Below are 56,906 nucleotides of genomic sequence, written 5' to 3' on the forward strand. Positions count from 1 at the left end.
ACATCAACGGCGATTCAGTGGTGGTCGGCGGCGACGGTTCGGGCGTCTTCTCCTCTGGCGATGTCTCGGTAGTGAATTCGGGAGACGGATCCGGGACCTACTCCGACGGAAAGATCAACCTGGTGATCGACGGCGATGGCGGCGGTACCTATTCGGCGGGCGACGTATCCATCGTCAATGCAGGAGATGGCTCGGGCACCTATTCGGACCCGCAGCAGTCGATTGTCAATGCGGGCGATGGCTCGGGAACCTATTCGGGGTACGGGATCAACATCGTCAATGACGGCGACGGCACGGGCCTTGTCAATGGCGACAGTGTTGAGATGGAACCCCTGGATCAGGTTGCCGAACTGGGCAAATTCCCTCCCATGAGCGTGTTGAAGCCGGTGAAGGGCTGCGGCACCGTGATTTCAATGGAATCAGGGGTGCTTTTCGATGTCGATCAGTATGAGATCCGTGAAGACGCGCAAGAGATCCTTGAGTCGGTGGCTGCCGCGTTGAACGACGTGGATGCCGGCAAGGTCAAAGTTCAGGGGCATACCGACAGCGTGCGTGATGAGGCATGGAACCAGACCCTGTCCGAAAACCGCGCCGATGCCGTGGTCAAGCTGTTGCAGGACCTGGGTTCAACCTCCGACCTTGAGGCCGAGGGATTCGGGGAGGACCGGCCCGTTGCAAACAACGACACAGCGGCCGGCCGCCAGATGAACCGCCGAGTTGAAATCTTCATCCCCGCACAATAATGGCGGACTATGAAGGAACACGGAGCCGGAGCAAGCTCAAGGGGGTCGTGATTGCCCTGGTCGGCGTGGTGATCATCGTCCCGCTGATGCTTGCAGCGTGGATCGGGCTGATATTTCTGGCAGAAGACCTGGGCATCACGATGGAACCTCAGGTGATTTTCGCGTGGATGCTCAGCCTGATGGTTTCGGTGGTGCTGTGGCCGTTGTGCCTCAGGGGCCTGCGCAGATATTTTTGGGGCACACGTGGTGCTTCGCCCGGGAAGATTCCCGCCTGGGGATCACAGAAGTTTCCTGCTCCACCCGGGGAACGGCTATCCGCGGTTCAGCGTTGTGCCCGAGGTGCGGCGGTGCTTCTCGGGGCGGTAGGACTGCTGGTAATTTGCGGCCCATGGCAAATCAGCAGCGGAATCCTGTACGGGCTGAACATCATCAGCAGTGGTACCAGGTCCTGGTGGCTTGCCGTGCAGCTGTGCACCTGGTTGTTGACCCTCGGTCTTTTCCTTCCGGTTCTCTGGATCACCGATCGACGGCTGCGGAACATTGAGCGGGGACCGCCAGATCGCCAAGGCATGGAACTTGAGCAGACATGGTGGCTTGCCGCGGCAACCGGCTGGGCCATCTGCGTCATGATGGGCCTGCTGTTCACCTGGCTGGCCATAGACAAGCTCAGCTAGGCCGGGAGAATCCTTGAACCTGGTGACCTAAGAATGTAAGAGCCATGACGAAGGCGTCAATGGTGCATCCTCATCCCTGAAATAGCTGACGAGGATGCACCAACAATATGCAACGATGATGTGGAAAGTTGGATATAAGATCATCAAAACATCGGCCGCGTAAGATGGCGGGCGCCGAGTTCGAATCATCCGCAGCCGACTTGGGCTGTCGGTCTTGTCATACTGTCCTGTCTGCTCCGCCAACAATCGTCACGCTTGAGCTTGAATTGCTCCTAATTATTAGGTTGCTTGAGTACCGACAGGATCGCGGTAGTAGCCAACCTGACTCCTGTATCGAGGGTCGGTTCCAATATCGGTGCAAAGTGCGGAGAGTGATTGCGGGGCATGTGCTCCCCAACTTCATCGAACCCGCCAAATGTCCAAAATACTGAAGGTGCGTTGATCGCTTCCGGGAGCCGTCCGAAATCCTCTGAAGCCATGCCCTGCTCGGCCTCAAGAACGTGTTCGAATCCAAGCTCGTTGATGAACTGTTCACGAAGTTCCGCGGTGGCATCTGGATCATTGACGCATTGAGGGAATTCGCCGGTTACCCGAATAACCGGTTCCTCGGCCCCGGATATCTGTGCCTCTCCGAGAATGACCCGACGGATCGAGGACAAAACCTTGTGCCTCACCGAGGCATCGTGGGTCCGCACATTGACGGTGAACTCCGCCGAATCGGGGATGATATTGTCCTTCAAGCCGCCAGCAAATTTACCTACTGTCACGACTGCCGTCTGCCGAGGATCAATCTCGCGGGCGACGATGCTCTGTAACCGGACGATCATATGAGCGCCGAGCACGATCGGGTCGATGGAATTGTGTGGTGCCGAACCGTGGGAACCTCGGCCTTTGACGAGAACATGCATGGAGTCCCCGCTGGACAGCGTCGCTCCGGGACGCAGGGATACGGTATTGGTGAGACCAGGCTCTACATGCTGGGCGAAAATTACTTGTGGGGTGGGAACTTTTTGCCATAGCTTGTCTTCGATCATCGCCTGGGCACCTTGCCCCGTTTCTTCTCCCGGCTGGAAGATCAGGATGACGGTTCCGCTCCATGAGGTATCACACACCAGTAATGCAGCGGTTCCAATGAGCGATGCGGTATGGACGTCGTGTCCGCAGCCATGCATCACAGGTACTTCGGTCCCGTCATCCAACAGCGCATGGGCGGTGCTGGCGTAGGGGAGGGCTGAATCTTCGGCCAAGGGGAGGGCGTCGATATCGGCGCGGAATGCCACCACGGGGCCGGGACCGCGGCTTAGTAGGCCAACGACTCCAGTTCCACCGCAGCGGAAATGCTCGATCCCTAAAGCGTCAAGTTCTCGTTCGATCAATTTTGCGGTCTGGTGCTCCTGCATGGACAGCTCCGGGGCCGAGTGCAGCTGCCGATAGAGTTCCTGAATTTTTGGGCGGAGGTCCTCCGGCATGAGTCCGGTTCTCGTCGCGGCTGGATGAGTAGTTGGGGCGTTCATGGTTTTAGTGAATCTCCTGGCTCTCATTGGTTTTGTTTCCGCTGAGATCAATACCCTTGGTCTCGGGGATGGTCTTGATGACAACTAGAGTGATCAACATCAGAATGACTGCATAGAAGCTGAACGCGTTGGGTCCTACGGCGCTGCCGAGCCATGCCTGGAGGTAAGGTGCAGTGCCGCCGAAGAGGGCTACGGAAATAGAGTACGGAATAGCCACGCCAACCGTTCGGATTTCGGTGGGAAAGAGTTCTGCATAGGTGGCAGGAACAATCGCGGAGGCCGCAGCAACAAAGACCATCATGACCGATTGAGCGATGAAGAGGCTCATTGGATTGTCGGTCAGGATCCAGTTCATGGGGAAGAACAGCAATGCGCTTCCCGCAGCATTGATGATCAGCACTGGTTTGCGTCCGATTCGGTCGGAGAGCATTCCCCACAGTGGAAGTGCAATGATGAACACGATATTCGCGGCGAAGCTTGCCCAAAGGGCGTGACCTCGATCCATGCCCAGCTGGGTGGATGCGTAAGTCGGCGCGGAGATGGCCCAAATGTAGTAGTTGACGGTGCCGCCGACGGTGAGGCCGATGATCTGCAGGGCCTTGCGACGATGCTTGATAATTTGCGGCCACAGCGATTCTCGTTTCTTGCTCTTGGACGCGTTTTTGTCGAAGACTTCGGTTTCCTTCATGCTCAATCGCATAAATACCGAGTAAAGACCGAAAGCTGCCCCGATGAAGAAGGGAATCCTCCAGCCCCAGGCAAGCATTTCTTCATTGGAAAGAACCACGGTGAGCACGGCGCCCAGCAGGATGCCGAATAAATTGCCGACGGTGCCGGAAATGTAGATCAAAGTCGCCCACAGTCCGCGGCGTTCACGAGGTGCGACCTCGGATATGTAAGTCTGCGCGGATGGCATCTCGCCACCGTGGGCCAGGCCCTGAATGAGGCGGGCGGCCAGCAGCATGAGGGAAGCGAGAATACCAACGCGGTCAAAAGTCGGAGTGATGGCAATCATCAGGCTGCCGGCCGCTGCCAAGGCAACTGCTAGGGTCATGGACGCTTTGCGTCCTACCCTGTCGGCCATCATGCCAAAAAACAAACCGCCCAACGGTCGAGCTAGGAACCCGACAGCGAAAACGGCAAGGGTTGCAAGAACCGCAGAAGCAGGATTGCTGTCATCAAATAGCTGTGTTGCAAAGAACGGGGCAAAGGTAGCGTAAATAGCCCAGTCGAACCATTCTGCGGCGTTTCCGGCGCCGACCGAAACGAGCAACTTGGCCTTGCTGTCGCTCTTCTTGCTTGCCGGCGCATCGGACGTTGATGCCGTTTTGCTTAGCTGGTGTTGAGCCATGATGTACTCCGTATTGAGCGGGTGAACCTACGTAAAGTATTCTGGGTCACATTCCACTCGCACGATGAAAAGATCTGGAAAAATCCATTAATGACTCCAAAAACTAAAGATTCATCCAAAATTGATCGAGTGCAGGAGTTTTCCGAGGAAGAACTGGAGTTAATCAACACCCTGCAGATCGCACCACGCATCAGCTGGGTTGACGCCGGCAGGATCTTAGGACGACACCCGACAACCCTCGCTCACCGCTGGGAACAACTGCGTTCTACCGGAGCTGCCTGGATCACCGCCCATATTCTCGGCGACCCCCGGGAAATGGTCGTGACTTTTCATGACGTTCGCTGCATCCCCAGCGAACGGCAACGCGTCGCCGAGGCCCTGTGCTCCATCGAAGAGATTGCCACGGTAGATGAATGCTCCTGGAAGAAGGACTTCATGCTGACGGTATTTTCCCCGTCTTCCGGTTGGGTGCATCGGAACCTGACTCCGCAGCTCGACGCAATTCCCGGCATCCTTCAACATCAAACTGCTTATTCCACTGCATTGCATGCAGATGCGAGGGCGTGGACCGTCGGAGCGCTGAGCAGAACTCAAATTCAGCAGCTGCGGTCACTTGCCAAACATCAAAGATCAGGCTCGTCATCGCTGCCGGCAAACTTCGCCGACATCCTGCGGATACTGGCCCAAGACGGAAGGTCAACCGCAAAGGAAATTGCTGATGCCACCGGGCTGTCGCTGACGACTGCACGACGCAGACTGCAGCGCATTCTTGATAGCAGCGCCTTGGCGATCCGCTGCGACGTGGCTCAGGCACCTGCCGGGTACCCCATGGCCTGCCATTGGTACACCAGGCTTCCGGCAGATCAGCACAGCGAGGCAGCAAAGATCTTACGTCAGTTCGGTGCATTGAGGTTGTGTGCTTCGATTACCGGACCATCCAATTTCATGTTTATGTTTTGGATCCGCAACGCGGCTGAGGTGGGCGACATCGAACGGATGCTTGCCTCGCGGCTTCCTGAACTGCAGATCGCTGAGAGTACGGTGATTTCACATATTGCAAAGCGCATGGGCTGGCGCCTATCGGAGCAGGGGACTGCCACCGGGGAGGTGCTCATTCCCGGATTTGAATGGAGCCTGCCCACTAGATCTTGAACGGTACGACAAAGCCGACGGCCCGGGAAGATCCCGAGCCGTCGGCTCAATCTTTAGGATCCCGAAAAAGCTAGACCAGATCGCTCTGTTCTTCGGCGTTCTTGCGGGCGGCTGCAAGCTCGTTGATGCGGCCGCGGCACAGGTACCAGCCGCCGATGAGCATCGGAATGATGACTACCAGCGAGCAGACGGTCCAGGTGCCCACGGGGTTGTCGAAAGCCATCATGATCAGCACCGAGACCAAGAACGCCAGGGTGACCCAACCGGAGACCGGTGCCATCGGCATGCGGAAGCTCGGGCGTTCCAGCTCGCCCTTGAGGGCCTTCTTCCTCAAGGCCATCTGGCACAGCACGATCATGCCCCACGAGGCCAGGATGCCCACGGCTGCGAAGTTCAGCACGATCTCAAATGCCTGGGACGGAACCACAGCATTGAGGATGACGCCGAAGATGGCCACCACCGCGGTGATCACGATGCCGCCATAGGGCACGCCGGCCTTGTTCATGCGCCCGGCAAAGCGCGGCGCCGAACCGTTCAGCGACATCGAACGCATGATGCGGCCGGTGGAGTACAGGCCAGCGTTCAGCGAGGACAGCGCAGCGGTGAGGACCACCAGGTTCATCACCACGTCCATGCCCTGGATGCCGATGGATCCGAAGAAGGTCACGAACGGTGATTCGTTGGCCGAGTATGCGGTGTACGGGAGCAGCAGCGAGAGCAGCACCAGCGAGCCGATGTAGAACAGCGCGATGCGGATGATGACCGTATTGATGGCCTTCGGCATGACCTTTTCGGGATTCTCGGCCTCGCCGGCGGCGGTGCCGATGAGCTCGATGGAAGCGTAGGAGAACACCACACCCTGCATCAGCACCAGCACCGGCAGTAGGCCGTTGGGCAGCAGGCCGCCGTTCTCGGCGATCAGCGAGAGCCCCACATCATGTCCGTCGATCGGGGTGCCGCGGAACACGAAGTAGCAGCCGATGACAAGGAATGCGACCAGCGCGACAACCTTGATCAGCGCGAACCAGAATTCCATCTCGCCGAACACCTTGACCGAAATCAGGTTCATCGTCAGCACCAGGGCCAGGGCGAGCAAGGCCCACAGCCACTGCGGCACCGCACCGATCCAGGCCACGTATTTGCCGAAGAACGCCATGTACAGGGCCACCGCGGTGATGTCCACGATGGCGGTCATGACCCAGTTCAGCCAGTACAGCCAACCGGTGGCGAAGGCCGCCTTCTCACCGTAGAACTCGCGTGCATAGGACACGAAGGAACCGGTGGAAGGACGGTGCATGACCAGTTCGCCCAGCGCACGCAGGATCAGGAAGGCAAAGAAGCCGCAGACCGCGTAGCTGATGACGATGCCGGGACCGGCCTGGGCCAGTCGTCCGCCGGCGCCCATGAACAGGCCCGTGCCGATGGCGCCGCCAATGGCGATCATCTGCATCTGCCTCGAGGACAGGCCCTTGTGGTAATCCGAGTCGCCGGCGGTGAGCGCCGCTTCGGTAGTGGTATTCTCCATAAATTTCCTTTTAGTCGGAGAGGTTTGCCAGGCGCTCTGGGGAGAGCAGCTCGTTCAGATCCTCGGCTGAAAGCAGACCGCGCTCCAGAACTAGCTCTGCCACACCGCGACCGGTGTGCAGGGCCTCGAGGGCGATCTGAGTGGATGCTGAATAGCCCAGGCGTGGGTTCAGCGCGGTGACCAGGCCGATGGAGTTCTCCACCTCGCGGCGCAGCGCAGCCTCATCGACGGTGATGCCGTCGATGCAGCGGGTAGCCAGGGTCAGGCAGCCATTGGTCAGGTGCTTGAGTGAGAGGCTGATTGAGTGGGCGATGACAGGTTCGAAGGCGTTCAGCTGCAGCTGTCCGCCCTCGGCCGCCATGGTCACTGTCAGATCGTGGCCGACCACCTGGTAGGCAATCTGGTTGACGACCTCCGGGATCACCGGGTTGACCTTGCCAGGCATGATCGAGGATCCCGACTGCACGGCTGGCAGCTGGATGTCGTTCAGGCCGGCGCGCGGCCCGGAGGAGAGCAGGCGCAAATCATTGCAGATCTTGGAGATCTTCAGCGCCACGCGCTTGAGCACGCCCGAGAGGTGCACGAACGCGCCCACGTCGGACGTCGCCTCGATCAAATCTGGGCTGGTGGTCAGCGGCAGGCCGGTCAACTCGCGCAGGTGGCGGCAGGCAGCCTCGGCATAGCCGGCCGGCGCGTTCAGCCCGGTGCCGATGGCGGTGGCACCCAGGTTGATCTCGGTGACCAGCGACAGCGACTCTTCCAGGCGGGCGCGGTCTTCGCCCAGGGTGACGGCCCAGCCGCCGAATTCCTGGCCCACGGTCATCGGCACCGCATCCTGCAGCTGGGTGCGGCCCATCTTGACCACGGTGCGGAACTCGGCGGCCTTGGCCAGGCAGGAGTCCTGCAGCACCTTCATCGCATCCAGCAGCGGCTGGGTGGCGAAGTGGGTGGCCACGTTCACGGCGGTCGGGTACGCATCGTTGGTTGACTGCGACAGGTTGACATGGTCGTTCGGGTGCAGGTACTTGTACTCGCCCTTGGCATGGCCCATGATTTCCAGCGCCAGGTTCGCGATGACCTCGTTCGCGTTCATGTTGGTGCTGGTGCCGGCACCGCCCTGGATCGGGTCGATGATGAACTGGTCGTGCAGCTCGCCGGCGGCGATGCGCTCGCAGGCTGCATCGATGGCTTCGGCGCGCTCTACGCTGAGCAGGCCGAGTTCGCGGTTGGCCCGGGCCGCAGCCTGCTTCACGTGCGCCAGTGCACGGATCAGGTGCGGGTTGCTCGACAACTGGGTTCCGGTGATGTCGAAGTTCTGCTTGGCGCGCAGGGTATGCACGCCCCAGTAAGCCTCGACTGGAATCTCCAGATCTCCGACCAAATCATGCTCTACGCGAGTTGCGGTGAGCTGTCCCATTCGGATTCTTCTCCTGAAATGTTGTTGGATAAAAACTTAAAGTGCGGCAAGTGTGCCCACGGGCTGTCCGCCGCCCAGCGCGGGGGAGGACAGCAGCTCTTCGGGAACCGCCACGTGCTCGGAGAGCAGGGCTGCGGTGATCGGCATGCGGGCGCGGTCCCCGCCATCGGCGATCTTCACCGCCAGTGCGGTGCCGTCGGACAGTGCCACTGCTTGAATGCCCTCAAAGCCGTCCTTGGCGACCGATCCGGGAACTGCACGCATCAGCTCCGTGACGTCGCGGCCCTCGCCGGCGACCAGTTCCGGGTAGGCGGCCATCGCCGCTGCGACGCGTGCTTCCGGCGTACCAGCGGGGGCGGCGGCCAGTCGGGCGAAGCCGCGGGCCAGTCCGGCAAGGGTCAACCGGTAGACGGGGGTGCCGCAGCCGTCGGTGCTCACGCCGCTGATCTTCTCGCCGCACAACTCCTCGACGGTTTCCTGCAGCAGCTGCAGCAGGTTCTCATCATGCAGGTAGTCGGCGGTGTTCCAACCCTTGAGTTTGCTCAGCGCCACCAGTGCGGCATGCTTGCCGGAACAGTTTTGCGCCAGCTGGGTCGGGGTGCCGCCGGCGGCAAGATAGGCTGCACGCTCGGCGACGCCGTAGGGAAGATCGGTGGAGTTGCCCAGGTCCGCAGCGCTGAGCCCGGCCGCCGCCAACGTGGTCAGTGCAACGTCCTGGTGGCGCTGGGCGCCGGAGTGGCTTGCCGACGCCAGTGCCAGCTGCTCGTCGTCCAGTTCAAGACCGGCGCGGAGCATGCCCACGGCGAAGAGCGGCTTCAGCGCCGAGCGCGGGTAGAACGCCGCCTGGGCATCGCCAAGGCTGCGCAGAATCTTGCCGTCGGCGCCCAGCACGACCGCCGAGCCGTAGTGAATGGATTCGATGGCGTCGCCACGGGTGGCGGCGACCAGGGGGACGTGCTGCGGCAGCGGCTGTGGGGGATTCTGCTTCACTAAGAGCTCCTGACGATGGTGGACACTGCATCTTGAACCGCCGAGAGGTGGGCGGTCATGGCCGCTGTCGCGGCCTGAGAGTTCTGGTCGGCGATGGCCTGGTAGATGGCCCGGTGTTCCTCATTGGACGGGGTGCGACGGCCGGCGACCAGGTTGACGGTTTCCGACTGGCGGGCCATTGCCTCGCGGATGTCGGAGACGACCTTGTTGAATACCGAGTTCTTGCTGGCCAGCGCCACCGCCGCATGGAATGCGGTGTCCAGGTCCACCCAGGCGGCGGGATCGTCCTCGTGCTCCATCTGTTCGATCAGCCCGCTGAGACGTTCGAGGTCTTCCTCGCTGCGCCGCGACGCCGCCAGCGTTGCGGCGGGAATCTCGATGTGCGGGCGGGCTTCGTGCAGGTCCTCCGAGGAGAAGCTGCCCAGCACCAGTTCCTGGGTCGGCTGGTGGGAGATGACGAAGGTGCCCCGCCCGGTTTCGGTGCGGGTCAGGCCCAGGGCCGCGCAGGAGCGCAGCGCTTCGCGGATCACCGAGCGGCTCACGCCGTAGTCGGCGGCGAGCGTCGCCTCGGAGCCCAGCTTGGTGCCGATGGGGATTTCTTGGTTCTCAATGGCGGTGCGGAGGGCGTGGAAAACGGCCTCCGCAGCGGAGCGACGCTCAATACGCTGCTGTCCGGGTGTCCAGCTGTCTGACAGGTTCACGCTAATGAGTGTGGCAGTGTGACCTGCCCTACGTCAAGTCGTGTTTTTTCTTGCTTTAAGTGCCCACGTCATTGGCATATTCCTGCGGAAATGAGCGGTTCTGCCGGGAAGATCCAGCTCCTGCGGAACATGTAAGTTGCCTGAAAGGCCGAGCGAGCCCAACGTTGGCGAGGATAAACTCCAGCGTCGTATATCCGGAACGATCCGAGGATCTTAAGTATGTCGGCAAAGAAACCGCGCAAAAAGAACTCCAAGAAGCAGCGTCTTGAAGTCGAAGACGTCAACGTCGTCAATGATGCCATGCTCAAAAAGGCCATCGGCGGCACCGTCGTCGGCAATCTCATGGAATGGTATGACGTAGGTGTCTACGGCTATTTGGCGGTGATCATCGGCAAGTTGTTCATGCCAGATTCCGTTGACCCGGCGATTCAAACACTATTCAGCCTCGGCGTCTTTGCTGTCACCTTTGTGGCCAGGCCGCTGGGCGGAATCATCTTGGGTCAGCTCGGCGACCGAATGGGGCGCCAGAAGGTCCTGGTGTTCACGCTGCTGATGATGGCCGCATCGACCTTTGGCATCGGCATCCTTCCCGACTATTCGGTATGGGGCGCAGCGGCCCCGATTCTCCTGGTGGTGCTTAAGCTCATTCAGGGATTCTCCACGGGAGGCGAATACGCGGGAGCTACGACCTTTGTGACGGAATATGCCCCGGACAAGCGGCGCGGGTTCTATGCGAGCCTCTTGGATCTGGGCTCCTACATGGGGTTCGCCATTGGCGCGGCATTTGTTTCGATTCTGCAGCTGACCTTGAGCAACGAAGCCATGGAAGGTTTTGCTTGGCGTATTCCATTCCTGGTGGCCCTGCCCCTGGGTGCCATCGCACTGTGGTTCCGGTCCCGCATCGAGGACACTCCAGCGTTCAAGGAAGCCCAGGAAGCGGCGCAGAAAGCCGGCGAGGACGCGCGGAACTCGGCGGATGCACCCAAGGGCGTCATCGATCTGGTCCGCAGTTATTGGCGGGAACTTCTGACAGCATTCGTTCTGGTATCCGCAGCCAACACGGCGGGCTACGCTCTGACCAGCTACATGCCGACCTACCTCACGGAAACACTGCACTACGACCCGGTCCACGGAAACCTGCTGACCTTGCCGATTCTCGTGGTGATGTCCTTGTGCATCCCGCTGACAGGCCACCTTTCCGACAAGGTGGGCCGTCGTGTAGTTTTGTTCATTGGTTCGATTTCGGCAATCGTCCTGGTAATTCCGGCGTTCCTTTTCATGATGCACGGACAGATCTGGTCTACGCTGACGGGCCTGGCATTACTGGCATTCCCGGTGACTTTCTACGTTGCCAATCTTGCCTCTTCGCTGCCTGCCCTGTTCCCCACCTCGTCGCGTTACGGAGGCATGGGAATCTCCTACAATCTGGCTGTGGCAGTCTTCGGCGGATTCGCACCGTTCATCATGCAAGCGTTGGTCACGATCACCCATATTTCTCTGGCCCCTGCCTTCTGGGTGATGGGAACCTCGGCCTGCGGTGTTGTGGCGGTGTGCTTCCTGAAGGAATCTGCGCGGCGCCCGCTGCCCGGTTCCCTGCCGTCTGTGGCGACCGAGGAAGAAGCGATCGAGCTGGTGGAAACCCAACAGGAGAACCCGGACCTCGATGTGCAAGAGCTGTTTGAGCAGGTTCCAGCACTTCAAAATCGCCTGGACGAATCACTGCAGGCGGGGGACGCCGACGGTGAAATTCGGCCGGTGTAAATGAACCCGGCGATCAAAAGCCAAGCTTCTGATGAATTTTCGAGTATTCCTGAAACCAAGAGCGAAGTTCATGCCTTCGAACTACTCGATGAGGTATTGAGCGCCGGGAGACACCTTCAGCTTGATGAGGACTGACCAGAGGAAGACAGCCCCGCGGTAGGTGCGGGGCAGGCTTCAAGGCGCCGGTTCATTCTCAGTCTTGGTCGATGTCGGTATTCAAGACCTGCAGATTCTTATCCAGTTGAACTTCGGCATCCTTGCCGTTCTCAAGATCGATGGAGATCTCATAATAGGCATTGCCGTCGTTGGTGGTTGAGATCGAGGCCAAGCTTCCCTTGCCGCCGCCTGCAGCAGCAACCGCATCCTGTGACGCCTTGATGATGCCGTCAAATTTCGCGGGGTCTAGGAGCGCGTCGGCATCGTCATCTTTTTCGGGGGTCTGTCCAGTCACCGTTGCCTTGATGGCGCCGTCGACGTGAACGTCGGTGCTGCGCCCGTCCTGCAGCTGCACCTCAACGTCGTACCCCTTGCGCTCAATCTCGATGGAGTCAACGCCCTGGGCGTCGGCGGCTGCGATGGCGGCCTGGGCGACCTTGCCCAGGGTCTGCGCGTCGTTGGCGAGTGCAGACGCCGACTGGCTCGGGCTGGTGGAATTGACGCCATCGTCATGTTCATCGGTGTCGGTGCCGAGAACCTTCAGCTCTCGGGTCAGCTTGATCTCGGTGTCATCGCCGCTGGAAGAAGTTAGATTGACTTCGTAGGCGGCGTTGGTGGAATCGCTGGTGGACACCGAATCTACGGTTCCGCCCTTGCCTTCAGGCGTGCCCTGTGCGGCCTGGAAAATTTCCTCCAACTGGTCAAGGTCGAGTAGTGGATCATTTGAACGGTCATCAGGGCCGTCGGTCTCCTGTGTGGCAGTTCCGTCGGCGGCTACAAAGACGTCAACGCCGCTTCCATCGGCCAGTTGGATATCCACCTCGTATCCGCCGCGGTCCTTATCGATGGAGGAGGCGCCTTTCGAGCCCTCGACGCTGCTCAAGGCCTTTTCCGCGGCGGCCTTGAATGAGGCAGGGCTGGCATCGGCGGAGGACGAAGCCGTCGCCGTTGAGGATGCCGAGGCGGAACTGGGGCTTTGAGGGGCGGATGCGGAGGCATTGGAGCTTGGATCGGAGGAGCCACAGGCGCTGAGGCTGAGTGCAAACAGCGCACCCAGGCAGAGCCCGGCGGTCTGTCGTCCTGCCCGGCCCTTGCTGCGATCTGATGATGAATTCTGATCTGGGTGTGTGTTCATAGCCTCAGCCTGCCACGGCAAGGGCCTCATGTGGCCGAAATTCAAGAATATTAAAGCAAAGGAGCCCACCGTCATGTGAACGGCAGGCTCCAACGCTGTGTCTGAATGACTACGGAATGGTGATGATCTGACCTGCGTAGGACAGGCCGCCGCCGAAGGCGAACAGCAATGCCTTGGAGCCGGAAGGCAACGGCTCGTCGGAGGCCATCATCTTGGACAGCGCCAGCGGCACCGAGGCTGCCGAGGTGTTGCCCGAGTAGACCACGTCGGTGGCGACGCGGGCGTTCGGTGCACCGATCTTTTCAGCCAGCGGCTCGATGATGCGAAGGTTTGCCTGGTGCAGGATGATCCCGTCGATCTCTTCTGGCTGCAGGCCCGCGCGTTCGATGATCTTCGAAGCGATCTTTGGCAGCTGGGTGACGGTCCAGCGGTAAACGCTCTGGCCGCTCTGCGCGAACTTGTTGTTGTTCTCTTCTTCGATGCGCACCGCGTCGGACAGGGAGGGCACCGAGCCCCATACCACGGGGGAGATGCCGTCTTCTTCCGAGGCGGTGACGATCATTGCGCCGGCACCGTCAGCGGTCAGCACGCAGGTGGTGCGGTCGGTGAAGTCGGTGTAATCGGTAAGCATTTCGGAACCGATGACCAGCGCCTTGGTGGCGCTGCCGGAGGCGATGGCACCCTGAGCAAGTGCCAGCGAGTGGGCGAATCCCGAGCAAGCGGTGTTCACGTCGATGGTGGCAGGACCCTGCTCCATGTCCAGAGCATTGGCCACGCGGGCTGCCATGTTTGGCGAACGGTCGGTGGCGGTGCAGGTGGCGACGATAACCATGTCGATGTCGCCTGCGTCGATGCCTTCTGCGTTCCCCAGTGCCATCTTGGCAGCCTTGATGGCCATGGAATCAACGGTTTCAACACCTGTACCCCAGCGGCGTTCCTGAATGCCTACGCGTCGCACGATCCATTCATCGCTGGTTTCAACGAGCTTTTCCAGCTCGGTGTTTGGCACGATGCGCTCTGGCTGGAAGTGGCCAAAAGCGACGACTTTGCTGCCGGTCATGGATGTTGCTCCTTGGTGGATTCAATACTGCCTCTCTTAAGATTAGTCGTTTTGCGGCCTACTTGCCGTTCACATACGCCAAAAGACATATATCAAGGAGCGATTGTTCGGAAACCGAATTTTCGCTGTTGATGGGATCTTCATGCGTTATCGGTGCACTGTTTACCTCGCGGCCAAGAGCATGCACTGCAATAGATCCAACGAACAGCAGTGGAAGGGGGAGCAAGTTGAATGGTGAACTGCGGCTGGTCCATCTCAGCGATACCCACCTGAGCTCTGGAAACAGACTGCTGTCCCCGGGCATCGACCCGTGGTCCAAACTTGCGCAGGCATTGTGCGCCGCAGAAGAATACTCACCCGATGCGGTAGTGATCACCGGCGATATTGCCGATCGTGGGGACAGGATCCATAGGGACGCAGCTCGGCTGCTTCGAGAGGCGCAGCATCGGCTGGGAACACCGATCATCACCATTCCTGGCAATCACGATCCGGTTGGATCCATCGGAAGCCAGTTCAATACGACCCGAATTTCCACCGGTCCACGCCCGGCAAATACCGTCCACGAAATTAAAGGACTGCGCATCATCGGCCTGGACAGCGGAGGATTTCAGCAGGCCCAGGGAGAGCTGGATCAAGATCAGCTGTTGTGGCTGCGTCGGCTACTCAGCGGCCCGGCCCCGCGAGGAACGCTGTTACTCTTGCACCACCCGCCGCTTGAATCGTTTTCTCCGGTGCTGGCGGGCAGGGGATTGCGCAATATTGACGAGCTGAATGCCGTCATCACTCATCGTGATGTCCGGGCAATATTATGCGGCCACTACCACCAACTGGGAGCGAGCCACTTGTCATCGACGCCGGTCTTTATGGCACCTTCGACGGCCTTCAACATGAACCCGTTGAATCCGACCCAGATACTAGACCAGCAGGATGCATGGTTCTCGGTCATCAAGGTCTCCACCGATTCGGTGGTTTCGGTACCGGCATCCAGTAGCTTCGTCGCAGCCAACAGCTCGCTGGCAGATACGTATTTATCCCTTCGACGGCGCTGACCACCTCGGGACCGTCGAATAGCGAAAGCCGCGGAGATCCCAGCGGCGCTGTGGAAAGAAAGAAGAAGGAAAATGAACGCCTCAAAAATTATCCTCGTCCGTCACGGAGAAACCGAATGGAACAGGGCCGGCAGGCTCCACGGACGAAGCGACCTGCCGTTGAATGATGCAGGGATCCAGCAGGCGCACCTTTTGGCCATGGAGCTGAGTACTGGTGGGACGCTGGACGCCGCGTACTCGTCGCCGCTGTTCCGGGCGCTGCAGACAGCACAGATCATCGCCAAGTCCTTGAGTCTGCCCAAGGTGCAGGAAAACCCTGAACTGATGGAACGCGAGTTTGGAGACTCCGAGGGCAAGCTGGTGAAGGCTGTGTCGACCGAAGAGCGAGAGCTGTTGATGAACCAAGGTGAAAACGAGGATCATCTGGTGGAGCGTGCGGTCAACGCACTGTTCAAGATTTCAGCTCAGCATCCTCGGCAGCGGGTCTTGGTGGTCAGCCACGGTGAACTGATCCGTAGCGTGCTCAAGGCCCTGACGGGGAGCGCTCCCGCAAACGTTGCCAATGCGCAGGTATTTGAACTGGACTCAGTGCTGCTGGCCAACCATGTAGCCCGCGAACCGCTTTGGCACTAACCATCGTGCCGAGAACAAGCAGCTGAGGCTGCCGGTCCATAACGAACGGCAGCCTCAGTTACTTATTAGGTGGCTGTTACAGCGAGCGCAGCACCACCGCGGTGCCCTGCCCTCCGCCGCCGCAGATGCCTACGGCGCCCAGCGAACCCGGGCCGATCTCCTGCAGCTCGCGGGCAAGGCAGCCGATGATGCGGGCGCCGGAAGCACCAATCGGGTGGCCCAGCGCGATCGCTCCGCCGTGCGGGTTCACGATGGCTGGATCTAGTCCCAGCGCGATGGTCGACTGCACAGATACGGCGGCGAAGGCCTCATTGATTTCAACAACCTTCAGCTCGTCGGCGCTGGCTCCGGCCTTGGCCAGCGCTGCCTTGATGGCGTTGGAAGGCTGCTCGTGCAGGGTGCGGTCAGGGCCAGCGACGAAGGCGTGGGCGACGACCTCCGCCATGGGTGTCAGGCCCAGACGCTCGATGGCTGCATCGCTGGCAAGCACTACCGCGGCAGCGCCGTCGGTGATCTGCGAAGAGTTACCCGCGGTGATGGTTCCGTCCTTGGCGAAGGCCGGACGCAGCCCGCCCAGCGACTCGACTGTAGTCGAAGCGCGGACGCCGTCATCTTCCCAGTACACAGTGTCGCCCTTGCGGGTGCTGATGGTGAAGGGATCGATCTCCCCGGCTAGGAAGTCACGGGCGGCTGCGGCACGCTGGTGCGAGGCGGCCGAGACCTCGTCCTGTGCTTCGCGGGTCAGCTTCAAAACGGCGTTGTGTTCCTCGGTGGAGGCGCCCATTGATCGTTTCTCGGCGGCGTCGGTCAGGCCGTCGTACTCAAGGGTGTCGATCATTTCGATGGCGCCGTACTTGGTGCCCGCGCGGGCGCGCTGCACATGCGGCGCCAGCGACATCGACTCCTGGCCGATCGCTAGCACCACGTCTGCCTCGCCGGAGTTGATCAGCCGGGCGGCCGCGACCACTGCCTCGGCGCCAGAAAGGCATACCGCGTTGACTGCAATGGATGGGACGCTGAGCGGGATGCCTGCCCCCACCGCTGACTGACGGGCGGGGTTCTGTCCCGCGCCGCCCTGCAGTACCTGGCCGGCGATGACCTGCTGGACCTCGCTGGCGTCGACTCCCGCACGGGAAAGGGCCGCCTTGGCTGCATGGGCGCCGAGTTCGGTGCCCGGCACCGCGGCGAATGCCCCGTTGAACTTCATGAACGGGGTGCGGGCATAGCCCACGATTTTGGCGGTCATACTGCCTGATCCTCCTGAATGTCCACGGCGAAGCCCGCCGCGGTGATTTGCTGAATGCTCTCAACGGTTTCTCCCGGGGCCACTGCCCGCAGGATGAGCCTGCCGTCTTCAATGTCGAAGACCGCACGGTCGGTGATGATGCGGTCCACGACGCCGACTCCGGTCAACGGCAGGTCGCATTGTTCCACGATCTTACTGGTGCCGTCCTTGGCCACATGGTCGGTCAGTACGATGACGCGCGGGGTGCCTGCCACCAGGTCCATGGCACCACCCATGCCCTTGACGAGTTTGCCGGGGATGGTCCAGTTGGCCAGATCTCCGTTAGACGCCACCTGCAGCGCCCCGAGGATTGCCGTCTGCACGTGGCCGCCGCGGATCATACCGAAGCTGGTGGCGGAGTCGAAGAAGCTGCCTCCGGGCAGCACCGTCACCGTCTGCTTGCCTGCATTAATCAGATCGGCGTCTTCTTCCCCCTCATAGGGAAAGGGGCCCATGCCCAGGAGTCCGTTTTCGCTTTGCAGCTTAACCGAGACGCCCTCGGGTAGGTTGTTGGCCACCATGGTGGGGATGCCGATGCCGAGGTTTACATACTGGCCGTCGACCAATTCGCTGGCTGCAATGGCAGCCATTTCATCGCGGGTCCACATCGCTAGCCTTCCTGCTTGGTTCGTACGGTGCGCTGTTCGATGTACTTCGTTTCATCTGCCTGTACGAGGGTCTGTACGAAGATACCGGGTGTCTCCACCAGGGAAGGATCCATGTAATCATCGAGAATGTGCTCGGCCTCAGCGAAGGTGTGACGCCCGGACATCGCCGCCAGCGGGTTGAAATTCTTGGAGGTCATTCGGTAGCGGAGGTTGCCTTCGGCATCCGCCTGATATGCACGCACGAGGGCGATATCTGCAAAGATGCCGCGTTCAAGGATCGCCGGCCTGCCGTTGAACTCCATGACTTCCTTGCCCTCGGCCACCGGGGTGCCGACACCGGTGGGGGTAAAGAAGGCGGGAACGCCGACGCCGCCCGCGCGAAGACGTTCGGCCAGGGTGCCCTGTGGGCAGAACTCAACCTCTAGTTCTCCGCTGAGGAACTGTTGGGCAAAGAGTTTGTTCTCGCCCACATAAGAGGCGATGACCTTTGACACCTGCTTGTTTTCGATGAGGATGCCCAGTCCCTTGCCGTCAACGCCCATGTTGTTTGAGACGACGGTGAGATCTTTTGCACCGCTGTCGCGCAGTGCTGCAATCAGCCGGTTGGGGTTGCCAGAAAGACCGAACCCTCCGACGGCGATGGTCATGCCATCCTTGACGACTGCAGCGAGCTCCGCCGCGGCGTCCTCACGATACTTCGTTGACATCGATTCCTCCATGCGTCCACTATGTGGATTGCAGTTCTGATTACCTTCAAACCTACGTAGTCGCAGGTAAGCAATCAATAGCTGTCACTGGATTCATTGTTGATTGCTCAGATGATGGGGAAAGCTGCCCTTTACGTCCATAATATGAACGCATGAATTTGGGTGCCAGTTTACGCCGAACCCTCTGCATTGCGGGTCACTCGACGCGATCGTTTAACAGGTGCCATGAGGCTGCATCAGTCGGCGGTCAAGACGTGCCGATCCTACAGCAGTGGTACGCGTTATTTTCCTATCCTCATCTGCAGTGCCGCGCCTTTCAATCCTTCGCGCAGAGACAGATGGGGTCAAGAGTAGCTCGGATGGGCAGCCGCCTTACCCATTTCCGCCAAGGTGGTGAGAGATTTCTGGAGAGCAGAATCAATTAGGCCGCCAAAAGTGACACGGCTCAAACTATTGCCTATGAGCACCTCCATCCACGCGAAGCCATTGGCCGCAAAAGTTTCTTCAAAGACCGCGTTCTTTGCGGTCCTAGCATGTTGGTTGTTGGTTGTCTTCGACGGTTATGACCTGATCGTTTACGGCACAGTGCAAAAGGCCTTGCTCAACGAAGGCTGGGGGCTCAACGACGCGACGCTCGGGACTATCGGCTCTCTGGCCTTCCTCGGAATGCTGATCGGGGCGCTGCTAGCAGGTCGGTTATCGGATACCTTAGGCCGTCGAAAGACAATACTCAGTTGCGCCGCACTCTTCTCGGTCCTCACGGTGCTCTGCGCTTTTGCTCCCAATGCGATGGTGTTCGGAGGACTGCGCCTATTAGCAGGCATCGGTCTAGGAGGCCTTGTGCCTTCGGTCAATGCAATGGTGGCCGAGCTAGTTCCCGAACGCTGGCGCTCAGGCATTGCGACGCTCATGATGTCAGGCGTTCCAGTCGGCGGATCCATAGCGTCGCTGCTGGGAATGGGGATCGTCCCCAATTACGGTTGGCAGCCAATGTTCGTGATTGGTGGAGCTGCCTTGGTCATCGTGCTGCCAATAGCCTGGGCCACACTGCCCGAGACCATGCCCGCGACTACGCACACCAAGGCAGGTTTCGGCGCACAGGGATTTGGGGCATTGCTACAACGCAAGTACGTCGTAGCCTCAATGGTTTTTGCCATCGCAAATCTCGCCACACTGTTCGCGTGGTACGGACTGGCTACCTGGCTTCCTAAACTCATGACTGGGCTGAACTACGACCTAGGTTCGGCTTTGGTGTTCGGGCTGGTGCTGAACCTCGGCGCCGTGGCAGGATCCGTCATTACTGCCTGGGCAGGCGACAAATTTGGCCCGGCTCTCACGGGCGCAGTGGCAGCCGCTCTGGCAGGCGTTGGCCTCGGCGTCATCATCACCCATCCGCCCGTCGGGGTGGTCTACGCAATGTTGGTATTGGCTGGAATTGGCACCCACGGTACAGCCGCCCTGATTATCGCCGCGGTGGCCAATTACTACCCCCACTACCTACGCGGCACTGCCCTTGGTTGGACCACCGGCGTCGGCCGTATCGGCGCAGTTCTAGCGCCACAGGCAGCAGGGCTGATGCTGCAGTCAGGGTTCGGGGAAAGCTCCAATTTCTTACTCTTCGCCCTGGGCGCAGGATGCTCGGCGGCTCTGCTGCTGGTAACGGCAGTTCTCACCAAATCCAAAACGGCCTAGGGATCCGATAGGTCAAACTGTCGGCGGACATTTGAGCCATTCATAAATTGCCTGATGGCGGCTGCCAAATTAACGGTGGCGTGAGCTTCCGTCGGAATGCAGCAGGACAATACCCGAACCCAGCGCACAACCTGAATAACAAAGAGGCGTGCGGCAGTGTGCCGTACGCCTCTTTCAGTCGCTAGGTGGCCACCGAAACATGCCTGATTTGCTCGGCGTAGGGAAGTGCCTAGAGCTCATTCCGTCTCAAGCTCAGTCAGGTTTCGTTGTGAATTGTGCGGAGGAAAACGAGCGGTGGATGCTTTGCTGAAAGACCGGCCACCAGAATCTGAGGGTATCGACAGGTTTCTGTAGATCGAACTTGCATTGGTGAAGGAGGTACACAGCCAAGGTGAACTCCAACCGTTCAGTTTCCTTGGTCGACTTCTCAAGCTGAGGATTCAAGTCAACAAGGCATCCGGGGCTTGGCAGCGCGTGGGCATGAGCAATAGTCGGATCTAGTACAGTGATGTGCCTGCGATAAAGCAACGCAGTCCGTTCTAGCAGGGGAGGATGTTCTGTCTGTCTGTCTGGTCGCGGCGAACAGCCCACCACCTGACGATGACGCCTGGTGGTGGGCTGTGCAGCCGAAGTTAGCCTTTATCTTGCGAGGCTGGCGTTGCTGGACTTCATGATTGGCTCGAAGAACGCTGGGAGCATTTCGGTAGCGTCCAGTGGAAGAACTTGGGCGATGTACTGGTCTGGGCGGACTACAACCATGACGCCTTGCTCCCGGTCTACACCGCGCTCCTCAAAGATCTCCCGTCCACAGTCCTTGAGGGCAGACGCGAATGCCTTCTCGTAGTCAGTCAGTCCGTAGATGCCTTTACTCGGGCGCAATAGCGACGGCAGCGCTGTCACAGGAACCGCTGTGTGTGCGCCTTGAAGTACTCCGCGAACGTCGAAAACCGAGTCGATATCCTGTCCAGGACCAGTAAATTGTCGGATCGGGGATGCGGGATCGAATTCTAGGTATTCCATCAAGCGTTGGAACTTTTCGGTGCTTTGATCGGCAAAGGCATAGATCCGCCACCGGCCGTCAGCTTCGGCTGTGTGCCCTAACCCGACCTGAAGGGCATCGGCGATGCGTGTTACGGTTGCCGAATAGAAGCGCTCGCCGACGGCGAAGCCAGTGGCCAGATGCTGATATTCGCTAGCCCCAATTAAGGTGGAAGGAGCGTATCGAGTCCCGAAACCTGCGGTAAAGCGGCCGCCTTGGACAAACCGTTCCTGGATCTCTGCAGCGTCCAAGCCACCTGCTTCTGGATGCTTCGGATCCTTAGGGGAAGCAGACATGGTCGCGGACCATTGAATATCGAAATCGATCAGTTCCTGAGCAATCCTTTGTCGTTCTTCGGAGTACGTGCGAAGCAACGATGCGGGGCTGTGCCCTTGCAGGACTGCGCTCAATTTCCACCCGAGATTGAAGGCATCCTGCATGGACACGTTCATGCCCTGTCCAGCCTTGGCAGAGTGGGTATGGCAGGCGTCCCCGGCAATGAAAATATTAGGTTCCTCCCGCAGGTCGGTAGGACCTGCATTGTCGAAGCGTCCGGCCAAGCGCTGACCTACTTCGTAGACTGACCACCAGACGATCTCTTTAACGTCCAACGTATAAGGGCTGAGAATCTTGCGGGCTTTCTCAATAATCTCTTGTGCAGTAAACCGCTGTCGGGCATTCCGGTCGCTCGGGTCCAAATCACCAAGGTCGACATAGAGGCGGACCATATAGCCGCCTTCGCGTGGAATCAAGAGGATGTTCCCGCCGTCAGCTGACTGAATTGCGGCTTTGAAACGAATATCGGGAAAACTAGTAGTGACGAGCATATCCATCACGCCCCATGCATGATTTCGCGTGTCGCCCGCGAGGCGGATTCCCATCGACTTGCGCACCTGCGAGCGCGCTCCATCGGTGCCCACAACGTATTTAGCGCTGATTGTAAATTCCTGACCTGTCTCAACCTGCCGCAGGTGCGCTGTCAACGGATGAGAACCATGACCGGTGTCAACGAGATTCAGAAGTTCGATCCCGTACTGCGGAGCTGTTGGGTTGACGCTTTGGGCGGCTTTTTCAAAAAGGAAGTTCTGCAGCCTTGCCTGATTCACAATCAGGTGGGGGTACTCGCTGAGTCCTTCGGCCACGTCCTTGACCCGGCTTGTCCGAGTGATGCTGTTCTGATCCTGTGGATCCGGGCCCCAGAATACCGTTTCATTGACGCTGTATCCCTCGCGAATTAGCCGATCTGCCAGCCCGAAAGCATTGAACATTTCAACGGTTCGGCAAGCCACCCCGTCGGCATGACCCATGACTAAGGGCTGCTCGTTCTTCTCCACGACGCATGTGCTCAGGTGCTTGAACTGCGCCAATTGTGCGGTGAGAACGGCTCCGGCCGGACCAGCTCCAACGACAAGTACGTCGACAAGCTCGGGGATGCTGGGAGAGATCTTGCCACTTGCTTGGTTTAGCGGGTCACCGCCGGTGAACCCGTTGAGGTAGTACTGCATGCTGCGTCCACAATCCTTCAGCTGTCTCGATAGAACGAGGTGAATTCTCAATCTAACTGAGGCTAAAGTTTGCACGCGGGCAAACACCATACAGTTCTGCCTAGCAGAATCTTATGGGTCACATTCTTGGAATTGACCGTATGCTTCGGAATATGCAGTTTAAGAAATTCCGAAGGAAGCAACCTGCCTATCCGATTGAATCGGTGGACAATGCGCTTGCGCTGATTGAACTGCTGCGAGATTTTGGAGCTATCCGACTTTCCGACGCCGCTCTTCAACTCGGCATTTCACGATCCACGGCGCATCGGCTGATGGCCATGTTGGTCTATCGAGGATTCGCTGAACAAGATTCGAAGCAACGCTACATACCAGGACCCTCATTGGGCGTTGCACCAGCCGGGATTAGTTGGACGGCTGAACTGCGCACTAGAGTTCTTCCCCACCTGCAGAAGCTGAACAAAGAAATCGACGAGACAGTCAACCTGATGGTTTTGGCTGGTACCCAAGTCCGCTTCCTCGCATCAGTTCAAGGATCTCGTCCTTTGCGGGTTGGCGATCGGCAAGGCGAGGTGATGCCTGCCAGCGCTACCTCCGCGGGAAAGGCGATGCTGGCTCAGTTGGATGCGCAGTCCGTGGAGGACTTATATGCACGTGAAGCACGGATCAACCAGACGCCATTTTCTCAGACGTGGTTTCTCGCGTTGGCCAATGAGCTGAAAACAGCTCGAAAGATGGGGTTTGCCCTGAACCTCGAAGAATCAGAGGCAGGTATTAATGCCCTGGGTGTTGTGATTCGCGACCGCTGGAATCATGGCATTGCAGGTATCAGCGTTTCAATCCCTCCAAGCCGTTTCCGGGAAGCTTTTGAATTGGGCTTACCAGCCGCAGTTTTTGCGGCCCGTAAAGCGATCGAGGAGGAACTGCGTGATTTTGAAGTCGAGGATTCCGAAGGCACACAAATGTAGTTCTGGCTAAACCACATCGAATTCATTGCCTTCCGGATCCTTCATCGCCACGGCATAGTGATTCATTTCCGGATGGTCATTAACTGCGGTGAGCACCGCGCCGGACTCGACGAGCTGGGCCACAACTTCGGTGATGCGGGCCTTGCGGTCATTGACCGGAACCTCGCGGCTGCCGGACACCTTCAGGTCGAAATGCCAACGGTTCTTGATCGTCTTCTCCTCGGGGACCAGCTGAAACCAGATGCGCGGCCCCCTACCTTGGGGGTCGACGATCGATTCGGGGATGTCGCCTGCGCCATCTGGCAGCTCCTCGGCAGGTACGCCCGAAGCCTCCCAATAGGCCCGTCATGTCGCATGCGGTTCAGGTGCAGGCTCTGGCACGTAGCCAAGCGCCGGGGCCCAAAAATCCACCATTGCCTGAGGATTGTTGCAGTCGATGGTCAACTGAAAGTTCGATTCCATGAGCCGCAGTATCTCAGAGCAGGCTAGCGAAGATCTAGATCTGCCAGCAAACGGTCAATAGTTTCAAGCCCCAGCGCGCACATTTGCGGATTGCTCTGCTCGTAATACCAGCCAAGACCGACCGACTGTTCCAACGCCCAAGCCGCCGCACGGTGCCACTGCGCATCCGTGCAGTGCAGCAGTTTGCGCAGCATTCGGCGGTCCTGCTGCCCGAACAAGTTCCATGCAACGATCAAATCCAATGCAGGGTCTGCCGGCCCGAAGGCGCCGCCGTCAATGACTCCGGCTAAACGCAGCCCCGCGGCTGTGTCATCCATGATGAGATTCGCCGGAAGCAGATCCCGGTGCGAGAGCACCAAAACCTTGGGCGGGTCCACCGCGGTCAGCCGTGCCCACAGCGTTCGCACCGCCTGGGTGTCGAAAAGATGGCTGCTTTGTTCCAGACAATGCTCGACCCACTGATGATGCTCGGCGAATCGTCCGCCGCGCCCGTTGCCGTCAAACTCCCGCCCTGAAACCGGATGCGCCCGAAATGCCGAGATCAGCCGAGCGAAGTCGTGCACCAGGAGCTCGTGGCCGGTATCGCCGAGATTTATCGAATCTGCGGTTCTCCCCGGCACCCAGGACTGCAGCGACCACGCCGAGGGATAGGTGGAACTGGCTGGCACGATTTCGAGGATACGGGCCACCGGCAAAGGAGCAATCTCTGCCAGTTGCGTGGTTGCAGTCATTTCATTTTCAAGCTCGACCGGCAGCACCGGAAGCAAGGGGAAGCGAGCAGCGTGAAAGCTGCCAATTCGGAACAGTGCATTGACCGTCCCAATCGAGTCGACTCGGCGCACCGGTTCATGGGCCAAATGCGGGAACGCGGCAGCGACGAGTTTTTCAACCGCAGGTGCGTCGATGCTCAATTCACCTTCGTGCATCATGGTCACACTCTACTGTGTGCCCACACCATGAACCTGAACTTCGTCTATCGGGGGTGACTCGCACATAATGTTCTAATGAGTACAACTCTCGCCGGAGCCCAGGTAGTAGGCAGACTCGCAGCCGTGCTGCGCGCGGTGAGCACCTCCATGCCGCAGGGGATCACCACCACACAGGTCGCCCAAAAAACTGCGCTACCTAGGCCGACGGTGCACCGGCTGCTCACTGCCCTGGTCGCCGAAGGATTCTGCGACCACGACCAAGAAACGGGACATTGGCTGCTGGGTCCGGAACTGTATCTCATGGGCGCCGTTGCCGCCGAACGCTACGACATCAGCGAACTGGCCCGCGAACATGTTGCAGCGCTGGCCGATGCCACCGGTGAAAGTGCCTTTCTTTCAGCGCGACGCGGGGATGAAACCGTTTGCTTGGTGCGTCAGGACGGAGCATTCCCCGTGCGTTCATTTGTTCTCTACGAGGGGCGGCGCTTCCCGCTGGGTGTGGCATCCGCAGGGATCGCCATTCTTGCGTTTCTTCCCGAAGCGGAGGTCGAAGACTACCTGAAGAACAACAATCTAGTCCCGGAATATGGGGCCGCCCATTCAGCCAAGGCACTGCGGGCAAAGGTCGCCGAAACGAGGACTCTTGGCTACTCGGTGAACCCCGGACTGATCGTCGAGGGGAGCTGGGGGATGGGCGCCGCGGTGTTCGATGCATCGGGGCAGCCGGCATGGGCGTTGAGCCTGACGGGTATCCAATCGAGGTTCGAGGCGCCGCGGCGCAAGGAATTGGGAAGGCTGCTGCTGCACCATGCGCACGAGCTGTCTACCAAACTGCGCAACTCTCCCGGGGCAATGGGCAGATAACCGGTCACAGGTTTCAGAAAACTTCCTGCTGTATTCTGTCCTGCGGAAATGTTTCGTGGTGCACGGGCACGAATGAGCAATGAAAAGGTAGCAGTGGGCAATATTCCTGCAGGCATCAATACGCCTGAGATCTTGATTGATGTAGCAAAACTTGAACGGAACATTTCCCGTGTAGCCCACCGAGTGGCAAGTCAGGGGCTGAAGCTGCGTCCACATGCCAAGACCCACAAGATGCACGAGGTGGCACAGCGCCAGCTCGACGGGGGAGCCTCGGGACTCACCGTCGCCACCGTGGGTGAGGCGTTGAGCTTTGCACTGCACGGCGTGCCTAAAATCTTCATCGCCTACCCGCTGTGGATCAACGAATCTTCGGCCAAGCGGATCCTTGAATTGATGAAGCGGGCCAAGCTGAGCATCGGCACCGACTCCGTGGAGGCAGTTGCGCAGACCGCAAAAATGCTGGGCGAGAAGGCTCCAAAGGTCAAGCTGATGATCGAGATCGACAGTGGACACCATCGCAGCGGTGTTTCTCCTGCGCAGGCTGTAGAAATTGCCAACGCAGCCAGGGATTTAGGGCTGAAGGTCCACGGAGTCTTCACCTTCCCGGGACACAGCTATGCACCTGCGGCCATGGACAGTGCGATCAACGACGAGCACAAGGCACTGGCGGAAGCGGCCTTCCTGCTGCGCGAAGCCGGACACAACATCAAACGCATCAGCGGTGGTTCAACGCCAACGGCAGAGCTGAGCGACTGCTCGGTGCTCACCGAAGTCCGCCCGGGAGTCTACGTCTTCGGGGACGCCCAGCAGTTCGAGCTTGGCCGCACCAAATGGGATGACATCGCGCTGTCGGTGGCAACTACAGTTGTCAGCCGCCATGAGGGCGATGAGCAGATCCCGCGCCGCATTGTGGTGGATGCAGGTAGCAAGGTTCTGGGGGCCGACCGCCCCGGATGGGCCAGCGGATTCGGGCGCGTCGTGGAATGCCCGGAGGCAAGGATTACCGCGTTGTCGGAACACCACGCAACGGTGCAGTGGCCCGAGGAGCAGGAACTTCCGGCGCACGGAACGCTGCTGCGCGTGATTCCCAACCACGTGTGCATCGCGGTGAACTTGGTGGATTCGGTGCTTGCAGTGCACCCGGATGACTCTGTGGAACGCTGGGACGTCGCCTCGAGGGGCATGAACTACTAGGCCTTGCCCAGCCATTCCGGGACCCTCATAATCGGTGCATGAACATCGATGTTGAAATTCGCTCCATCAGCGACGACGACGCGTTTATGGCCACCGTGCCGCAGCTTAAGGCGGCGCTGGGCGAAGGGGCAACGGCACAGGAAGCCCAAGACCTCGTGCGAGCATCGGTTGCGGACATCACCGGCAGCGATGTGGAGAGCGTCCATGTCGCCAGCGTCATTCACCTCGATGACGCTGACGGTGACTAGTTCTCGTTTACTGGCGTTCGGCGCAGAAATGAGACGAGGGCTTGGTGATTCGCGTCCATATGGGCGCGCGCTTTGAAGTGTGCGCGCGAGCGACGCAGTGTAGCTAAGCGAGCGGCGTCACCCGCCAGCTCGATCACCCGTGGATCGACGTACGACGACTGCGCAATAGCCACGGTGTTCCCCAGCCGCAGGCTTGCGGCTTCGAGGAGGATCTGTTTCAGTTCGTCTGCGTCGGTTTTCGCAGGGGCATCGAGCAATGAAACGAATCCTGCAAGGGTCCCGCCCCAGGTGCGAAAATCCTTGGCTGTGAAGCCTTCTCCCAGATATTGGGATAGATACGCGTTTACTTGGTGCGGCTGCATCAGATGGGAATGATCTTCTGCATCAAGATAGGTAAATAGCTCATAGCCCGGTCGGTTGCACAGTTCCAAAACCAAGTGTTCAACCTGTTTATCGACTATTTTGATGCGGTGCTGTTGTCCACTTTTACCGCCAAAGGAAAGTACAACATGCTTGCCTTCGGTTCGGACGTGTTTGCGACGCAGGGTGCTGGCGCCGAAGGACTGATGACCCTTGGCATAGGTGGGGGATCCAACCCGTAACAGGTGCTCGTCAATCAACAGCACCAAGCAAGCGGTGACCCATGTCCGATCGTCGGGTCTGCGTCGCAGGTCCCGCTGCACCTGCTTTCGCAGCTGCGGTAAGGCCCGCCCGAATTCCACTAGCTTGTCGAATTTCTCCCGCTCTCGACGTGCGCGAAATGCAGGGTGGTAGATCGTTTGGGTACGGCCGGCCGCATCGACGCCTCGTACTTGAACCTTCGCTCGCGGGCTGAGCGAAATTTCAACGTCTCGCCAAGCAGGTGGGATCGATAGGTCCTCGATCCGCTGGAGCGTGGCAGGTTCTTCGATCACTTTCTGAGAATCGAAGTAGCGGAAACTTCTGCCGCAGTGTTGGCGACGGATCGGCAGCTTTCGGTTGCTGCGTGCGCGGTGAGCCATGCTTTCGTTCGCCTTTTCTTTGACCTGCTGTGCGCTTTCAAGATATCCCAGTGGAAGAGGTTTGACCGCCACACTCGGTGGAAACCCAGTTTGAGCAAGGGAAGCCGCCCCGTCGGTTGAATCCACCGGCACCCTTTAGAGGCAAGGTACTTATGTGTTTGGCTTATTTTGTCTTGGCATAGCATTGGTGTTTGTGAGCGACCCTAGCCAGCAGTCCATGGCGACTGCCATCGACATTTTCACCGCACCACTGGAACACGAAACACCGATACCACGGTTCTTTCCAATTTAATCAGCGACGGTGTGATCGACCCTGCGCACATCGTTGCCGTCACCGGCAAAGTCGAGGGAAATACTCCCAGTGAAAACAGCCGCGGCAAGGCCATGGCGTCCGTGCGCCGACTACTCACCGATACTGCCAAGCTGCCCGAAGACCACGTGGAACAGATTCCGTTCGTGCTCTCCTACGGCGGGGTAGGGATCCTGACCCCGCACCTTGCAATCTACACGCGCAGCCCATGGGAAGGCCCTGTTGGGAAGCCTCGGCTGACCCTCGGCACCGCCCTGTCGGAACCGATCCTGCCCGAGTGGGTGGGCAAGAGACAGATCGTCGAACAGGTGGCAGGCATCGTGCGCCGTGCAGCGCGTCAGGCAGGGATCGCGCCGGAAGACGCGGAATATGTGCTGACGAAGAATCGTGGTGTTTCGGCGGCAGACATTGATGAGGCGGCTGCCCGCGGCGTGCACATCGAACCCTTCGACCGAGCCCATGCCACGGCCCAGACCACCGGCGGAGCCGCCCTGGGCATCGCCGTGGCCACCGGTGCCATCGCCCTGCCCGAAGAATCAGCCATCGGCTTTGACGGAACGCTGTTTTCACCGATCGCCTCCTGCTCGGCAGGCAATGAGAACGACCGCGCCCAGGTACTGCTGATGGGCAACAGTGCCGCGGCCGGGGGAAACCTGCGCGTGGGGCATGCGGTGATGCACGACCTGCTGGATATCACCGCCCTGCATCGAGCACTGCGCGCCGCGGGGATGGACATCGCCGACGGTGCGATCCTCACCGCGCAGCAGCGGGCCCGAGTCAAGGCGCTTTACGTGAAGGTCGGAACACCGGTGGACGGCAGGCTGCGAGGCCGACGCCAGGTGCACCAGGGGCAGAACCCCGCCTATTTCAATGAGCTGAAGGCGGCGGTGGCCGGAGCTTACTCCGTCTTCATGCAGGACACGATCATGTACATCTCCAACGCCGCATTCCACCAGGGACCCGAGGGCGGTGGCACCGTCGCAGCCATCGTGTCGGTGCAGTAAACCAGCGGTTGATTACGGAGAACGGCCTCGTTGTGGGAGAACCCGCGGCGGGGCTGTACGACGTTAAGAAACCGTTAGGACGCATTTCGGGGATTCTGAGGCAGGGCCGAATCCGGCTGTATGTGTTCCGTTAGGATGCTTGGCAGTCGATCGCCGCAGGGCGCTACATAGATGCTGACGCTTGCACTGAGCGTCTAGCCGCAGCACCTGCGGCTGATTGATTCGCATCGATAGAGGTTCTGTTTTGCTTGACATTGTCTATGTGCTGGGAGCGATCCTGCTGTTCGCTGCCGTGGCCTTCGTAGCTAAGGCGGTGCAGAAGCTGTGATCGTTTTCGACGTCGTGGCTGCGGTGCTCGGAACCGCTGCTGTCATCTACCTGTTCATCGCACTCGTGAAGCCGGAGCGGTTCTAATGCTGTGGGCTTCACTTGCTGCGAGCATCGCGACGCTCGCCCTACCGTTGGCACTGCTGTACCGCCCCATGGGCGATTACATGGCGTGGGTCTACAGCTCCGCGAAGAATTGGCGGGTGGAACGCTGGGCCTATGCCGCCATGGGCGTAGACCCGGCCAAGCAGCAATCCTGGCGCGCGTATCTGCGGGCGGTGCTGTACTTCTCCCTGGCCGGACTGCTGCTGTTGTATCTGCTGCAGCGCGTGCAGCGCTGGCTGCCCTATTCGCTGGGCAGCGACAACGTTGATCCGTCCATCGCCTTCAACACCGCCGCCTCCTTCGTTGCCAATACCAACTGGCAGGCCTACTCGGGGGAGACCCTGTCCTACTCGGTGCAGCTGGCGGGGCTGACGGTGCAGAATTTCGTCTCCGCTGCCACCGGCATGGCCGTGGCGGTGGCATTGATCCGAGGCCTGGCGTACCGCAAGAGCGGGGTGATCGGGAACTTCTGGGTGGATCTGGTCAGGGGATCGCTGCGCATCTTGCTGCCGATCTCCATTCTCGGCGCACTGGTGCTGGTCGGCGCCGGCGTCATTCAGAACTTCAATGGCTTTACCCAGGTGCACACGCTGACCGGAGGGCAACAACTGATCCCCGGCGGTCCGGTGGCATCGCAGGAAGTCATCAAGGAGCTGGGCACCAACGGCGGCGGCTTCTACAACGCGAACTCCTCGCATCCCTTTGAGAATCCCACCGGGTGGACCAGCCTGTTCGAATGCTTCCTGATCCTGCTGATTCCCTTCTCGCTGCCGCGCACCTTCGGCACCATGGTGGGCGACAAACGGCAGGGCTACGCGATCCTCGCCACGATGGCGGTGCTGTACCTCGGATCGATGGCCGCGCTGGCGGCCTTTGAATTCTCAGGCCACGGCAACGCCCCGGATCTTGCCGGCGCCGCGATGGAAGGCAAGGAAACCCGCTTCGGCCTGGTGCAGTCGGTGATCTTCGCGGCGACCACCACGTTGACCTCCACCGGCGCGGTGAACTCGATGCACGATTCCTACACCTCGCTGGGCGGCATGATGCAGATGTTGAACATGCTGTTGGGCGAGATCGCCCCGGGCGGCGTGGGCTCGGGGCTCTACGGCATGCTGGTCATCGCCGTTATCGCGGTGTTCCTAGCGGGCCTGCTGGTGGGGCGCACCCCCGAATACCTAGGCAAGAAGATCGGCCCGAGCCAGATGAAGCTGGCGAGCCTCTACATCCTGGTGATGCCGCTGCTGGTGCTCTCCGGCGTGGCGCTGAGCTTCGGCGTGCCGGCGCTGAAAAGCAGCATCGTCAACGAATCGCTGGCGAACACCGGATCCCACGGGCTGTCCGAGGTTCTCTATGCCTTCGCCTCGGGAGCCAACAACAACGGGTCCGCCTTTGCCGGGCTGGACGCCTCAACCCCGTGGCTCACCGCTTCGATCGCCGTTGCGATGCTGTTGGGCAGGTTCATTCCGATCGCGCTGGTGCTGGCCCTGGCAGGTTCCTTCGCCGCCCAGGACAAGGTCCCGGCCAACGCCGGCACCCTGCCCACCCACCGACCACTATTCATCTCGCTGACCGCAGGAACCGCGGTCCTAGTCACCGCACTGGTGTTCTTCCCGGTGCTGGCACTTGCACCCATCGCAGAAGGGCTGATGTAAGCACCATGTCTACCACCCAAATCAAGCCGTCGCAGCCGCGCATGGAACCGGACCAGCAACCACAGACAGGCCGAGCAAAGCTCCTGTCCTGGGAACAGATCCGCGCGGCGCTGCCGGGCATGTTCAAGAAGCTGGATCCACGGCTGCAGTGGCGCAACCCGGTGATGTTCCTGGTCTGGATCGGCGCCTGCCTGACCAGCATGATTGCCGTGGCCGAGCCCTTCACCGGCGGGCCGCAATCCTCCGGCGGCACGCACGTCCCGGTGTCATTCACCGCCACGGTGGCGCTGTGGCTCTGGCTGACGGTGCTCTTCGCCAACCTGGCCGAGTCGATCGCCGAGGGCCGCGGCAAGGCCCAGGCCGAATCCCTGCGCAAGACCCGAACCAGCACCCCCGCGTTCGTACCGGAAGGCTATGACCAGTTGCAGGACCCGGGGGCGCTGCAGGCATCGCTGCGTGAAGTATCCTCGGCCGACCTGAGCCTGGGCGACACGGTCGTAGTGTCCGCGGGGCAGCTGGTCCCGGGCGACGGGGATGTCATCTGGGGGATCGCCAGCGTGGACGAATCGGCGATCACCGGCGAATCAGCCCCGGTGGTCCGCGAGGCCGGAGGCGACCGCTCGGCGGTCACCGGAGGTACCCGGGTGCTCTCGGACCGAATCGTCGTGAAGATTACTTCCCGTCCCGGCGAGACCTTTGTGGACCGGATGATCTCCCTGGTCGAGGGCGCCTCCCGGGCCCGCACCCCCAATGAGATCGCGCTGAACATCCTGCTCTCCTCGCTGTCCATCGTGTTCGTCGCGGTGGTGCTCACGCTGAATCCCATCGCCTCCTATCCGGCGAGTCCCGCGAGCCTCACGGTGCTCGTCGTGCTGCTGGTCTGCCTGATACCCACGACCATCGGTGCGCTGCTCAGCGCCATCGGGATCGCCGGCATGGACCGGCTGGTGCAGCGCAATGTGCTGGCGATGTCAGGTCGTGCCGTGGAAGCGGCGGGAGATGTGACCACGCTGCTGTTGGATAAGACCGGCACCATCACCTACGGCAACCGTCGCGCCAGCGCCTTCGCGGAGCTGACCGGGGTGCGCAGGGAGTCGATAATGCAGGCGGCCGTGTACAGCTCGCTGGCAGACCCCACTCCGGAGGGGAAATCGATAGTGGACCTAGGCCATGAGCTGGGCATCGACGTGCAGCCCGAGGCGCACAGCCAGGTGGTCCCGTTCTCGGCACAGACCCGCATGTCCGGAATTGACCTTGCCGACGGCACCAGCATCCGCAAGGGGGCATCCTCCGCGATCCTCACCTGGCTGCGGGAAGACGGCGGGCAGGTGGCGCCGGTGCAGGCAGCCGAGCTGGATGAGCTCGTCACGCACATTTCGGTCTCCGGCGGCACCCCGCTGGTGGTGGCCAGCCGGCAGGGTACCGGATACGGTGAAATCCTCGGGGTGATCCACCTGAAGGACATCGTCAAGGAGGGCCTGCCGCAGCGCTTCGAGCAACTGCGCACCATGGGCATCCGCACCGTCATGGTCACGGGAGACAACCCGATGACCGCCGCAGCCATCGCCGCAGAGGCCGGGGTGGATGACTACCTGGCCGAGGCCACCCCGGAGCAGAAGCTCGACTACATCCGCCGCGAGCAGGAAGGCGGAGCGCTGGTGGCGATGACGGGGGACGGCACCAACGACGCCCCGGCCCTGGCCCAGGCAGATGTGGGCGTGGCGATGAACACCGGCACCTCCGCGGCCAAGGAGGCGGGCAACATGGTGGACCTGGATTCGGATCCGACCAAGCTCATCGACATCGTCGCCATCGGCAAGCAGCTGCTGATCACCCGCGGCGCGCTGACCACCTTCTCCATCGCCAATGACATCGCCAAGTACTTCGCGATCATCCCGGCGATCTTCGTCGGCGCCCTGCCGGGGCTGCAGGCGCTGAACATCATGGGCTTGCACTCGCCAGCCTCGGCGGTGCTCTCAGCGGTGATCTTCAACGCGATAGTCATCGTCTTCCTGGTGCCGCTGGCGCTGCGCGGTGTGAAGTACCGTCCGATGAACGCGGCCAAGACCCTGGGCCGCAACATCATGATCTACGGGCTGGGCGGCATCATCACGCCGTTCATCGGCATCTGGCTGATCGACCAGCTGGTCCGCTTCATCCCCGGATTCTAACTACCTGAAACTCAAGGAAACACCATGAAATTCTTCAGCAGTTCCTCCAGCCGCACGGCCCTTGCCTCGGTACGGGCCATCGCGGTGCTGACCCTGGTGCTCGGCATGGGGTACACGACGCTGATCACCGGGATCGGGCAGCTGATCCTGCCCGCCCAGGCCAACGGGTCAATGATCACCAACCAGCAGGGGGACACCGTCGGTTCGGCGCTGATCGGGCAGGCCTTCACCGATCAGCAGGGCAAGCCGCTGCCACAGTACTTCCAGACCCGTCCCTCGGCCGCCGGCGACGGCTACGACGGCGCATCCTCCTCGGGAAGCAACCTGGGCCCGGAGAATCCGGAGCTCATCGAGCAGATTGCGCAGCGGAAGAAGAACATCGCCGAGTTCAACTCGGTGCCGGAATCTCAGGTGCCGGCGGATGCGCTGACCGCCTCCTCTTCCGGGCTGGATCCCCATATCAGCACGCACTATGCGCAGATCCAGCAGGAGCGTGTTGCCACGGCCCGTGGGCTTGATATTGCTAAGGTTCGAGCATTGGTGGAAAAGTACACCAAAGCTCCCGACCTTGGTTATCTCGGCGAGCCGGTGGTCCAGGTGCTTGAGCTGAATCTTGCGCTGGACCAGATACAGCGAGGATAAGTGATGGGCGCAAGGGGTCGGCTCAGGGTGCTGCTTGGGGCGGCCCCGGGCGTAGGCAAGACCTACGCAATGCTCGAGGAAGGGCAGCGGCTCATCGAGGACGGGCACGATGTGCAGATCGGGTTCGTCGAGACCCACGGCCGGGCCGGCACCGCCGGCCGCGTGGGGCAGATTCCGGTCATACCCCGCCAGCTGGTCAACTATCAGGGTGTGGACCTGGCGGAGATGGACATTGACGCGGTGCTGTCGGTGCATCCGCGGATCGCACTGGTGGACGAACTGGCGCATACAAATGTTCCCGGCTCGCGCAATGACAAACGCTGGCAGGACGTGGATGAACTGCTGGAGGCCGGCATCGACGTGATCACCACGGTGAACATTCAGCATATCGAATCGCTGAACGATGTGGTGGAAAAGATCACCGGGGTGCCGCAGCGCGAGACGCTGCCCGACAGCTTCCTGCGCCGCGCCGACCAGATCGAGGTCATCGACCTGGCACCGCAGGCGCTGCGCGACAGGCTGGCAGGCGGGGTGGTCTATCCCGCTGAACGCATCGACGCTGCCCTGTCCAACTACTTCCGCCTGGGTAATCTCACAGCACTGCGCGAGCTTGCGCTGCTCTGGCTTGCCGACGAGGTGGACCAGGCGCTGCAGGCCTACCGCAGCGAGCATCGCATCGAGGCCACGTGGGAAGCCCGCGAGCGCGTGGTCGTGGCCCTTCCCGGAGGCCCCGAGGGTGAAACGCTGCTGCGCCGCGGCGCACGGGTGGCAGCCCGTTCGGCCGGCGGCGAGCTGTTCGCCGTGCACGTCACCGGGCAGGACGGGCTGGAGCCGCTGAATCCTGCGGCCCTGGCCCAGCAGCGCGCCCTGGTGCAGAAGCTGGGCGGCACCTTCCACCAGATCGTCGGGGACGATGTGCCGCAGGCCCTAGTTGAATTCGCCAAGTCCTTGAACGCGACCCAGCTGATCATCGGTGTCAGCCGTCGTGGACGGATCGCGGCGGCGCTGAGCGGGCCAGGCATCGGCGCCACGGTGATCCGGGAATCGGGGGACCTGGACGTGCACATCGTGACCCACGCTGCGGCCGGCGGCAGGTTCACGCTGCCGCCCCTGGGCGGTGCCCTGTCGCTCAAGCGCCAGGTCGTGGGGTTCGTCTTCGCGCTGCTCGCAGGCCCACTGCTGACCTGGTTCCTGTCCGTCTTCCGCAGTGCCGAGTCGATCACCAGCGACGTGCTTTCCTACCAGTTGCTGGTGGTGCTGGTCGCGCTGGTCGGCGGTTTCTGGCCGGCGATCTTTGCCGCGGTGCTCTCCGGGCTGACCCTTGACTACTTCTTTGTCTCTCCGCTGTATACGATCACCATCGCCGAGCCGCTGCATGCGCTGGCGCTGGTGCTCTACGTGCTGGTGGCCATCGTGGTCAGCGTTGTCGTGGACCTTTCGGCAAGGCGTTCGCGGCAAGCCAGACGTTCGAGCGCCGAATCCGAGCTGATCCAGATGGTGGCCAACACGGTGCTTGAACGCGAGGACCCTGTCAGCGCGCTGGTGGAGCAAACTCGGGAGGTCTTCGGCCTGGCCCGCGTGCAGGTGCTCGCGGACGACACGGTACTGGCCAGCAGCGGCCAGACGGAAGCCCAAGCCGAACCGGCGGTGATTCCGCTGACCGATGACACAACGCTGCAGATCGAGGGCAGGGACTTATCTGGTTCGGAACGCCGGTTGTTGTCGGTGATCGTTTCCCAGCTTGAGTCCGCGCTGGAGCGCGAGCGCCTGAGGCAGGCGGCCGAGCAGATTGAACCGCTGGCCGCCTCGGACAAGATCCGCGGCGCGCTGCTCTCCGCACTCAGCCATGACCTACGACGGCCGCTGGCCGCGGCGACCGCCGCTGTGGGAGGGCTGAAGGAAGTAGGCGATGAACTCTCTGCGGATGACCGGGCCGAGCTGATCGACGCTGCCCGTCTAAGTCTTGCCTCCCTGTCCGAGCTGGTCAACGACCTGCTGGATGTCACCCGGCTGCAGGCCGGGGTGATCAGCCTGATCACCGTGCCCACCGATCCCGCCAGTGTTATAGCCGGTGCCCTTGACGAGCTGAATCCGGGGCCAGCATTGGTGCGCGTGAACCTGGGCCATGAGGAGAACGACATCGATTGCGACTCGGCGTTGCTGCAGCGGGTGGTGGTCAACCTGCTGACCAATGCCCTGCGCCATCAGCCAGAAGGTTCGCCGACGCTGATCACCACGAGCGTCTTCCTGGAAACGCTGGAAATCCGTGTGGTGGATAACGGTCCCGGGATTCCTGCCGAACGGTTGGAGGATGTTTTCGTACCCTTCCAGCGGTTGGGGGATACCGACAACTCGACTGGTCTGGGCCTTGGGTTGGCGTTGGCTCGCGGCTTTGTCGAGGCGATGCATGGAAAACTGGTACCCGAAGAAACCCCTGGCGGCGGCCTGACCATGGTGATCTCGCTTCCTCGGGTTCAGCGCAAGGGCCCAGGAGCAGAAGAACTGCAGGAGGATTCATGAAAATACTCATCGCCGACGATGACCAGCAGATTCTGCGCGCACTGCGCATCACCCTCACCGCGAAGAAATACACGATCATTACCGCCGCCGACGGCACTACGGCACTGAACGCGGCCATTGAACATCAGCCTGATCTGTTTCTGCTGGATTTGGGCATGCCGGGGCTTGACGGGGTCGAGGTCATCCAGGGAATCCGTGGCTGGTCGCAGGCGCCGATTCTGGTGTTGTCGGGGCGCACCAGCCCCACCGACAAGGTCCAGGCCCTCGACGCGGGAGCGGACGACTACATCACCAAGCCCTTTTCCATCGAGGAGCTGCTGGCCCGGCTGCGGGCGCTGACTCGGCGCATCCGAAGCGACGAGAGCGTCCCTGTTGTCAAGCTGGGGCCGGTGACGGTTGATCTGGCGGCGCGCATCGTGACTCGGGAAGGTCCAGAAGGCATCAAAGGAATCTCGCTGACGCCTACGGAATGGCAGGTGCTGGAGATCTTGATCCGCAATGTCGGCAAGGTGGTGACCCGCCAGGATTTGTTGACAGCGATCTGGGGGACCGAGCACGCCATGGACAGCGGGTACCTGCGCTTGTATATCTCGCAGCTGCGCAAGAAGATCGAGGTCAATCCGGCCAAGCCGGTATTCATCTCTACAGCCTCGGGCATTGGCTACCGCATGGACGGTATCTCCTGAGGGCTAGGCTCTGGCGGCCCGAATGATCTGCCGGGCCCCGGAGATGAAGATCTCCCGGTGGTCGAGTTCAAGGATCTCATTGCGCAGCGAGCTGACCAACGGGGTGGTGCGGGGGTCGGCCAGCAGCGGACCGCTGAACCATTCTCTGCCTTCCGGATCCGAGGCTTCGACGTGGCTGATGGCCAGGCTTGCAGCCCCGGAGAGGACGTAGGATCCGAAGATGGCATATTGCTCGGCCAGAGCCTTGCCCTCCAATCCTGCCTGAGAGAAGCAGCCGAGCATTAATTCGATGCTGTCGAGTTCGCCCTGGCCGCTGGTGGTCAATACCGTTGCGGAAGCAGCGATCGCCGGGTGCTCCAAGAAGACATCCAGGGTGTGCACGGCGAATTCCTCAAGGCACAGATCCCACTGTTCGATGGGTGTCTGCAGCCGTTGCAGCGCCATCTTGAACGCCCGATCCAGCAGCTCCTGCATGAGCGAATCTTTGTTCAGGAAGTGGCGGTAGATCGCGGTTGGATCGACGCCCATCTCTGTTCCCAGCTCGCGGAAGGTGAGGTTGGTGGTGGTCTGCCGCGACGCCAGGCGCAGGGCGGCGGCAACGTAGGCTTCGCGGTCAAGCGAGGCTTTCGCTCCGCGCTTGCTTGATGCTTTGGTTGCCATGTTGCCTACTTCCTCTTGATCTGGAATACCGAATGCTTCTCCCCGGTCATCTTACATTTCATCTTTGACAGCAATCTTGTCAACACCATTGACATCATTATTTACCTTTGCTTAGTCTCTTAGCTAAACACTCGAAGAGACGGGCGTCACAATTGATCGCGACGGCCTCATGGGGAATGTGCACTTCGAGGTATAGCTCGCAGCGAGGGAGACCGGAATGAGAACGAAGCTAGCAACCGTGGCGGTGGTGGCCAGTGCCGCCTTGGCGCTCACCGCCTGTGGTGGTTCCGCCAACCAGGCGAAGAACGCTGACGGGCCGAAGTACGAAATTACAGATCAGACAGCCGCCGCCAGTGGTGAGCTGGATCAGGTCACCTGGGCGACCTATGCGGAACCAATGTCGCTGGACTACGCCTACGCCTTCGACTATGCGGATAACCAGGTGCTCTCCAATGTCTGCGAATCTTTGCTGCGCTTGAATCCGGACCTGTCGGTTTCCCCGGGCCTTGCTACCGAATGGAAGAACACCAGCCCCACGACGTGGGTCTTCACCATCCGTGACGGCGTGACCTTCCACGATGGCGGCACCATGACCGCGGATGACGTCGTGGCGTCGATGAGCCGCCACATGGATCCAGCGGTGGGCTCCTTCTGGTACTCCGTCTACCAGAACGTCAAGAGCATCAAGAAGACCGGTGACAACGAAGTCACCGTCACCACTAAGATTCCAGATGCCCTCTTCGCAGAATCGATGTCCGGGGCGGCCGGTGTCGTTGAATCGGCGAAGACCCTGAAAAAAGTGGGTCGAGACTACGGCAACGCCAAGGGCGGGGTGAATTGCACCGGCCCATTCGCCTTTGGCAAGTGGCAGAGCGGCGAGAAGATCTCGCTGACTCGCTATGACAACTACTGGGATAAGGATCTGAAGGCCAAGACCAAGAATCTTGACTTCGTCATCATGACCGACCCGGTGGCGCGCGTGAATGCGATGAAGTCCGGCGAGGTGGACGGAAGCTGGCTCGTTCCTGCCAACGCCATCGATGAGCTCAAGGGTTCGGGCTCAGGTCAAATGTACTTCGGGCCAAACTCCGCCACGCAGATGCTGGTGGTCTCCAACCTCGAAGGTCCGCTCGGCAAGCCGGAGGTGCGCAAGGCGCTGCTGATGGCCATCGACCGCAATGGTCTGGCCCAAGCCGCAACCATGGGCTATGGCAAGCCGACGAACTCGTTCACCAACGAATCGGTGTGGGCGCAGGCCGATGAGGCTACCGCCAAGGAAGCCTTCGAGAATTTGCAGGACTATCCATATGATCTGGACGCCGCCACCAAGATCATCGAAGAGCAGGGGGTCAAGGGCCAGGAGATCACCATCACCACCGCCCCCATGGGCAATGACTTCGCTGTAGTTGCCCAGGCTACGGCGGCTGCCGCAGAGTCCATTGGGCTGAAGGCGAAGATCAATACGGTGACCCCGAATGCCTACTCTGCACTGTTCTCGGATCCCGAGGCGCGCAAGGGCACAGATTTGTACTTCACCAGCTGGTATCTTTCCATCGGTGATCCGCTGGAGATGTTCTCCATTCTGCGCACCGGAGACTTCTCCAATTATGGAAATTGGTCCGACAAGGCATTCGATGCGAATACGAATGCCGCGCTTGAGACCATGGACCAGCAGGAACGCTTCAAGAAGTCGTTGACCTCGCAGAAGATCACCAACGAGCAGATTCCATGGCTTCCGCTCTACGAGACGCCGAACTACCTGTGGATGAGTGACAAGGTCAGCGGCCCCTCGCCTTCGGTGAACTTCTTGTACTACCCGTGGGCGGCACAGCTGGGTGCCAAATAGCTGAATCCTGCGCCCAAAGGGCCATTACCTTTCAGTCGATGAAAGGTGATGGCCCTTTGCGGTTGCGGCGTCGATGATTTGGGCTGCTCCGGCGAGAAAAAGCGATTCATTATCGAGCTTCAGGATTTCATCCTGCAGCGCGGAGGTCAGCCGGTGGCGCCCCGGATCGGTGACGAGTTCCCCAGCAAACCATGCGGGGGAGCTTGATGCTGAGCCATCGAGATTTTCCCTAGCCAGGCCGGTGGAGCTGGAGATGACATAGGAGACGAAGCGCGCGTACTGCCCGGCCAACTCCGCTCCGCTCAACCCCGCCCGGGCGAAGCATTCGAGCATCAGTTCCATGCAGGCCAGTTCTCCTGGCCCGCGGGTAGTGACGGTTCCAGCTACCGCGGCAATCGGCGGGTAGGTCCTGAAGGTCTGCAGGGTGTGCAGCGCAAATTCAACGAGCCGCTGCTTCCACTGCGCTACCGGCGTCTTGGTTTGTTCGACAACCTGCTGCAGGATGCGGTCCAGCAGCGCGGCAAAGAAATCTTCGCGGGTTCGAAAATGCCGATAGATTGCGGTGGCGTCCACACCGAGGTCCTTGCCGATGTCTCGGTAGGTCAGGGAGGTGGCCGCGGAATTCAGTGCCAAGCGCAGGCCGGAGCGGATGAATGCTTCCCGGTCCAGGACGTGTTTTTTGGGATGGCCAAGGACGGCTGGCACTGTGGTTCACGGTCCTTTCAACGTCGGATTTAGGGCTGGAAATCGAATTGTCAGCCATCCAAGGTTCTCTCGCGGCAACGTGTCTGTCAACGCCGTTGACAGACACGTTGATCATCCAATAGTGTCTTACCCAACAAGCTCTTGAGAGAAGGATCACAGATGTCTGCTGCAGCTCAGGTCGCATTCCGCAATGGAAGCATCTTCACCGGTACCGGCCAGCCCATCTCGGGCCACGTAGTGCTGGTCAACGACGGAAAAATCAGTGCAGTTGTTGAAGAATCCCAGGCCGCCGAATTCATCGACGCAAGCACCGAAGTGATTGATCTGGACGGCGCACTGCTGACCCCCGGCTTCCAGGACTCGCACATGCACCCGGTCTCCGGCGGCACCGAACTGCTGCAGTGCAACCTCTCCGAGGCGCAGAGCGTCCAGGAAGTCATCGACACCATCGCCGCCTACGCGGCGGCGAACCCGGAGCAGGAATGGATTGTCGGTGGCGGCTGGTCCATGGACCACTACGCCGGCGGAGCACCATTGGCCTCACTGATCGATTCGGTGGTTCCCGATCGTCCGGTGGCATTCCACAGCCGCGACCACCACTCGATGTGGGCCAACTCGGAAGCGCTGCGCCGAGCAGGCATCACCGCGCAAACCGCTGACCCCTCCGATGGACGCATCGAACGCCTTCAGGACGGCAGCCCGGCAGGCACCCTGCATGAAGGCGCCATGGGCCTAGTTGAGGCGATCACCCCGGAGCTCACCGAAGACTTCGCGCTCGCCGGCCTGCTCAGAGCCCAGGAAGACCTGCTCGCCCAGGGCATCACCGGCTGGCAGGACGCAATGATCAACGAATACAACGGCACCGACTCACTGGCCACCGTTTACGAGCGCGCCATTGCCGAGGGCAGCCTGCGCGTGCGCGTGCGCGGCGCCCAGTGGTGGAAGCGCGACCAGGGTCTGGAGCAAATTCCCGGCATGATTGCCCTGCGTGAACAGGCGGCGGTCCTGAACCTGCCTGAACGCTACAGCCTGGGCACCGTGAAGATCATGGTCGACGGCATTGCGGAGAACTTCACCGCGGCAATGATCGAGCCCTACCGCGACAAGTGCGGCCATGCTACCGAGAACAACGGCATCTCCTTCATCTCGGCCGAAGACCTCGCCACCTATGTCACCGCGCTGGACAAGGAAGGCTTCCAGGTTCACTTCCATGCGCTGGGCGACCGCGCGGTGCGCGACGCCTTGGACGCTGTGGCCGCTGCCCGCAAGGCCAACGGCCCCTCGGCCAACCGCCACCACCTGGCCCACCTGCAGATCGTCAGCAAGGACGACGCGGCCCGCTTCGTCGAGCTGGACGCCACCGCAAACCTGCAGCCGCTGTGGGCCTGCCACGAGGACCAGCTCGACGAGCTGACCCTGCCGTTCATGCCGCACAGCGCCCAGGACCGCCAGTACCCCTTCGGCGAGATCCACGCCAGCGGCGCCCGCCTGGCCGCCGGCAGCGATTGGCCGGTGTCCAGCGCCAACCCGCTGGAAGGATCGCATGTGGCGGTGAACCGCATTGCCCCGGAAAACCAGAGCGTTCCCCTGGGCGGGGAAGCACAATGCCTGAGCCTGAAGACCATCCTCGCCGCGTACACCTCCGGCACCGCCTACGTAAACCATTTCGACGAGGTTGCCGGGCACATCGCCGAAGGCTTCGCCGCCGACCTGGTCGTTGTTGCACCGAACCCCTTCGAGGTCCCTGCCGAGCAGATCTACCGCAGCCAGGTGCGCTCCACCTGGATCGATGGCAAGTGCGTCTACCGCGCCTCGGATCTGGCTGAACCAGTGAACGCACGCTAGGAACCACAGTTCAATGAAGAACAACGCACTGAAACTCACCGCCGCCGCTGCCAGCATGCTGATGCTTGCCAGCTGCGGTTCGGCCAGCGGCACCATGGTCGACAAGCCGGTCATGAACTTGACCGATTCAACCCCCGCGGCCGCCGGGGAGCTGGATACCCTGAAGTGGTCGCTGTACTCCGAGCCGTTCTCGCTGGATTACGCCTACGCCTTCGACTACTCGGACAACCAGGTGCTGGCGAACATCTGCGAACCTCTGCTGCGCCTGAACCCCGACCTGTCGGTGTCGCCGGGACTCGCCGAAAAGTGGGAGAACCCCACCCCTACCGCCTGGGTCTACACGATCCGTGAGAACGTCAAGTTCCACGACGGCAGCACCCTGACCCCCAAGGACGTTGTGGCATCGCTGAACCGCCACCTGGATCCTGCCGTCGGCTCCTCCTGGTACAGCGTCTTCGCGAATGTGAAGAGCATCAAAGCCACTGGCGATAACCAGGTCACCATCACCACGGTGAAGCCCGACGCACTGCTCAACGAATCGCTCTCCGGCGCCGCGGGCGTGGTTGAATCGGCGGCCACGCTGAAGAAGCTGGGCGGCGACTACGGCAATGCCAGCGGCGGGGTCAACTGCACCGGACCATACCAGCTCGATGAATGGAGCAGCGGCGAAAAGCTGAAGCTTTCAAGCTTCGACAGGTACTGGGACAAGGACCTGAAACCCAAGGCGAAGAACCTCGAGTTCGTCATCATGACCGATCCGGTGGCCCGCGTGAATGCGCTGAAGTCGGGGGAGATCGACGGCGGCTGGATGATTCCGTCCAACGCCATCAACGAACTGCAGGCTACCGGAGCCGGAAACATGTACTTCGGCACCAACTGTGCGGTCAGCTCCCTGGTGGTTTCCAATCCGGCAGGGCCCCTGGGGGACCAGCGGGTGCGCGAGGCGCTGCTGCGTGCGATCGACCGCAACGGCCTGGTTATGGCCGCCGAATCCGGATATGCGACGGCTACCGACGCGCTGACCTCCGAATCGGTCTGGGGACAACAGCCCGACCAGGTGCAGAAACAGGCCTTCGACGAGCTCAACGCCTACCCCTATGACCTGGACAAGGCCAAGGAGCTGGTGAAGCAGGCGGGGGCCGAAGGCAAGGAAATCACCATCACCACCGCCCCGATGGGCAATAACTTCAACGTGGTGGCCCAGGCCACCGCCGCGGCGGCGGAATCCATCGGGCTGAAGGCGACGATCAACACCGTCACCCCGAATGCCTACACCTCGCTGTTCTCCGATCCTGCCGCGCGTGAAGGCACCGACCTGTTCTTCACCAACTGGTACCTTTCGGTGGGCAACCCGCTGGAAATGTTCTCGATCCTGCGCACCGGAGACTTTGCGAACTACGGCAATTTCTCCGACGCAGAATACGACAAGGCTGTGAACCAGGCGCTGTTCAGCAAGAACCCCGAAGGGGAGTCGAAGAACGTGCTCAAGGCGCAGCAGATCCTCAACGACCAGCTGCCATGGCTGCCGTTGTATGAAACCCCCACCACGCTGTGGATGAGCGACCGGGTGACCGGAACCGACGTTTCGGTGAACTACCTCTACTACCCTTGGGCGGCCCAAATTGGCGCAAAGTAACCTCGCAACAGCACTGCCTGAGGCACGTGCGCGCGCAGACAAAGAATCAATGCTGCTGGCAAACCTGAAAATGATTGCCATGAAGCTGTTCAGCTTCGTCTTCACCGTCTTCATTTCATCGGTGATCGTGTTCTTCTCCCGCTGGCTCGTGCCGGGGGATCCGATCAGCTTTTTGCTGCGCGGGCGCAGCCCCAACCCGGAGGCCATTGCCGAGGTGACGGCGATTTACGGTCTTGACCAGCCTCCGGTGCAGCAGTACATCAACTGGATCACCGGTGTGCTGCACGGCGACTTCGGCCGCTCGCTGCAGTACCGCCAGGACGTGAGCGATGTGATTCTGGACCGCCTGCCGGTCACCCTCGGCCTGGTGGTCATGGCAGGTCTCATGATCGCGGTGCTGGGTCTGGCGGCGGGCATCTGCGCCGCCCTGTTCCGCGGCAGCTGGATCGACCGCAGCATCATCGCCACCATGTCCGCCCTGGCAGCCATCCCGTCCTTCGTCGGCGCGATCGTGCTGATCGCGATCTTCTCCATCCAGCTGGGCATGTTCCCCTCCTTCGGCTCCGGCGAAGGGTTCTGGGACATGGTCTACCACCTGGTGCTTCCGTCGCTGGCGCTGGCGCTGTCATTCATTGCGGTGGTGGGCCGCGTGACCCGTTCGGCAATGATGGAGCAGTTTTCCCGCGAACACGTCGAGGTGGCCCGCTCCCGCGGCGTCACCGAAAAAGCCGTGGTCTTCCGCCACGTGCTGCGCAACTCGCTGGGCCCGATCATGACGGTCTCCGGCCTGCTGGTCGCTGGCCTGCTGGTGTCCTCGGCCATCGTTGAACAGGCCTTCGGCCTGGCTGGCCTGGGATCCCTGCTGGTGTCCTCGGTCGACCGCCTTGACTTCCCCGTGGTGCAGGCCATCGTGCTGATCGTCGTCACCGCATTCGTCGCCATCAACACCCTGGTTGATTTGCTCGGCCCGGTAGTTGACCCACGCCTGAAGGCAGGAAAGGGAGCCCGATGAGCATCCAAGAAGCACCGCGCAAGGCGATCAGCCGCCTGAGCCTGCACCGCACCCGCTGGGGTCTGCTGGTTTCCACCATTTTTGCTGTTGTCGTGGTCCTCGCCGCGATCTTCGCACCGCTGGTGGCGCCCTACCCGCCGGCGGCGGTCGACCTGCTGAACGTGAACTCCGCCCCGAGCGCGGCCCACCTGCTGGGCACCGACGCGCTGGGCCGCGATACGCTCTCCCGCCTGATCTATGGCGGCCGCACAGCGCTGGCGGGCCCGATTTTCGTCATCCTGCTCTCCACCATCCTCGGGGTACTGCTGGGACTGTGGGCCGGCTGGGCCGGGGGATTCATCGACGCGGTGATCACCCGCGTCTTCGACATCGTGCTGGCCTTTCCCGCACTGCTGCTGGCAATCCTTGCGGTGGCGCTGTTCGGCAAGGGCCTGACCGCCCCGATCATCGCGATGTCCATCGCCTACACGCCGTATATCGGCCGATTGACCCGACAGCTGGTTTCGGGTGAAAAGAACCGCCAGTACGTTTCCGCCTACCAGGTGCAGGGCTTTGCCCCGGGCTGGGTGGCCACCCGCGCGGTCCTGCCGAATGTGATGGGCGTCGTCGGCTCGCAGACCACGCAGAACTTCGGCTACGTGCTGGTCGAGCTGGCGGCCCTGTCCTTCCTAGGCCTGGGCATCCAGCCGCCGACCCCCGACTGGGGCAGCATGATCAACGAGGGCCAGAGCGCACTGGTGGCAGGCAACTTCCTGCCGGCGTTCATTCCTTCGCTGGCAGTGGTGCTGATCGTGGTGTCGGTTAATTCAATTGGTGGTTGGCTTTCAGATAAGTTGGGAGACCCGTTCGCATGAGCCTGTTAGAAATCGATGCACTGGGCATTGACATCCGCGTCAACGGGCTGACCACCCGGCTGCTGCACGACGTGTCGCTGCAGATCAACAACTCGGAGACCGTCGCACTGGTCGGCGAATCCGGGTCCGGCAAGTCGCTGACCGCCCGCGCGGTGCTCGGCCTGCTTCCTTCCCATTCAACGACCCACGGCTCCATCATGCTCGGCGGCACCGAAATCCTCGGCGCCTCCAAGACCGATCTGCGCCAGGTGCGCCGCAACACCGCAGCCATGGTGTTCCAGGACCCGCGCTCCTCGATCAACCCGGTGCGCACCCTCGGAGCGCACCTGATCGAACCGATGATGCAGGTGCCTGGGGCCAACCGTGCACAGCTGGAGAAGCGTGCAGTGCAGCTGCTGGGCTCCATGGGATTGACCAACCCCGAGGCGCGCATGAAGCAGTATCCGCACGAGCTGTCCGGCGGCATGCTGCAGCGCGTGATGATTGCCGGTGCGCTGATGAACGATCCGCAGCTGCTGATCTGCGACGAGTCCACCACCGCCCTGGACGTCACCACCCAGGCGGCGGTCATGGATCTGTTGTCCACCGCCGTGCGCGAACGCCAGATGGGCATGCTGTTCATCACCCACGACCTTGCGCTGGCCGCATCCATCGCGGACCGCACCTACGTGCTGCGCCGCGGCGAGGTACAGGAAGCGGGAGACACCCGCCAGGTGTTCACCCAGCCAGTGGCCGAGTACACCAAGAAGCTGATCGCCTCCACCCCGTCCATGCGTTCGGGCCCGGCGGCGGGAGTGCACAGCCTGCCGGAGTCCGAGGGCTCGCAGCCGGTGCTCCAGGTGGAGAACGCCTTCAAGACCTACCACCCGCACGGTCAGCCGGCGGTGAAGGCGGTCCAGGATGTGTCCATCTCCATCCCCGCTGGCGGGGGCCTGGCCATCGTCGGCGAATCGGGGTCCGGCAAGTCCACGCTGGGACGCATCGTTGCAGGCCTGGAGGATTTGGATTCGGGCACCATGAGTGTTGCCGGCAACCAGAGCGAAAAGGGCTCGGCCAAGGAACGCCGACTGGCCCGGGCTTCGCGGGTGCAGATGGTCTTCCAAGATCCATACCAGTCCCTTGACTCACGCATCACCCCGGCCAAGGCCTTGGAGCGGGTGCTGAAGCTGCACTACAAGCTGGATGCTAGGGCCATGCGGGCACGCATCAAGGAACTGCTTGAAAGCGTGGGCCTGGAAGAAAAGCACGCGAACCTGCTGCCGCGCAAGCTGTCGGGAGGCCAGCGCCAGCGCGTCGCCATTGCCAAGGCCATGGCTCTGAACCCGCGCCTGCTGGTGCTCGATGAAGCCACCAGCGCGCTGGACGTTTCGGTTCAGGCCCAGGTGCTTGAACTGGTGAACACGCTGCGCCGCGAACACGGGGTGGCGGTGCTGTTCATCAGCCATGATCTGGGGATTGTCGGAGAAATCTGCGACGAGCTGGTCGTGGTGCAGTCCGGCTGCATCGTTGAATCCGGCCCCACTGGCCAGGTGCTGAACCACCCGGCCCACGATTACACCAAGTCGCTGCTGGCCTCCGTGCCGCGTCCGCGCTGGGAGTCCGAGAACCCCACCCGTGAACCGGCAGAAAACACCTCCTACTAAAGAAACAGTGATGACTACATCTACGCCGACCTTCTTCGAACAGGCCGAACAAACCATCGACCCAGCCCTCACCGCCACCTCACTCAGGGAAACCAAGCGGGCAGTCTACTGGCTCGATGACCCGAACCGGCCAGCACCCCGCCCTAAACTCACCGAACACACCACCGCAGACCTGCTGGTGGTCGGCGGCGGCTACACCGGATTATGGAGCGCCCTGCAGGCCAAGGAACGCCACCCCGAAGCCACCGTGGTGCTGCTGGAAGCCGGATGGGTCGGCGACGAAGCCTCCGGACGCAACGGCGGCTTCTGCGAAGCATCGCTGGTGCACGGTGAATCCAACGGTGAAAACCACCTCCCCGAAGAGAACGCCCGCCTGACCGAACTCGGTAAAGAAAACCTCGCCGAGCTCATCGACACCCTCCACCGCTACAACATCGACTGCGACCTGATCCAAGATGGCTCCCTGAGCGTGGCCATCGAACCGCACCAGGACCAGTGGCTGCGCGAGGAAGCCAACGGCGAGGACGTCTTCTACCTGGACCGGGAAGAGACCTCGAAGATGATCCGCTCCGACGCGTTCCTCTCCGGTTCCTGGTCCACGGCAGATACGGTGCTGGTGCACCCGGCCAAACTGGTCTGGGGCCTGCTGACGGCCTGTGAAGAACTCGGCGTGAAAGTCTACGAGCAGTCCCGCGTGGACTCCCTGTCAGAGCAGGGAGACCTTGTTGCCGCGGCCACCGCAGACGGTCAGGTGCTGGCCAAGAAGGTCATCTTGGGCACCAATGTGTTCCCTTCGCTGCTCAAGCGCAACGCGTTGATGACCGTCCCGGTCTACGACTACGCCCTGGTCACCGAGCCGCTCACCGCAGTCCAGCGTGAGGAGATCGGCTGGGAGAAGCTCACCGGGCTGGCCGATCTGAACAGCCGCTTCCACTACTCGCGGCCGATCATTGACGAGCAGGGAGACTTCCGCATCCTCTACGGCGGCTATGACGCCCTGTATTTCTTCGGTGGCAAGGTAGACCGCAAGCACTACAACAGCGAAGACACCTACACCCGCCTGGCCGCGCACTTCTTCGCGACCTTCCCGGCCTTGGAGGGCTTGAAGTTCTCCCATGCCTGGGGTGGTGCGATTGATTCCTGCAGCCGGTTCTTCTCCTTCTTTGACCTGGCCTATGACGGCAAGGTCGCCTCCGCGGCCGGGTTCACCGGGCTGGGGGTGGGGGCTACCCACTTCGCGGCGAAGGTCATGCTCGACCTGCTCTCGGGTGAAACAACGGAGCTGACCGAGCTGAAAATGGTGAAGAAGAAGCCGCTGCCCTTCCCTCCAGAACCCGCCGCGTGGCTGGGTGTGAAGATGATGACCGGGGCCATGGCCGCCTCGGATCGCAACGAAGGCAAGCGGGGGCTGTTTTTGCGGACCATGGACGCGATCGGGATGGGGTTTGATTCATGATCAGCAACACCAGTGTGTTTGACGGTTATGAGGACACCCGCAGCCTCAACGCTTTGGAGGTGGTGTTGGTGCCTGAGCCGGTGGACGCGGCCCAGCTGGTGGACGGCACCCCGAGCACCGCGGTGCACGGGCTGGGTGAAATCTTCGGGGTCGAGTTCGGGCTGTGGGAGATGACCGAAGGCGCGATGCAGGACGTTGAGGCGGAGGAATTGTTCATCGTGCTGGCCGGCAGGGCGACGGTCACGGTGCATGCTGTGAACGGGTTTGCGGAGCAGGTCTTTGATTTGGTGGCGGGCAGCGTCTGTCATTTGCGGGAGGGGATGCACACGACCTGGGTGGTGGATCAACCGCTGCGCAAAATCTACCTCGCCAAATAGCAAAACTGCATGACAAAGCCGCATGAACAGAATTTCTGTTCATGCGGCTTTGGGTGTTCATTGCTTCCAAGTACAAGGAAGGCCGGATGCCAGGTGACGGATTAGATCTTGTGGTTCAGCCGCAGCTTTACCTGTGATTCCTCTTCCTGTACCCCGTGCACCGGGAGCCTTTGCACGCTTGGACCGGAAAGCACCTCGCCGGTCCTTACATCGAAGCGGCAGCCGTGGGACTGACATAGCAGTTCATAGCCTTCTAGCAGGCCCGCCGACAGCGGGCTCACCCCCTGCGGGCAGAGGTCGTCAAAGGCATAGAGCCTGCCGTCCACACGCGCCACCGAAACTCGATGCTTCACGTCTTCCAAATAGTAGGGAACGACGTAACCTTCACTGATTTCGGAAGCTGGTCCTAAAGTACGCATTCCGTCGTGCGATGTCATTGTCTCTTCACCTCAGTAAGGGTACTCGGGGATCGTGTCTTCCGCGGTGGCATCTAGACGCAGCTCACCGGGCGCACCTGCCGGAACAATAGGTCGGTGCGGCATGATCGGCGTGATCCTTTCGTAGCCCGAACCCAGCGGCGGTCGCTGATCATCTTCGCCCTTGTTGGGCCACAGCGACATGGCACGCTCTGCCAGAGCCGTGATGAGCAACGACGGGTTGACGCCCGGATTCGCCGGCATGACGGACCCGTCCATGACGTGCAGGCCCGGGTAGCCGAAGACGCGCTGATAGGGATCGACCACGCCCTGCTCCGGGTTGTCTGCAATAGACATGCCGCCGATGAAATGCGCGGAAGCGGTCTTGTTGAAGGTCTCGAAGAGCAAGGCTCCCTGCTCCGCACCCATGCGCGATGCCAGCCGATCGACATACTCTTCGACCACCGGAATGTGGGTGCTTGGAGGCGTTCCGTCACCCTGGCGACTGCGCAACATGCCGTTCTTCCAGTACAGATCAATGGACGTGTCGGTGGTTTGCATGCACAGCATCACCGCCATGCGTTCGGACCAGTGGCGCGGGTCGACGACCTTGAAGACCTCTGCCGGGTTGGTGAAGATCTTCTTGAACCATTCACGCGTTGGATGGTCCTGCTCGCCGTGCTGGTGATAGTTGATCATGAACGCCATGAGATTACTGCCCTTGCCGTAATACACAGGTTCAATGCTGGTGTACGGGTCCGGCCACACACCTGAGGTAATCGATACGGCGCCCGGAGTGATGTGAATCCGTTCCGGATCCTTCTTCCACTGGTCGTAGGGCAGGGTCACCGTCAGCAGCTGCTCGGAATTTGTCCTGGCGCGGTGGCCGAGTTCCGTGGAGATCCCTCCGAGGTTCCCCTTGTCCTGCATGTGGTGCAGGAGCTTGGCCGATCCATAGGCGTGCGCCGATACGATCACCTGCTGTGCTGTGTAGACATTGCGGTCGCGCTGCAGGGCACGGTGAGCCCAGCCCGGATGCCGGGTGTGCACCTCGAAGCCGCCGCCCTCAAGCGGCTTCAGTTCGTGAACCTCATGCAGCTCGTGAACCTTCGCCCCATATTTCTCAGCCAAGTACAGGTAGTTCACGGTCAGCTTGTTTTTGGAGTTGCGTCCGCAGCCGATCATGCAGTCCCCGCAGTTGATGCAACCGGTGCGGCGGGGGCCGACACCGCCAAAGTATGGGTCCTCGGCTTCGATGCCCGGCTTACCGAAATACACGCCCACCGGAGCCCGATTGAAAGAGTGTCCCACACCCATGTCGTCGGCTACGGCCTTCATGTGGCGGTCGACGTCGGTGGGCATATAGGGCACCCGTTCCACGCCGAGCATGCGTCGGGCCTGATCGATGGTCGGGGCCAACTCATCGGCCCAATCGGTGATGTGCGCCCATTCCTTGGCATCGAAGAAGTGCTTTGGCGGCACGTACAGTGTGTTTCCGTATACATGCGAGCCGCCCCCGACGCCTGCTCCGGAGAGCACCAGTACGTCGTCGAGGACTTCTATTTTCTGGACTCCGAACATTTCGGCTTCGGGCTGCCAGAGGAACTTCTTCACATCCCAGCTGGTCTTGGGAATATCCTCGTCGAGCCAGCGTTTCCCGGCTTCCATAATGCCTACGCGGTAGCCCTTTTCGGTGGCGCGCATTGCCGCCACGCTGCCTCCGAATCCGGAGCCAATGACGATGACGTCGTAGTCAAAGTTGTGATTTGGCATCTAAATCCTCCTCTATTCCAGACCCTATAGCAGGCCGGAGAATTCGGATATATTAAGCCAGAAATTCCTTTGGACTTTTCTTGAGGCTAGAGTTTCCATAGCTCTCATCGTGGACATTTTCAATGGCGCACCACCAAAAATAACTGCTTTCCTCTGGCCTTCCGAGCTCGTGACCCGTCGTTGGCTGCCACGCGTTCAGAATTTTCCGGTGCCCCAACACCAGCAATTTCGATGCCATGTAATCTGAGATCAAACATCGACCGGAATCGAACTACGGAGTCGAAATGGCGGCAGAAAACTCGGCAAACAAGGCCACGGTTCGCAAGTATATTGACGGTTTTAATAAGAACGACCATGCGCAGATCCTTTCCTGTCTGACCGAGGACATTGTCTGGACCGTCTACGGTCATTTTCGACTGCAGGGTAAACAGGCCTACGACGCCGCCATCGAAAACGAGAACTTCAGCGGCTATCCGGAGCTGCACATTGTTCGGATGGTAGAAGAAGGCGACACCATCATGGCCGAAATCCACGGGCGCACCCACCGCGCAGCTGGCGACGAGGTCCGCATGGTGATGGGCGAGGTGTTCGTCCTGCGTGAGCACCTGATCTGCGAGCGCCGCGCCTTCGTCATCAATCTCAACGAGGACGACGTTAAATAGCGGCTGCCGGTGCAAACTGAAATATCGTCTACACCGGCTGCGCCAACGGTCCGTGAAGCCTAACTAGACCTTCAGTGCCTGATGAATTTGCGGCCACCAGGTCGGCTGGGTCCACAGATCAAGTTCCTTCTCCAGCGCGGCGCCCAGGGTGAAGACGGTGGCGTCGTCATAGGTGCGTCCCACCAGCTGCACCCCGGTGGGCAGGCCGTTGGGCGCCAGCCCCGAAGGCAGCGCGAGCACCGGGACGCGGCCGATGACATTGAACGGCACCGTCAGCGCCGATTCGATCCAGCTAACCGAGGCTCCGTTGACCTCCAGCAGCGCCGCGGGATCGGGGAAGTCTGCCGCCATGCCTGTCACGCCCAGGGTCGGGCAGAGCAGTGCATCGTAGTCTGCCAGCAAGATGCCCAACGGTTCGTAGACTTCCGCCTCCGCCATCAGGCCCTCGGCAAAGCTGCCAGCCTGGGCAGCGCGTCGGGCAAAGTCCTTGGTGTATTCCATGAGCAGATCGCTGTCCGCGCCCGCCACCTCGGTGATGAACGGCCCCATGATCCCGCCGAAGTGGGACCAGGCTGCAGAGATGATCTTATCCCTGGTCCAGGGCAGGGTCACCTCTTCCACGGTGACCCCTGCGTTGCGCAGCGCCTGGGCCGACTGACGAGTGTTCGCCTCGATCACGGGGTCTACCGGGTAGTCGCCGAGGTTGATGCACAGCGCGACCTTCATGCCCCTGGCGGCCGCGGCCGAGGGCGTCGGCAGCTGCAGGGCGGGGCGCAGGGACGCCTGGTCGGTGTGGTGCGGGCCGGCGATGACGTTCTGCAGCAGCGCAACGTCTGCGACGCTGCGGCCCATCGGTCCGTCGGCGCAATAGGTGTCCTGGTTGAACGGCGCCATGCCCGGGACCCGTCCAAAGGGCGGTTTGAAGCCGACTACGCCGCAGAACGACGAAGGGATGCGGATGCTGCCGCCGATATCCGAACCGGTGGCGAGGATCGATTCGCCGGCCGCCAGCGCCGCACCCGAACCGCCCGAGGAGCCGCCGGGTGTCAGTTCGGTGTTCCAGGGGTTGCGGGTGACGCCCCAGAGCTTCGAATGCGTGTAGGGGGCGCAGCAGAATTCAGGGGTGGTGGTGCGTCCGTGGACTACGGCTCCCGCTTCGAAGATGCGCTCCACGATCGGATGTGAAAGCTCGGCAATGGTTCCCTTTTCGGTCAGCGACCCTTCCTCCGCCTTGTAGCCGGCGATCGGCTGTTCTTCCTTGAGCAGCAGCGGGATGCCTTCCAGCGCGCCAAGGTTTGCCGAACCAGCGGCGAACTTTTTCTCGGATTCTCGGGCGTCTTCGTAGGCGGTATCGAGCATCTGCTCGGTCAGCGCATTGATCGTTGGTTCCGCTTCGGCGGACCGCGCCACCACCGCATCCAAGAGTTCTACGGGGGACAGTTGCCGGTTCCTGAACAGAGTTCCTGCCTGGGTCGCGGTGAGGTGGTGCAGCTGCATCGGTGAAGCTCCATTCATGACGATAAATGAGACGTGCGTCTCAGTGATACCGAGATTATGGATAATCGATCCTAATGTCAACGATGATGACAGTATTGTTTACGTGATGTGGTGAACGCGGTGTACGCCGCCCTTTTCGTTGAGCTGGCCAGTGCAAACAAGGCATGATGGGGGCATGGAGAATTCTGCTGTCCACCCATGGGTCGCCAACTATCAGCCCGGAGTTCCTGCCGAGATTACGCTTCCCACCCAGTCCCTGAGTCATATGTTTGAGCATTCCGTGCAGCAGGCGGGAGACAGCCCCGCGACCGAGTTCTTCGGCCGGCGCATGAGCTACCGGGAGCTGGGCGAGCAGGTGCAGCAGGCGGCGGAGGGACTGCGTCAGCTCGGCGTCCGCGCCGGCGACCGGGTGGCGCTGATCCTGCCGAATTGTCCCCAGCATGTCATCGCGTTCTATGCGGTGCTGCGCATCGGCGCGGTGGTGGTCGAGCACAATCCGCTGTATACCTCGCGCGAGCTGCGCCACCAGTTTGAAGACCACCAGGCGCGCGTAGTGATCGCTTGGGACAAGGTCGTCGCCAACCTCCAGCAGTTCCCGGACGACGTGCCGCTGGACGCGATCGTTGCAGTGAACCTGCTTGAGGCTTTCCCCGTCGTCAAGCGCATCGCGCTGAACCTGCCGCTGAAGAAGCTGCGCGGCACCAAGGCCTCACTGACCGCGAGCACCCGAGGCGCCACCACGTGGAAGCAGTTGCTGAGCCACGGAAACCTCGATCGGGCCCTGCCCTACCCACAGGTGCAAGACCTTGCGGTCATCCAATACACCTCTGGAACGACCGGTCGCCCCAAGGGGGCAATGCTCACCCACTTCAACCTTTATTCCAACGCACTTCAGGGTGAGGCCTGGATGCACGGAGCGCAGGAACGCAGGGAGATCCTCTATGCGATCCTGCCGATGTTCCATGCCTTCGGGATGACCCTGTACCTCACCTTCGGCGTCAAAAAGCAGGGACTGCTGGTGCTCTTCCCGAAGTTCGACCCGGCAATGATCCTCGACGCGTGGAAGAAGTCGCCGGCCACCGTGTACTGCGCGGTACCGCCGATCTACGAGCGCACTGCGCTCGCGGCCAAGGAACGCGGGATGTCCCTGAAATCTGCCAAATACTGCATTTCAGGTGCGATGAATCTGCCCGATCATGTGGTGGAGCTCTGGGAATCGATGTCCGGCGGGTTGCTCGTCGAAGGCTATGGGATGACCGAGTCATCGCCCGTGGCGTTGGGCAATCCCTTCCACCCCAGCCGTCGGACCGGAACCATTGGAGTTCCCTTCCCCTCCACCCTGATGAAGGTCGTCGATCTGGATGACCCAACACGGGAAGTGGAGCAGGGCGAGCCCGGTGAACTGCTGATCAAGGGGCCTCAGGTGTTCAAGGGCTACTGGAACAACGCAGAAGAAACTGCCAAGGCCCTCACCGCCGACGGCTGGCTGCGCACCGGTGATGTGGTCACCGTCGACGAAGCCGGCTTCGCCAAGGTTGTCGACCGGGCCAAGGAGCTGATCATCACCGGCGGATTCAACGTTTCGCCCACCGAGGTGGAGATCGCCCTGCGCCAGCATGCCGATGTCGCCGACGCGGCGGCCTTCGGCAAGCCTTTAGCCCGCGGCGGTGAAATGGTCATGGCGGCGGTGCAGCTGGAGGACGGCGCCGAGTTGAACGAAGAAGAACTGCGCGAGCACTGTCGAAAACTCTTGGCGGCGTACAAGGTGCCCAAACGCATTGTTGCCATCGATGAGATGCCACGTTCAATGCTGGGTAAGATCCTGCGCAAGTAGGTTAAGGATCAGCTCGTCGACACGATCTAGCGGCCCGAGCCGCCGCCTTCCGCTGGCGCTTTGCCAGCAGGGCGGCGGTGGTTTCACATCGCCGGTGCGCAGAGTGTGGGAAGGTTCTCCTGCCTATTTGGCGTTTGTCGCGCTGTCTCTGGCAATGGAACTTAGCAAGGTCAGCGCCTTGCGGACCGAAGCTCGGTGGAGCGCTTCGGGACGCGAGAGCGCGTCGATCTGACGTGCCAATGGCAGATCGCTGAGTGGAAGCAAGGCAATGCCATCGAGGCTTGCTGAGTTCATGGTGTAGCGCGGCATCAGCCCAATGGCCTGGCCCGTGCGAATGATGGTTGCAGCAACGAAAAACTCATTGACCCGATGTGCAATGTCGAGCGGTTGACCATGGCGCACCGCGATGGGAGCCAGCAACTGGGACAGTGGGAAACCCTCATGTACGGATATCCAGCGTTCGCGGGCCAGATCCAGGGTGCTGATACTTTGCCGCGAAGCCAAAGGATGGTTTGTAGCAACAGCGACGTCCAGGGGTTCCGACAGCAGGGCGGTACTTATGACGCGCCCCGGTGGCCACGGCGGATCATGGGGCAGCCGATGGGCAATCACAATGTCGTGGCTCAGCGTCAGCGCAGCAAAATCGGAGCGAGGAACATCTTCATCCGACAAATTGATGGCCGGCATGCCCTGTGTCGCCTCCAACAATGGCGCGAACCAAGCGAGCCCCGCACTGTGGAAGGCCGAGACGCTGACAGGCTCACCAGGATCTGCTAGAAAATCATCTACCGACGAGGCGGCATCCGCCATCGCTGCGGCGACCTTGGTGCCAGCGGCCGCCAGTGCCCACCCCGCCTGAGTCAGTTCCAATCGGCGCCCGCGGCGTGTGGTCAGCGGAGTCTTGAATCCGCGC

At 61.0% G+C, this 56,906-nt stretch carries 50 protein-coding genes and 2 pseudogenes (1 of these 52 running past the window's edge); 28 read left to right on the forward strand and 24 right to left on the reverse strand.

Features of this window, described 5'->3' with window-relative positions; all coding sequences use genetic code 11:
- Positions 1-743, forward strand: a 743-nt coding sequence (locus RUH64_RS08505; protein WP_313812803.1) for an OmpA family protein, incomplete at its 5' end; no start/stop codon positions are given.
- Positions 744-790: 47 nt separating this feature from the next.
- Positions 791-1,417, forward strand: a complete 627-nt coding sequence (locus tag RUH64_RS08510; RefSeq protein ID WP_313812804.1) for a hypothetical protein — start codon at positions 791-793, stop codon at positions 1,415-1,417.
- Between the two features lie 272 nt (positions 1,418-1,689).
- On the opposite strand, the gene RUH64_RS08515 is transcribed toward RUH64_RS08510, so the two are convergent.
- A complete protein-coding gene (locus RUH64_RS08515) occupies positions 1,690-2,931 on the reverse strand; it encodes an amidohydrolase (protein WP_313812805.1) in 1,242 nt (413 codons plus the stop codon).
- A 4-nt stretch (positions 2,932-2,935) separates the two neighbouring features.
- Positions 2,936-4,282, reverse strand: coding sequence for an MFS transporter (locus tag RUH64_RS08520; RefSeq protein ID WP_313812806.1), 1,347 nt, complete (start codon positions 4,280-4,282; stop codon positions 2,936-2,938).
- A gap of 90 nt (positions 4,283-4,372) precedes the next feature.
- Between RUH64_RS08520 and RUH64_RS08525 the strand changes: the two genes are divergently transcribed.
- The gene (locus tag RUH64_RS08525) at positions 4,373-5,434 is read left to right on the forward strand and encodes an Lrp/AsnC family transcriptional regulator (protein ID WP_313812807.1); all 1,062 of its coding nucleotides are present in this window, start codon (positions 4,373-4,375) and stop codon (positions 5,432-5,434) included.
- Positions 5,435-5,504: 70 nt separating this feature from the next.
- Here the strand turns inward: RUH64_RS08525 and RUH64_RS08530 are convergent, their stop codons facing one another.
- The 4 genes from RUH64_RS08530 to RUH64_RS08545 are packed head-to-tail and all read right to left on the reverse strand — an operon-like array spanning position 5,505 to position 10,067.
- Positions 5,505-6,959, reverse strand: a complete 1,455-nt coding sequence (locus RUH64_RS08530) for an amino acid permease (protein ID WP_313812808.1) — start codon at positions 6,957-6,959, stop codon at positions 5,505-5,507.
- 10 nt (positions 6,960-6,969) lie between these two features.
- A complete protein-coding gene (locus RUH64_RS08535) occupies positions 6,970-8,376 on the reverse strand; it encodes an aspartate ammonia-lyase (protein ID WP_313812809.1) in 1,407 nt (468 codons plus the stop codon).
- Between the two features lie 36 nt (positions 8,377-8,412).
- Complete coding sequence (locus RUH64_RS08540; protein WP_313812810.1) at positions 8,413-9,366, reverse strand: asparaginase; 954 nt, start codon at positions 9,364-9,366, stop codon at positions 8,413-8,415.
- Complete coding sequence (locus RUH64_RS08545) at positions 9,366-10,067, reverse strand: FadR/GntR family transcriptional regulator (RefSeq protein WP_313812811.1); 702 nt, start codon at positions 10,065-10,067, stop codon at positions 9,366-9,368. The genes RUH64_RS08540 and RUH64_RS08545 overlap by 1 nt, the downstream gene beginning before the upstream one ends.
- 219 nt (positions 10,068-10,286) lie before the next feature.
- Between RUH64_RS08545 and RUH64_RS08550 the strand changes: the two genes are divergently transcribed.
- Positions 10,287-11,828, forward strand: coding sequence for an MFS transporter (locus RUH64_RS08550; RefSeq protein ID WP_313812812.1), 1,542 nt, complete (start codon positions 10,287-10,289; stop codon positions 11,826-11,828).
- A 193-nt stretch (positions 11,829-12,021) separates the two neighbouring features.
- Here RUH64_RS08550 and RUH64_RS08555 read toward each other — a convergent pair whose 3' ends face one another.
- Both RUH64_RS08555 and RUH64_RS08560 read right to left on the reverse strand, forming a co-directional pair.
- Positions 12,022-13,119: a hypothetical protein gene (locus RUH64_RS08555; RefSeq protein WP_313812813.1), complete on the reverse strand. Its 1,098-nt coding sequence runs from the start codon at positions 13,117-13,119 to the stop codon at positions 12,022-12,024.
- Between the two features lie 109 nt (positions 13,120-13,228).
- Positions 13,229-14,179, reverse strand: a complete 951-nt coding sequence (locus RUH64_RS08560) for a beta-ketoacyl-ACP synthase III (RefSeq protein ID WP_313812814.1) — start codon at positions 14,177-14,179, stop codon at positions 13,229-13,231.
- A gap of 227 nt (positions 14,180-14,406) precedes the next feature.
- Between RUH64_RS08560 and RUH64_RS08565 the strand changes: the two genes are divergently transcribed.
- Together RUH64_RS08565 and RUH64_RS08570 are read left to right on the forward strand one after the other, a co-directional pair.
- Positions 14,407-15,228 (forward strand): metallophosphoesterase, encoded by an 822-nt coding sequence (locus RUH64_RS08565; RefSeq protein ID WP_313812815.1) that lies wholly within the window; start codon positions 14,407-14,409, stop codon positions 15,226-15,228.
- A 72-nt stretch (positions 15,229-15,300) separates the two neighbouring features.
- Positions 15,301-15,861 (forward strand): histidine phosphatase family protein, encoded by a 561-nt coding sequence (locus RUH64_RS08570; protein WP_313812816.1) that lies wholly within the window; start codon positions 15,301-15,303, stop codon positions 15,859-15,861.
- A gap of 76 nt (positions 15,862-15,937) precedes the next feature.
- Here RUH64_RS08570 and RUH64_RS08575 read toward each other — a convergent pair whose 3' ends face one another.
- Genes RUH64_RS08575 through RUH64_RS08585 form a run of 3 tightly spaced genes read right to left on the reverse strand, consistent with a single transcriptional unit; the run spans position 15,938 to position 18,461 of the window.
- Positions 15,938-17,107 (reverse strand): acetyl-CoA C-acyltransferase, encoded by a 1,170-nt coding sequence (locus tag RUH64_RS08575; protein ID WP_313812817.1) that lies wholly within the window; start codon positions 17,105-17,107, stop codon positions 15,938-15,940.
- Entirely contained in the window at positions 17,104-17,754 is a 651-nt protein-coding gene (locus tag RUH64_RS08580) for a CoA transferase subunit B (protein WP_313812818.1), read from the reverse strand. The genes RUH64_RS08575 and RUH64_RS08580 overlap by 4 nt, the downstream gene beginning before the upstream one ends.
- Before the next feature lie 2 nt (positions 17,755-17,756).
- Positions 17,757-18,461 carry a CoA transferase subunit A gene (locus tag RUH64_RS08585; RefSeq protein ID WP_313812819.1) on the reverse strand — a complete coding sequence of 235 codons (705 nt, stop codon included), beginning with the start codon at positions 18,459-18,461 and terminating at the stop codon, positions 17,757-17,759.
- Positions 18,462-18,920: 459 nt separating this feature from the next.
- Here RUH64_RS08585 and RUH64_RS08590 point away from each other — a divergent pair, with 459 nt between their 5' ends.
- Positions 18,921-20,153, forward strand: a complete 1,233-nt coding sequence (locus RUH64_RS08590) for an aromatic acid/H+ symport family MFS transporter (protein WP_313812820.1) — start codon at positions 18,921-18,923, stop codon at positions 20,151-20,153.
- Positions 20,154-20,792: 639 nt separating this feature from the next.
- Here the strand turns inward: RUH64_RS08590 and RUH64_RS08595 are convergent.
- Positions 20,793-22,697, reverse strand: coding sequence for an FAD-dependent monooxygenase (locus RUH64_RS08595; protein ID WP_313812821.1), 1,905 nt, complete (start codon positions 22,695-22,697; stop codon positions 20,793-20,795).
- A gap of 152 nt (positions 22,698-22,849) precedes the next feature.
- Between RUH64_RS08595 and RUH64_RS08600 the strand changes: the two genes are divergently transcribed.
- On the forward strand, positions 22,850-23,662 hold the full coding sequence (locus RUH64_RS08600; RefSeq protein WP_313812822.1) for an IclR family transcriptional regulator: 813 nt from the start codon (positions 22,850-22,852) through the stop codon (positions 23,660-23,662).
- A gap of 6 nt (positions 23,663-23,668) precedes the next feature.
- On the opposite strand, the gene RUH64_RS08605 is transcribed toward RUH64_RS08600, so the two are convergent.
- Genes RUH64_RS08605 through RUH64_RS08615 form a run of 3 tightly spaced genes read right to left on the reverse strand, consistent with a single transcriptional unit; the run spans position 23,669 to position 25,053 of the window.
- Entirely contained in the window at positions 23,669-23,968 is a 300-nt protein-coding gene (locus tag RUH64_RS08605; RefSeq protein ID WP_396276001.1) for a VOC family protein, read from the reverse strand.
- 39 nt (positions 23,969-24,007) lie between these two features.
- On the reverse strand, positions 24,008-24,124 hold the full coding sequence (locus tag RUH64_RS08610; RefSeq protein ID WP_313812823.1) for a VOC family protein: 117 nt from the start codon (positions 24,122-24,124) through the stop codon (positions 24,008-24,010).
- A gap of 23 nt (positions 24,125-24,147) precedes the next feature.
- Complete coding sequence (locus RUH64_RS08615) at positions 24,148-25,053, reverse strand: phosphotransferase (protein WP_313812824.1); 906 nt, start codon at positions 25,051-25,053, stop codon at positions 24,148-24,150.
- A gap of 75 nt (positions 25,054-25,128) precedes the next feature.
- Between RUH64_RS08615 and RUH64_RS08620 the strand changes: the two genes are divergently transcribed.
- From RUH64_RS08620 to RUH64_RS08630, 3 genes are all read left to right on the forward strand, one after another.
- Positions 25,129-25,917 carry an IclR family transcriptional regulator gene (locus RUH64_RS08620; protein WP_313812825.1) on the forward strand — a complete coding sequence of 263 codons (789 nt, stop codon included), beginning with the start codon at positions 25,129-25,131 and terminating at the stop codon, positions 25,915-25,917.
- A gap of 72 nt (positions 25,918-25,989) precedes the next feature.
- Entirely contained in the window at positions 25,990-27,111 is a 1,122-nt protein-coding gene (locus RUH64_RS08625) for an alanine racemase (RefSeq protein WP_313812826.1), read from the forward strand.
- Positions 27,112-27,149: 38 nt separating this feature from the next.
- Entirely contained in the window at positions 27,150-27,359 is a 210-nt protein-coding gene (locus RUH64_RS08630) for a hypothetical protein (RefSeq protein WP_313812827.1), read from the forward strand.
- Here RUH64_RS08630 and RUH64_RS08635 read toward each other — a convergent pair.
- The gene (locus RUH64_RS08635) at positions 27,356-28,486 is read right to left on the reverse strand and encodes a DNA topoisomerase IB (RefSeq protein WP_313812828.1); all 1,131 of its coding nucleotides are present in this window, start codon (positions 28,484-28,486) and stop codon (positions 27,356-27,358) included. The genes RUH64_RS08630 and RUH64_RS08635 overlap by 4 nt on opposite strands.
- Positions 28,487-28,612: 126 nt before the next feature.
- Between RUH64_RS08635 and RUH64_RS08640 the strand changes: the two are divergent.
- The 7 genes and pseudogenes from RUH64_RS08640 to RUH64_RS08670 form a co-directional block, all read left to right on the forward strand.
- Positions 28,613-29,674 (forward strand): annotated as a pseudogene (locus tag RUH64_RS08640) (ring-opening amidohydrolase); the annotation flags it as partial.
- Positions 29,675-29,998: 324 nt separating this feature from the next.
- Positions 29,999-30,088, forward strand: a complete 90-nt coding sequence (locus tag RUH64_RS08645) for a potassium-transporting ATPase subunit F (RefSeq protein WP_313812829.1) — start codon at positions 29,999-30,001, stop codon at positions 30,086-30,088.
- Entirely contained in the window at positions 30,088-31,758 is a 1,671-nt protein-coding gene (gene kdpA / locus RUH64_RS08650; protein ID WP_313812830.1) for a potassium-transporting ATPase subunit KdpA, read from the forward strand. The genes RUH64_RS08645 and kdpA overlap by 1 nt, the downstream gene beginning before the upstream one ends.
- Positions 31,759-31,799: 41 nt before the next feature.
- On the forward strand, positions 31,800-33,929 hold the full coding sequence (kdpB, locus tag RUH64_RS08655) for a potassium-transporting ATPase subunit KdpB (protein WP_313812937.1): 2,130 nt from the start codon (positions 31,800-31,802) through the stop codon (positions 33,927-33,929).
- A 24-nt stretch (positions 33,930-33,953) separates the two neighbouring features.
- Complete coding sequence (kdpC, locus tag RUH64_RS08660) at positions 33,954-34,571, forward strand: potassium-transporting ATPase subunit KdpC (RefSeq protein ID WP_313812831.1); 618 nt, start codon at positions 33,954-33,956, stop codon at positions 34,569-34,571.
- Positions 34,572-34,574: 3 nt separating this feature from the next.
- Positions 34,575-37,091: an ATP-binding protein gene (locus tag RUH64_RS08665; protein WP_313812832.1), complete on the forward strand. Its 2,517-nt coding sequence runs from the start codon at positions 34,575-34,577 to the stop codon at positions 37,089-37,091.
- Positions 37,088-37,777 carry a response regulator transcription factor gene (locus RUH64_RS08670; protein WP_313812833.1) on the forward strand — a complete coding sequence of 230 codons (690 nt, stop codon included), beginning with the start codon at positions 37,088-37,090 and terminating at the stop codon, positions 37,775-37,777. Before RUH64_RS08665 ends, RUH64_RS08670 begins: the two co-directional genes overlap by 4 nt.
- 3 nt (positions 37,778-37,780) lie before the next feature.
- Here the strand turns inward: RUH64_RS08670 and RUH64_RS08675 are convergent, their stop codons facing one another.
- A complete protein-coding gene (locus RUH64_RS08675) occupies positions 37,781-38,437 on the reverse strand; it encodes a TetR/AcrR family transcriptional regulator (RefSeq protein ID WP_313812834.1) in 657 nt (218 codons plus the stop codon).
- A gap of 217 nt (positions 38,438-38,654) precedes the next feature.
- Here RUH64_RS08675 and RUH64_RS08680 point away from each other — a divergent pair, with 217 nt between their 5' ends.
- On the forward strand, positions 38,655-40,283 hold the full coding sequence (locus RUH64_RS08680; protein WP_313812835.1) for an ABC transporter substrate-binding protein: 1,629 nt from the start codon (positions 38,655-38,657) through the stop codon (positions 40,281-40,283).
- Positions 40,284-40,307: 24 nt separating this feature from the next.
- Here RUH64_RS08680 and RUH64_RS08685 read toward each other — a convergent pair whose 3' ends face one another.
- Positions 40,308-40,988, reverse strand: coding sequence for a TetR/AcrR family transcriptional regulator (locus RUH64_RS08685; RefSeq protein WP_313812836.1), 681 nt, complete (start codon positions 40,986-40,988; stop codon positions 40,308-40,310).
- A 159-nt stretch (positions 40,989-41,147) separates the two neighbouring features.
- Here RUH64_RS08685 and RUH64_RS08690 point away from each other — a divergent pair, with 159 nt between their 5' ends.
- From RUH64_RS08690 to RUH64_RS08720, 7 genes are read left to right on the forward strand one after another with little or no spacing between them, the layout of a single operon-like run.
- Positions 41,148-42,833: an amidohydrolase gene (locus tag RUH64_RS08690; RefSeq protein ID WP_313812837.1), complete on the forward strand. Its 1,686-nt coding sequence runs from the start codon at positions 41,148-41,150 to the stop codon at positions 42,831-42,833.
- 13 nt (positions 42,834-42,846) lie between these two features.
- On the forward strand, positions 42,847-44,469 hold the full coding sequence (locus RUH64_RS08695; protein ID WP_313812838.1) for an ABC transporter substrate-binding protein: 1,623 nt from the start codon (positions 42,847-42,849) through the stop codon (positions 44,467-44,469).
- A 49-nt stretch (positions 44,470-44,518) separates the two neighbouring features.
- Positions 44,519-45,481, forward strand: coding sequence for an ABC transporter permease (locus RUH64_RS08700; protein WP_313812839.1), 963 nt, complete (start codon positions 44,519-44,521; stop codon positions 45,479-45,481).
- Positions 45,478-46,335, forward strand: coding sequence for an ABC transporter permease (locus tag RUH64_RS08705; protein ID WP_313812840.1), 858 nt, complete (start codon positions 45,478-45,480; stop codon positions 46,333-46,335). Before RUH64_RS08700 ends, RUH64_RS08705 begins: the two co-directional genes overlap by 4 nt.
- On the forward strand, positions 46,332-47,978 hold the full coding sequence (locus tag RUH64_RS08710) for an ABC transporter ATP-binding protein (protein ID WP_313812841.1): 1,647 nt from the start codon (positions 46,332-46,334) through the stop codon (positions 47,976-47,978). The genes RUH64_RS08705 and RUH64_RS08710 overlap by 4 nt, the downstream gene beginning before the upstream one ends.
- Before the next feature lie 10 nt (positions 47,979-47,988).
- Positions 47,989-49,434, forward strand: coding sequence for an FAD-dependent oxidoreductase (locus RUH64_RS08715; protein WP_313812842.1), 1,446 nt, complete (start codon positions 47,989-47,991; stop codon positions 49,432-49,434).
- A complete protein-coding gene (locus tag RUH64_RS08720) occupies positions 49,431-49,811 on the forward strand; it encodes a cupin domain-containing protein (protein WP_313812843.1) in 381 nt (126 codons plus the stop codon). The genes RUH64_RS08715 and RUH64_RS08720 overlap by 4 nt, the downstream gene beginning before the upstream one ends.
- A gap of 101 nt (positions 49,812-49,912) precedes the next feature.
- Here the strand turns inward: RUH64_RS08720 and RUH64_RS08725 are convergent, their stop codons facing one another.
- The 4 genes and pseudogenes from RUH64_RS08725 to RUH64_RS16915 all read right to left on the reverse strand — a co-directional run.
- The gene (locus tag RUH64_RS08725; protein WP_313812844.1) at positions 49,913-50,248 is read right to left on the reverse strand and encodes a Rieske 2Fe-2S domain-containing protein; all 336 of its coding nucleotides are present in this window, start codon (positions 50,246-50,248) and stop codon (positions 49,913-49,915) included.
- A 12-nt stretch (positions 50,249-50,260) separates the two neighbouring features.
- Positions 50,261-50,935 carry a GMC family oxidoreductase gene (locus tag RUH64_RS16905; RefSeq protein ID WP_396276002.1) on the reverse strand — a complete coding sequence of 225 codons (675 nt, stop codon included), beginning with the start codon at positions 50,933-50,935 and terminating at the stop codon, positions 50,261-50,263.
- Positions 50,936-50,966: 31 nt separating this feature from the next.
- The gene (locus tag RUH64_RS16910; RefSeq protein ID WP_396276003.1) at positions 50,967-51,257 is read right to left on the reverse strand and encodes a phage DNA packaging protein J; all 291 of its coding nucleotides are present in this window, start codon (positions 51,255-51,257) and stop codon (positions 50,967-50,969) included.
- Positions 51,258-51,892: 635 nt separating this feature from the next.
- Positions 51,893-52,000 (reverse strand): annotated as a pseudogene (locus RUH64_RS16915) (FAD-binding protein); the annotation flags it as partial.
- Between the two features lie 284 nt (positions 52,001-52,284).
- Here RUH64_RS16915 and RUH64_RS08735 point away from each other — a divergent pair.
- Positions 52,285-52,662 (forward strand): nuclear transport factor 2 family protein, encoded by a 378-nt coding sequence (locus tag RUH64_RS08735; protein WP_313812846.1) that lies wholly within the window; start codon positions 52,285-52,287, stop codon positions 52,660-52,662.
- A 63-nt stretch (positions 52,663-52,725) separates the two neighbouring features.
- Here RUH64_RS08735 and RUH64_RS08740 read toward each other — a convergent pair whose 3' ends face one another.
- Positions 52,726-54,159, reverse strand: coding sequence for an amidase (locus tag RUH64_RS08740; RefSeq protein ID WP_313812847.1), 1,434 nt, complete (start codon positions 54,157-54,159; stop codon positions 52,726-52,728).
- A 175-nt stretch (positions 54,160-54,334) separates the two neighbouring features.
- On the opposite strand from RUH64_RS08740, the gene RUH64_RS08745 reads away from it, so the two are divergent.
- Complete coding sequence (locus RUH64_RS08745; RefSeq protein WP_313812848.1) at positions 54,335-55,993, forward strand: long-chain-fatty-acid--CoA ligase; 1,659 nt, start codon at positions 54,335-54,337, stop codon at positions 55,991-55,993.
- A 123-nt stretch (positions 55,994-56,116) separates the two neighbouring features.
- Here the strand turns inward: RUH64_RS08745 and RUH64_RS08750 are convergent, their stop codons facing one another.
- Positions 56,117-56,906, reverse strand: partial view of a LysR family transcriptional regulator gene (locus RUH64_RS08750; protein WP_313812849.1) — the 3' portion only. The gene runs 119 nt beyond the window's last position; 790 of the gene's 909 nt are visible here — the last part of the coding sequence; the start codon falls outside the window, past its right edge; it ends in the stop codon at positions 56,117-56,119.

Source organism: Glutamicibacter sp., from assembly GCF_032154645.1.
Taxonomy (GTDB): Bacteria; Actinomycetota; Actinomycetes; order Actinomycetales; family Micrococcaceae; genus Glutamicibacter.

Excerpts from the sequence above, each read along its gene's own strand:
- RUH64_RS08515 (WP_313812805.1), bottom strand. The coding sequence starts at position 2,931 with ATGAACGCCCCAACTACTCATCCAGCCGCGACGAGAACCGGACTCATG.
- RUH64_RS08520 (WP_313812806.1), bottom strand. The coding sequence starts at position 4,282 with ATGGCTCAACACCAGCTAAGCAAAACGGCATCAACGTCCGATGCGCCG.
- RUH64_RS08525 (WP_313812807.1), top strand. The coding sequence starts at position 4,373 with ATGACTCCAAAAACTAAAGATTCATCCAAAATTGATCGAGTGCAGGAG.
- RUH64_RS08530 (WP_313812808.1), bottom strand. The coding sequence starts at position 6,959 with ATGGAGAATACCACTACCGAAGCGGCGCTCACCGCCGGCGACTCGGAT.
- RUH64_RS08535 (WP_313812809.1), bottom strand. The coding sequence starts at position 8,376 with ATGGGACAGCTCACCGCAACTCGCGTAGAGCATGATTTGGTCGGAGAT.
- RUH64_RS08550 (WP_313812812.1), top strand. The coding sequence starts at position 10,287 with ATGTCGGCAAAGAAACCGCGCAAAAAGAACTCCAAGAAGCAGCGTCTT.
- RUH64_RS08555 (WP_313812813.1), bottom strand. The coding sequence starts at position 13,119 with ATGAACACACACCCAGATCAGAATTCATCATCAGATCGCAGCAAGGGC.
- RUH64_RS08560 (WP_313812814.1), bottom strand. The coding sequence starts at position 14,179 with ATGACCGGCAGCAAAGTCGTCGCTTTTGGCCACTTCCAGCCAGAGCGC.
- RUH64_RS08570 (WP_313812816.1), top strand. The coding sequence starts at position 15,301 with ATGAACGCCTCAAAAATTATCCTCGTCCGTCACGGAGAAACCGAATGG.
- RUH64_RS08575 (WP_313812817.1), bottom strand. The coding sequence starts at position 17,107 with ATGACCGCCAAAATCGTGGGCTATGCCCGCACCCCGTTCATGAAGTTC.
- RUH64_RS08580 (WP_313812818.1), bottom strand. The coding sequence starts at position 17,754 with ATGTGGACCCGCGATGAAATGGCTGCCATTGCAGCCAGCGAATTGGTC.
- RUH64_RS08585 (WP_313812819.1), bottom strand. The coding sequence starts at position 18,461 with ATGTCAACGAAGTATCGTGAGGACGCCGCGGCGGAGCTCGCTGCAGTC.
- RUH64_RS08590 (WP_313812820.1), top strand. The coding sequence starts at position 18,921 with ATGAGCACCTCCATCCACGCGAAGCCATTGGCCGCAAAAGTTTCTTCA.
- RUH64_RS08595 (WP_313812821.1), bottom strand. The coding sequence starts at position 22,697 with ATGCAGTACTACCTCAACGGGTTCACCGGCGGTGACCCGCTAAACCAA.
- RUH64_RS08600 (WP_313812822.1), top strand. The coding sequence starts at position 22,850 with ATGCAGTTTAAGAAATTCCGAAGGAAGCAACCTGCCTATCCGATTGAA.
- RUH64_RS08610 (WP_313812823.1), bottom strand. The coding sequence starts at position 24,124 with ATGGAATCGAACTTTCAGTTGACCATCGACTGCAACAATCCTCAGGCA.
- RUH64_RS08615 (WP_313812824.1), bottom strand. The coding sequence starts at position 25,053 with ATGATGCACGAAGGTGAATTGAGCATCGACGCACCTGCGGTTGAAAAA.
- RUH64_RS08620 (WP_313812825.1), top strand. The coding sequence starts at position 25,129 with ATGAGTACAACTCTCGCCGGAGCCCAGGTAGTAGGCAGACTCGCAGCC.
- RUH64_RS08625 (WP_313812826.1), top strand. The coding sequence starts at position 25,990 with ATGAGCAATGAAAAGGTAGCAGTGGGCAATATTCCTGCAGGCATCAAT.
- RUH64_RS08630 (WP_313812827.1), top strand. The coding sequence starts at position 27,150 with ATGAACATCGATGTTGAAATTCGCTCCATCAGCGACGACGACGCGTTT.
- kdpA (WP_313812830.1), top strand. The coding sequence starts at position 30,088 with ATGCTGTGGGCTTCACTTGCTGCGAGCATCGCGACGCTCGCCCTACCG.
- kdpB (WP_313812937.1), top strand. The coding sequence starts at position 31,800 with ATGGAACCGGACCAGCAACCACAGACAGGCCGAGCAAAGCTCCTGTCC.
- kdpC (WP_313812831.1), top strand. The coding sequence starts at position 33,954 with ATGAAATTCTTCAGCAGTTCCTCCAGCCGCACGGCCCTTGCCTCGGTA.
- RUH64_RS08665 (WP_313812832.1), top strand. The coding sequence starts at position 34,575 with ATGGGCGCAAGGGGTCGGCTCAGGGTGCTGCTTGGGGCGGCCCCGGGC.
- RUH64_RS08670 (WP_313812833.1), top strand. The coding sequence starts at position 37,088 with ATGAAAATACTCATCGCCGACGATGACCAGCAGATTCTGCGCGCACTG.
- RUH64_RS08675 (WP_313812834.1), bottom strand. The coding sequence starts at position 38,437 with ATGGCAACCAAAGCATCAAGCAAGCGCGGAGCGAAAGCCTCGCTTGAC.
- RUH64_RS08680 (WP_313812835.1), top strand. The coding sequence starts at position 38,655 with ATGAGAACGAAGCTAGCAACCGTGGCGGTGGTGGCCAGTGCCGCCTTG.
- RUH64_RS08690 (WP_313812837.1), top strand. The coding sequence starts at position 41,148 with ATGTCTGCTGCAGCTCAGGTCGCATTCCGCAATGGAAGCATCTTCACC.
- RUH64_RS08695 (WP_313812838.1), top strand. The coding sequence starts at position 42,847 with ATGAAGAACAACGCACTGAAACTCACCGCCGCCGCTGCCAGCATGCTG.
- RUH64_RS08700 (WP_313812839.1), top strand. The coding sequence starts at position 44,519 with ATGCTGCTGGCAAACCTGAAAATGATTGCCATGAAGCTGTTCAGCTTC.
- RUH64_RS08705 (WP_313812840.1), top strand. The coding sequence starts at position 45,478 with ATGAGCATCCAAGAAGCACCGCGCAAGGCGATCAGCCGCCTGAGCCTG.
- RUH64_RS08710 (WP_313812841.1), top strand. The coding sequence starts at position 46,332 with ATGAGCCTGTTAGAAATCGATGCACTGGGCATTGACATCCGCGTCAAC.
- RUH64_RS08715 (WP_313812842.1), top strand. The coding sequence starts at position 47,989 with ATGACTACATCTACGCCGACCTTCTTCGAACAGGCCGAACAAACCATC.
- RUH64_RS08720 (WP_313812843.1), top strand. The coding sequence starts at position 49,431 with ATGATCAGCAACACCAGTGTGTTTGACGGTTATGAGGACACCCGCAGC.
- RUH64_RS08725 (WP_313812844.1), bottom strand. The coding sequence starts at position 50,248 with ATGACATCGCACGACGGAATGCGTACTTTAGGACCAGCTTCCGAAATC.
- RUH64_RS16905 (WP_396276002.1), bottom strand. The coding sequence starts at position 50,935 with ATGGCGTTCATGATCAACTATCACCAGCACGGCGAGCAGGACCATCCA.
- RUH64_RS08735 (WP_313812846.1), top strand. The coding sequence starts at position 52,285 with ATGGCGGCAGAAAACTCGGCAAACAAGGCCACGGTTCGCAAGTATATT.
- RUH64_RS08740 (WP_313812847.1), bottom strand. The coding sequence starts at position 54,159 with ATGCAGCTGCACCACCTCACCGCGACCCAGGCAGGAACTCTGTTCAGG.
- RUH64_RS08745 (WP_313812848.1), top strand. The coding sequence starts at position 54,335 with ATGGAGAATTCTGCTGTCCACCCATGGGTCGCCAACTATCAGCCCGGA.